Annotated in this window: 50 protein-coding genes and 2 pseudogenes; 37 read left to right on the top strand and 15 right to left on the bottom strand. The window is 71.0% G+C overall.

What is annotated here, in order from left to right; translation table 11 throughout:
* The first annotated feature begins 65 nt into the window (after positions 1-65).
* Complete coding sequence (locus AAW14_RS16020; protein ID WP_265564471.1) at positions 66-1,115, top strand: multicopper oxidase domain-containing protein; 1,050 nt, start codon at positions 66-68, stop codon at positions 1,113-1,115.
* Between the two features lie 28 nt (positions 1,116-1,143).
* The gene (locus AAW14_RS16015) at positions 1,144-2,199 is read left to right on the top strand and encodes a LacI family DNA-binding transcriptional regulator (RefSeq protein ID WP_265564470.1); all 1,056 of its coding nucleotides are present in this window, start codon (positions 1,144-1,146) and stop codon (positions 2,197-2,199) included.
* Between the two features lie 5 nt (positions 2,200-2,204).
* Here the strand turns inward: AAW14_RS16015 and AAW14_RS16010 are convergent, their stop codons facing one another.
* Entirely contained in the window at positions 2,205-3,422 is a 1,218-nt protein-coding gene (locus AAW14_RS16010) for a glycoside hydrolase family 64 protein (protein WP_265564468.1), read from the bottom strand.
* A 512-nt stretch (positions 3,423-3,934) separates the two neighbouring features.
* Positions 3,935-4,777: a TioE family transcriptional regulator gene (locus AAW14_RS16005; RefSeq protein ID WP_265564466.1), complete on the bottom strand. Its 843-nt coding sequence runs from the start codon at positions 4,775-4,777 to the stop codon at positions 3,935-3,937.
* 58 nt (positions 4,778-4,835) lie between these two features.
* Between AAW14_RS16005 and AAW14_RS16000 the strand changes: the two are divergent.
* Positions 4,836-6,039: pseudogene (locus AAW14_RS16000) on the top strand (erythromycin esterase family protein).
* A 119-nt stretch (positions 6,040-6,158) separates the two neighbouring features.
* Here the strand turns inward: AAW14_RS16000 and AAW14_RS15995 are convergent.
* Positions 6,159-6,953, bottom strand: a complete 795-nt coding sequence (locus tag AAW14_RS15995) for a VOC family protein (RefSeq protein WP_265564464.1) — start codon at positions 6,951-6,953, stop codon at positions 6,159-6,161.
* 268 nt (positions 6,954-7,221) lie between these two features.
* On the opposite strand from AAW14_RS15995, the gene AAW14_RS15990 reads away from it, so the two are divergent.
* A complete protein-coding gene (locus AAW14_RS15990; RefSeq protein ID WP_265564587.1) occupies positions 7,222-7,473 on the top strand; it encodes a WhiB family transcriptional regulator in 252 nt (83 codons plus the stop codon).
* A gap of 291 nt (positions 7,474-7,764) precedes the next feature.
* On the top strand, positions 7,765-7,980 hold the full coding sequence (locus AAW14_RS15985; protein ID WP_265564463.1) for a hypothetical protein: 216 nt from the start codon (positions 7,765-7,767) through the stop codon (positions 7,978-7,980).
* A gap of 100 nt (positions 7,981-8,080) precedes the next feature.
* Here the strand turns inward: AAW14_RS15985 and AAW14_RS15980 are convergent, their stop codons facing one another.
* The 3 genes from AAW14_RS15980 to AAW14_RS15970 all read right to left on the bottom strand — a co-directional run bounded on the left by AAW14_RS15980 (position 8,081) and on the right by AAW14_RS15970 (position 12,014).
* Positions 8,081-9,052: an acyl-ACP desaturase gene (locus AAW14_RS15980; protein WP_265564461.1), complete on the bottom strand. Its 972-nt coding sequence runs from the start codon at positions 9,050-9,052 to the stop codon at positions 8,081-8,083.
* Between the two features lie 227 nt (positions 9,053-9,279).
* On the bottom strand, positions 9,280-10,056 hold the full coding sequence (gene ddaH / locus AAW14_RS15975; protein WP_265564459.1) for a dimethylargininase: 777 nt from the start codon (positions 10,054-10,056) through the stop codon (positions 9,280-9,282).
* A gap of 329 nt (positions 10,057-10,385) precedes the next feature.
* Positions 10,386-12,014, bottom strand: coding sequence for an ABC-F family ATP-binding cassette domain-containing protein (locus tag AAW14_RS15970; protein ID WP_265564457.1), 1,629 nt, complete (start codon positions 12,012-12,014; stop codon positions 10,386-10,388).
* 336 nt (positions 12,015-12,350) lie between these two features.
* Between AAW14_RS15970 and AAW14_RS15965 the strand changes: the two genes are divergently transcribed.
* On the top strand, positions 12,351-13,022 hold the full coding sequence (locus tag AAW14_RS15965; protein WP_265564455.1) for a GOLPH3/VPS74 family protein: 672 nt from the start codon (positions 12,351-12,353) through the stop codon (positions 13,020-13,022).
* A gap of 108 nt (positions 13,023-13,130) precedes the next feature.
* On the opposite strand, the gene AAW14_RS15960 is transcribed toward AAW14_RS15965, so the two are convergent.
* The gene (locus tag AAW14_RS15960) at positions 13,131-13,547 is read right to left on the bottom strand and encodes an SsgA family sporulation/cell division regulator (protein ID WP_265564454.1); all 417 of its coding nucleotides are present in this window, start codon (positions 13,545-13,547) and stop codon (positions 13,131-13,133) included.
* Positions 13,548-13,845: 298 nt separating this feature from the next.
* On the opposite strand from AAW14_RS15960, the gene AAW14_RS15955 reads away from it, so the two are divergent.
* The 4 genes from AAW14_RS15955 to mmpA all read left to right on the top strand — a co-directional run bounded on the left by AAW14_RS15955 (position 13,846) and on the right by mmpA (position 16,237).
* A complete protein-coding gene (locus AAW14_RS15955) occupies positions 13,846-14,895 on the top strand; it encodes a WD40/YVTN/BNR-like repeat-containing protein (protein ID WP_265564586.1) in 1,050 nt (349 codons plus the stop codon).
* A 62-nt stretch (positions 14,896-14,957) separates the two neighbouring features.
* Positions 14,958-15,284, top strand: coding sequence for a plasmid stabilization protein (locus tag AAW14_RS15950; protein WP_265564452.1), 327 nt, complete (start codon positions 14,958-14,960; stop codon positions 15,282-15,284).
* Positions 15,285-15,318: 34 nt separating this feature from the next.
* On the top strand, positions 15,319-16,029 hold the full coding sequence (locus AAW14_RS15945; protein WP_265564450.1) for an endonuclease V: 711 nt from the start codon (positions 15,319-15,321) through the stop codon (positions 16,027-16,029).
* A gap of 61 nt (positions 16,030-16,090) precedes the next feature.
* On the top strand, positions 16,091-16,237 hold the full coding sequence (gene mmpA / locus AAW14_RS15940) for a morphogenic membrane protein MmpA (protein ID WP_265564449.1): 147 nt from the start codon (positions 16,091-16,093) through the stop codon (positions 16,235-16,237).
* Between the two features lie 15 nt (positions 16,238-16,252).
* Here the strand turns inward: mmpA and AAW14_RS15935 are convergent, their stop codons facing one another.
* On the bottom strand, positions 16,253-17,428 hold the full coding sequence (locus AAW14_RS15935) for a saccharopine dehydrogenase family protein (protein ID WP_265564447.1): 1,176 nt from the start codon (positions 17,426-17,428) through the stop codon (positions 16,253-16,255).
* Positions 17,429-17,636: 208 nt separating this feature from the next.
* On the opposite strand from AAW14_RS15935, the gene AAW14_RS15930 reads away from it, so the two are divergent.
* Genes AAW14_RS15930 through AAW14_RS15920 form a run of 3 tightly spaced genes read left to right on the top strand, consistent with a single transcriptional unit; the run spans position 17,637 to position 22,274 of the window.
* Positions 17,637-18,776: a CaiB/BaiF CoA transferase family protein gene (locus AAW14_RS15930; protein WP_265564445.1), complete on the top strand. Its 1,140-nt coding sequence runs from the start codon at positions 17,637-17,639 to the stop codon at positions 18,774-18,776.
* Between the two features lie 52 nt (positions 18,777-18,828).
* A complete protein-coding gene (locus AAW14_RS15925; RefSeq protein ID WP_265564443.1) occupies positions 18,829-20,043 on the top strand; it encodes an acetyl-CoA C-acetyltransferase in 1,215 nt (404 codons plus the stop codon).
* A 32-nt stretch (positions 20,044-20,075) separates the two neighbouring features.
* The gene (locus AAW14_RS15920) at positions 20,076-22,274 is read left to right on the top strand and encodes a 3-hydroxyacyl-CoA dehydrogenase NAD-binding domain-containing protein (protein WP_265564441.1); all 2,199 of its coding nucleotides are present in this window, start codon (positions 20,076-20,078) and stop codon (positions 22,272-22,274) included.
* A 34-nt stretch (positions 22,275-22,308) separates the two neighbouring features.
* Here the strand turns inward: AAW14_RS15920 and AAW14_RS15915 are convergent, their stop codons facing one another.
* The gene (locus AAW14_RS15915; RefSeq protein WP_265564439.1) at positions 22,309-23,031 is read right to left on the bottom strand and encodes a MerR family transcriptional regulator; all 723 of its coding nucleotides are present in this window, start codon (positions 23,029-23,031) and stop codon (positions 22,309-22,311) included.
* A 394-nt stretch (positions 23,032-23,425) separates the two neighbouring features.
* On the opposite strand from AAW14_RS15915, the gene AAW14_RS15910 reads away from it, so the two are divergent.
* Genes AAW14_RS15910 through AAW14_RS15900 form a run of 3 tightly spaced genes read left to right on the top strand, consistent with a single transcriptional unit; the run spans position 23,426 to position 25,568 of the window.
* Positions 23,426-24,892 carry an amino acid permease gene (locus AAW14_RS15910; RefSeq protein WP_265564437.1) on the top strand — a complete coding sequence of 489 codons (1,467 nt, stop codon included), beginning with the start codon at positions 23,426-23,428 and terminating at the stop codon, positions 24,890-24,892.
* 44 nt (positions 24,893-24,936) lie between these two features.
* Positions 24,937-25,077 carry a hypothetical protein gene (locus AAW14_RS15905; protein WP_265564435.1) on the top strand — a complete coding sequence of 47 codons (141 nt, stop codon included), beginning with the start codon at positions 24,937-24,939 and terminating at the stop codon, positions 25,075-25,077.
* A gap of 17 nt (positions 25,078-25,094) precedes the next feature.
* Positions 25,095-25,568, top strand: coding sequence for a hypothetical protein (locus AAW14_RS15900; protein WP_265564433.1), 474 nt, complete (start codon positions 25,095-25,097; stop codon positions 25,566-25,568).
* Here AAW14_RS15900 and AAW14_RS15895 read toward each other — a convergent pair whose 3' ends face one another.
* Entirely contained in the window at positions 25,569-27,062 is a 1,494-nt protein-coding gene (locus AAW14_RS15895; protein ID WP_265564431.1) for a M1 family metallopeptidase, read from the bottom strand.
* Between the two features lie 217 nt (positions 27,063-27,279).
* Here AAW14_RS15895 and AAW14_RS15890 point away from each other — a divergent pair, with 217 nt between their 5' ends.
* The 3 genes from AAW14_RS15890 (at position 27,280) to AAW14_RS15875 (ending at position 32,356) form a co-directional block, all read left to right on the top strand.
* Positions 27,280-29,235, top strand: a complete 1,956-nt coding sequence (locus tag AAW14_RS15890) for a Xaa-Pro dipeptidyl-peptidase (protein WP_265564429.1) — start codon at positions 27,280-27,282, stop codon at positions 29,233-29,235.
* Between the two features lie 372 nt (positions 29,236-29,607).
* Positions 29,608-30,627, top strand: a complete 1,020-nt coding sequence (locus tag AAW14_RS15880) for an oxidoreductase (RefSeq protein WP_265564427.1) — start codon at positions 29,608-29,610, stop codon at positions 30,625-30,627.
* An 88-nt stretch (positions 30,628-30,715) separates the two neighbouring features.
* Positions 30,716-32,356, top strand: a complete 1,641-nt coding sequence (locus AAW14_RS15875; RefSeq protein WP_265564425.1) for an ABC-F family ATP-binding cassette domain-containing protein — start codon at positions 30,716-30,718, stop codon at positions 32,354-32,356.
* 252 nt (positions 32,357-32,608) lie between these two features.
* Here AAW14_RS15875 and AAW14_RS15870 read toward each other — a convergent pair whose 3' ends face one another.
* Positions 32,609-34,969 (bottom strand): Tex family protein, encoded by a 2,361-nt coding sequence (locus AAW14_RS15870; protein WP_265564423.1) that lies wholly within the window; start codon positions 34,967-34,969, stop codon positions 32,609-32,611.
* 218 nt (positions 34,970-35,187) lie between these two features.
* Positions 35,188-36,054, bottom strand: coding sequence for an SCO6745 family protein (locus AAW14_RS15865; protein WP_265564421.1), 867 nt, complete (start codon positions 36,052-36,054; stop codon positions 35,188-35,190).
* 113 nt (positions 36,055-36,167) lie between these two features.
* Between AAW14_RS15865 and AAW14_RS15860 the strand changes: the two genes are divergently transcribed.
* Positions 36,168-37,121 (top strand): GlxA family transcriptional regulator, encoded by a 954-nt coding sequence (locus tag AAW14_RS15860; protein WP_265564419.1) that lies wholly within the window; start codon positions 36,168-36,170, stop codon positions 37,119-37,121.
* Between the two features lie 172 nt (positions 37,122-37,293).
* Positions 37,294-37,929 (top strand): DJ-1/PfpI family protein, encoded by a 636-nt coding sequence (locus AAW14_RS15855; RefSeq protein ID WP_265564585.1) that lies wholly within the window; start codon positions 37,294-37,296, stop codon positions 37,927-37,929.
* Here AAW14_RS15855 and AAW14_RS15850 read toward each other — a convergent pair.
* Complete coding sequence (locus tag AAW14_RS15850; protein WP_265564417.1) at positions 37,916-38,665, bottom strand: enoyl-CoA hydratase/isomerase family protein; 750 nt, start codon at positions 38,663-38,665, stop codon at positions 37,916-37,918. The genes AAW14_RS15855 and AAW14_RS15850 overlap by 14 nt on opposite strands.
* 272 nt (positions 38,666-38,937) lie before the next feature.
* Here AAW14_RS15850 and AAW14_RS15845 point away from each other — a divergent pair, with 272 nt between their 5' ends.
* Complete coding sequence (locus AAW14_RS15845; RefSeq protein WP_265564584.1) at positions 38,938-39,447, top strand: ATP-binding protein; 510 nt, start codon at positions 38,938-38,940, stop codon at positions 39,445-39,447.
* Between the two features lie 112 nt (positions 39,448-39,559).
* On the opposite strand, the gene idi is transcribed toward AAW14_RS15845, so the two are convergent.
* Both idi and galE read right to left on the bottom strand, forming a co-directional pair.
* Positions 39,560-40,153 carry an isopentenyl-diphosphate Delta-isomerase gene (gene idi, locus AAW14_RS15840; protein WP_265564415.1) on the bottom strand — a complete coding sequence of 198 codons (594 nt, stop codon included), beginning with the start codon at positions 40,151-40,153 and terminating at the stop codon, positions 39,560-39,562.
* Between the two features lie 340 nt (positions 40,154-40,493).
* Positions 40,494-41,474, bottom strand: coding sequence for a UDP-glucose 4-epimerase GalE (gene galE / locus AAW14_RS15835; RefSeq protein ID WP_265564413.1), 981 nt, complete (start codon positions 41,472-41,474; stop codon positions 40,494-40,496).
* 344 nt (positions 41,475-41,818) lie between these two features.
* On the opposite strand from galE, the gene AAW14_RS15830 reads away from it, so the two are divergent.
* The 15 genes and pseudogenes from AAW14_RS15830 to AAW14_RS15765 all read left to right on the top strand — a co-directional run.
* A complete protein-coding gene (locus AAW14_RS15830; protein ID WP_265564583.1) occupies positions 41,819-43,705 on the top strand; it encodes a DUF5941 domain-containing protein in 1,887 nt (628 codons plus the stop codon).
* Positions 43,702-44,454 (top strand): phosphocholine cytidylyltransferase family protein, encoded by a 753-nt coding sequence (locus AAW14_RS15825; protein ID WP_265564411.1) that lies wholly within the window; start codon positions 43,702-43,704, stop codon positions 44,452-44,454. The genes AAW14_RS15830 and AAW14_RS15825 overlap by 4 nt, the downstream gene beginning before the upstream one ends.
* Positions 44,442-45,503 carry an iron-containing alcohol dehydrogenase family protein gene (locus AAW14_RS15820; protein WP_265564409.1) on the top strand — a complete coding sequence of 354 codons (1,062 nt, stop codon included), beginning with the start codon at positions 44,442-44,444 and terminating at the stop codon, positions 45,501-45,503. The genes AAW14_RS15825 and AAW14_RS15820 overlap by 13 nt, the downstream gene beginning before the upstream one ends.
* Positions 45,481-46,260: a CDP-alcohol phosphatidyltransferase family protein gene (locus tag AAW14_RS15815; protein ID WP_265564407.1), complete on the top strand. Its 780-nt coding sequence runs from the start codon at positions 45,481-45,483 to the stop codon at positions 46,258-46,260. Before AAW14_RS15820 ends, AAW14_RS15815 begins: the two co-directional genes overlap by 23 nt.
* Positions 46,257-47,141 carry a glycosyltransferase family 2 protein gene (locus tag AAW14_RS15810; protein ID WP_265564405.1) on the top strand — a complete coding sequence of 295 codons (885 nt, stop codon included), beginning with the start codon at positions 46,257-46,259 and terminating at the stop codon, positions 47,139-47,141. Before AAW14_RS15815 ends, AAW14_RS15810 begins: the two co-directional genes overlap by 4 nt.
* 102 nt (positions 47,142-47,243) lie before the next feature.
* On the top strand, positions 47,244-48,173 hold the full coding sequence (locus AAW14_RS15805; RefSeq protein ID WP_265564403.1) for an ABC transporter permease: 930 nt from the start codon (positions 47,244-47,246) through the stop codon (positions 48,171-48,173).
* 338 nt (positions 48,174-48,511) lie between these two features.
* Positions 48,512-49,414, top strand: a complete 903-nt coding sequence (gene hpnC, locus AAW14_RS15800) for a squalene synthase HpnC (RefSeq protein ID WP_265564401.1) — start codon at positions 48,512-48,514, stop codon at positions 49,412-49,414.
* Positions 49,411-50,361, top strand: coding sequence for a presqualene diphosphate synthase HpnD (hpnD, locus tag AAW14_RS15795; RefSeq protein WP_265564400.1), 951 nt, complete (start codon positions 49,411-49,413; stop codon positions 50,359-50,361). The genes hpnC and hpnD overlap by 4 nt, the downstream gene beginning before the upstream one ends.
* Entirely contained in the window at positions 50,361-50,501 is a 141-nt protein-coding gene (locus tag AAW14_RS39750; RefSeq protein WP_416223308.1) for a DUF6380 family protein, read from the top strand. The genes hpnD and AAW14_RS39750 overlap by 1 nt, the downstream gene beginning before the upstream one ends.
* Positions 50,498-51,943, top strand: a complete 1,446-nt coding sequence (hpnE, locus tag AAW14_RS15790) for a hydroxysqualene dehydroxylase HpnE (RefSeq protein WP_265564398.1) — start codon at positions 50,498-50,500, stop codon at positions 51,941-51,943. The genes AAW14_RS39750 and hpnE overlap by 4 nt, the downstream gene beginning before the upstream one ends.
* Positions 51,940-53,094, top strand: a complete 1,155-nt coding sequence (locus AAW14_RS15785; protein WP_416223307.1) for a polyprenyl synthetase family protein — start codon at positions 51,940-51,942, stop codon at positions 53,092-53,094. Before hpnE ends, AAW14_RS15785 begins: the two co-directional genes overlap by 4 nt.
* Before the next feature lie 154 nt (positions 53,095-53,248).
* Positions 53,249-55,252, top strand: a complete 2,004-nt coding sequence (gene shc / locus AAW14_RS15780; RefSeq protein ID WP_265564394.1) for a squalene--hopene cyclase — start codon at positions 53,249-53,251, stop codon at positions 55,250-55,252.
* On the top strand, positions 55,249-55,890 hold the full coding sequence (locus tag AAW14_RS15775; RefSeq protein WP_265564392.1) for a 1-hydroxy-2-methyl-2-butenyl 4-diphosphate reductase: 642 nt from the start codon (positions 55,249-55,251) through the stop codon (positions 55,888-55,890). The genes shc and AAW14_RS15775 overlap by 4 nt, the downstream gene beginning before the upstream one ends.
* Before the next feature lie 5 nt (positions 55,891-55,895).
* On the top strand, positions 55,896-56,936 hold the full coding sequence (hpnH, locus tag AAW14_RS15770; RefSeq protein ID WP_265564391.1) for an adenosyl-hopene transferase HpnH: 1,041 nt from the start codon (positions 55,896-55,898) through the stop codon (positions 56,934-56,936).
* 4 nt (positions 56,937-56,940) lie between these two features.
* A pseudogene (locus tag AAW14_RS15765) lies at positions 56,941-57,089 on the top strand (4-hydroxy-3-methylbut-2-en-1-yl diphosphate synthase); the annotation flags it as partial.

Raw genomic sequence — 57,089 nt, 5'->3', positions numbered from 1 at the left:
CCGTCCCCCGCGTTCGTCCCCAGCGGCTCCTCTCCGTGAATTCCGTACAGGATGGGAAGTCCGTCATGGACAGACGCAGCTTCAACCGGCGGATGCTGCTGGGCGGTGCGGCCGTCGCGACATCGATGTCCCTCGCACCGGAGGCCGCCGGCACCGGCCAGGCCGTGGGAGAGCCGGTGCGACCGTCGGTGACAAGGGCGCGCGCGGGCGGCCGGATCAGGCGCCTCAAGCTGTACGCCGAGGAACTCGCCAACGGACAGATGGGCTACGGCCTCGCGAGAGGGAAGGCGACGATCCCGGGCCCGCTGATCGAGCTCATCGAGGGCGACACGGTGCACATCGAGTTCCACAACACCACGGACGTCGCGGCGAGCCTGCATGTGCACGGTCTGGACTACGACATCCCCAACGACGGAACGAGGGCGACCCGAGGCGCCGTGCCGCCCGGCGGCACGCGCACCTACACCTGGCGCACACATGCTCCCGCCCTGCGCCCGGACGGTACTTGGCGGGAAGGCAGCGCAGGCTACTGGCACTACCACGACCACGTCATCGGTACGGAACACGGCACGGGCGGCATCCACAAGGGCCTGTACGGGCCCGTGATCGTACGCCGCGTGGGCGACATCCTGCCCGACCGGACCTTCACGATCGTGTTCAACGACATGATGATCAACAATCGCATGTCCCACACCGGACCCGATTTCGCCGCGAAGCTCGGGGAGCGCGTCGAGTTCGTGATGATCACGCACGGCGATGCGTACCACACGTTCCATCTGCACGGTCACCGTTGGGCGAACACGCGCACGGGCCTCGTCACCGGGCCCCACGACGTCAGCCAGGTGATCGACAACCGGATCGTGGGACCGGGGGACTCCTTCGGCTTCCAGGTGATCGCGGGAGAGCGGGGTGGGGCGGGCGCGTGGATGTACCACTGCCATGTGCAGGCCCATGCGGACCGCGGCATGGCCGGGATGTTCCTCGTGAAGAGGGCTGACGGGACGATTCCAGGGTATGAGCCGCACCGGCACAGCCACCCCGGTCCCGACGCGAACCGCGGGGGCACGCACCCTCGGGAGCGCTCTCAGCGTCATGGGCGGAGCGGGCTATCCTGATCGGCAACCGCCGAGGAGGAGTCCCGAAGTGACCGGAACCGCGCCGCGTCCCACACTGGAGGCCGTGGCTGCCCGGGCCGGGGTCTCACGGGCCACCGTCTCCCGGGTCGTCAACGGGGGCGACGGTGTGCGCGAGCCCCTCGTCGAGCGGGTGCGCAGGGCCGTGGAGGAACTCGGCTATGTGCCGAACAAGGCCGCGCGCAGTCTGGTGACCAACCGGCACGACGCGGTCGCCGTCGTGATCGCCGAACCGGAGACCCGGGTCTTCGCCGACCCCTTCTTCGCCCTCCAGTTGCGCGGCATAAGCAAGGAGTTGACGGCCCATGACTCCCAGCTTGTACTGCTCCTGACGGAGGGCCGCGCCGACCACGCCCGGGTCGGCCGCTATCTCGCCGGAGGCCATGTCGACGGCGCGCTGGTCTTCTCGCTGCACCTCGACGACCCGCTGCCGGAGCTGGTACGGGGAGCCGGGGTGCCGACCGTGTTCGGCGGGCGGCCGGGCTGGGGCGACGGCACGCGCGGTGTCGTGTACGTGGACAGCGACAACCGCGGCGGGGCCCGTGAGGCCGTACGCCATCTCGTCCAACTGGGCCGCCGCCGCATTGCGCACATCACCGGTGCCCTCGACCAGACGTCCGCCGTGGACCGGCTCGACGGGTTCCGGGACGTCATGGTCGATGCCGACCCGGGACTCATCGCCGAAGGGGACTTCACACCGGCCGGTGGCGAACGCGCGATGCGGGAGCTGCTGGAACGCTGTCCCGATCTGGACGCGGTCTTCGCAGCCAACGACCTGACCGCCTCCGGCGCCCTGCGCGTGCTGCGGGCGCACGGGCGGCGAGTGCCCGACGACGTCGCGGTCATAGGCTTCGACGACATGCTGCCGGTCGCCGAGCAGACCGACCCGCCCTTGACGACGGTCCGTCAGGACATAGAGGAAATGGGCCTGTTGATGGCCCGCCTGTTGCTGCGCACCCTCGACCGGCGGGGCGACGGGCCGGGCGAGGGCGATCCGTCCGGGCTGGGTGCCCGGCCGTCCAGCGTGGTGCTGCCGACGAGTCTGGTGCGCCGCGACTCGGCCTGAGCCGTCTAGGAGCCGACCGTCACCGTCAGCCGCCTCGGGTTCGAGTCGTACGCCGCTCCCGACACGTCCGGCTGGCCGTCGGGGTGCACGTCGTCGTACGGGAACGCGTACCCGGTGGGCGAGTTCGCGTGCACGATCCGCGCCCAGTGGTTGGTCACTCCGCCCCGGTAGTAGTCGGCGCTCGTCAGGCCGTTCGGCTGGTCGGGGTGGGTGAGCATGAGCGAGCGGTTGAAACCGGCGGCGAGCCGGGCGAGCAGAGCCTTCTTGACGTCGGGGTCGCCGGGGTTGTTGGCGAACGGGCCGTGATTGCAGGTGAAGATGTCCCTTGACGTGGGCTTGGCGAAAGCGTGCCCGCCGGTGAAGGTGAGCGTGTCACCGCTGACCCTGCCGGTGAAGACGCCCCGGCCGCCCTGGAGGTCGATCCTCAGGTCGGTGCCGCGGTACTTCTGCCAGACATGGTCGGCATAGGCGGTCCACAGGTCACGGAACGGCATTCTGTCGGGCTGGTCGAAGTACGGCGCCATCAGGTTCTGCGGGGAGATGACCCGCAGGACCTTCCCTCCGGAGCGGACCACGAGCTGGTCCCAGGGCTGCCCGTCTCCGGCGGCCTGGGCCGTCAGATCCGAGGCGATCCTGTCCACCGCGCCGTTGGGCAGCGGTGCGACCACGTGCGTGGCGTCGCCCGCCAGGGAGAGCCCGATCGGGAGAGCGGTCACCAGGTCGACATAGCTGATGTTCGCGTACAGCTGGCTGGAGTTGAAGGTGAACTCACAGAACGACCACGTCTTGGCGTAGTTGGGGTCCGCGGGCGTCGCGAACGCGGGCTCCACCAGGGCCGGGCCCGGGTTGAGAAAGAAGGCGAGAGTGTCGTCGCGTACGAAGTAGACCCGCGCCCCGTACATCTGAGGAAGCGTCAGCACCGTGGGCGACGAACCCGCGGGTCCCAGTGGGATGGAGCAGTCGACGGGCAGCGGGGTGTGCGGAGCGGAGGGCGAGGCGGGCCGGTAGACGCCGCCGTCGGCCCGCAGGAGCATCCAGGCGCCCGTGGACTGCTCGTGTCCGGTGACATACGCCCGGACCGTTCCTGGCAACGAGGCGTTGCGCAAGGCCAGTTCGCAGGTTGTGGGGGCCGCCTGGGCGGTGCCGGCGCTCAGGGCGACGGCACAGGCGGGGGAGGCGGCGGCCACGGTGGCCGCGGTCAGAAACGCTCGGCGCGATATCACGAGTGGGCTCCTGGGGTGTGGGGGGAGTGCAGGGAATGGATGTCGGCCGGGGTGCGTCCCTGCGGTGGATCCACTGTTCCCAGGGGAAGTTGAGTCGTCAAGGGTTATGACTGAGAGCGCTCTCGAAAACCTTCTGCCTTCAAGAAGTGATGGACGGGGTGGGCGTCCCCCGCGTGCCGGAAGGCGCGGCGGCGCAGCGCGACGCGCGGCCCACCCCGCTGCGGGACGTGATCGCGCACTACGGGCGGATCTCCAAGACCCTGCACATCATGCGCCTGGCGGACGAGCCCGATGACCGCCGTCAGACCAAGAAGCATCCCTCGCGTCAACTACTCGGCGAGGATGCCGATGCCGTCACCCAGCAGCTTGAGTCCGAGGACGAAGAAGAGGACGGCCATCACGGCGACATTGTGCTGTGCGGCCCAGTCTCGCCAGCTGCCGAGGATTGGGCATCGTCCTCGGGAACAGCGGCGGCCTCGCCCTGCACCGCAGGGCAAGACGCTCTTCAAGGCTCAGCCCAGGACCGGGCCGACACCGGCGGACGGTTCAGCCGAGTCGGAACCGTCGGTGGTCCTTGTTCTCACCGTTGGTGGCCCTTGTTCTCCTCGGCCGGCGACCGAAGTCCGGAGGTACGCCTCCAGCTCTGCGGCCCCGGTGAGCATCGCCCGCCCGCGGGCGGACAGCCGGCCGCGCCAGTCGCACAGTGCGGCCTCCAGCGGCTCCAGCCCACCAGCCGCCCGTACTTGGGCGATCAGCGGGGCGATCTGCTCCAGCAGGTAGCCGCCCCGCCTGAGCTGGTGGGCCAGCCGGGCGTCCCGCACGTCGGCCTCGTCGTAGACGCGGTACCCGGTCAGCGGGTCGCGGCGCGGGCGCACCAGCCCGGCGCGCTCCCATTTGCGCAGCGTCGCGGGCCGGATTCCGAGCTTCCCTGCCAGCGGCCCGATGAATGTGCCGCCGGGCCCCGCGGCCGGCTCGGGCACGGTGTCGGGCTCGGACGCCGTGGTGGGCTCCAGGTCGCGGAGGGCACTCTCCACGGCCTGGAGGGTCCGGCGGTCGTCGAGGAGCTGGGCGTGGCTCTCGTCGATGAGGCGGAATGCCTTCTCGGCCGCACCCTCGTTCACCGCCCGCATGATCGACGTCGCCGTCTGGTGGCCGTGGCCGGGCACCAGAGCGAGGAATGCGCTCAGGGCCCGCGCGTGCAGCGGGGTATAGGCGCGGTAGCCGTGGGGGGAGCGACCAGCGGCCGGAAGGATGCCGGCCTCCTCGTAGTTTCTGATCGCCTGAGTGGACAGACCGTGCCCGCGCGCCAGGTCAACGGGCCTGAGCCGCTCACCGCTTTGAAGGTTTCGTCCCATGGAATCGACGATATCGCGGCAAAGTTTCAATCGAAGGTTCAACGATACCGTTGAAGGCATGGCGACAGACATCAAGGACACCGCCCATGCCGTCGAGGCCCCCGCCGTCATGAGGCTGCTCCCGGCCCGGCCGCGGCTGCTCGCCCTGGGCGAGCCCACCCACGGCGAGGACAATCTGCTCGATCTGCGCAACGAGCTCTTCCGGCAGCTCGTCGAGCAGGAGGGCTACCGGACGATCGCGATCGAGAGCGACTGCATGATGGGCCTGGTCGTGGACGACTACGTCACCTCGGGCACGGGCACCCTCGACGAGGTCATGGAGCACGGATTCAGCCACGGCTGGGGCACCTCCGCGGCCAACCGTGAGCTCGTGCGCTGGATACGGGCCTACAACGACGGCCGGCCCGCGTCCGAGCGGCTCCGTTTCGCCGGTGTCGACGGCCCGCTGGAGATCACCGGCGCCGCTAGTCCCCGGCAGGCCCTCACCGCACTCCACGGCTACCTCTCGCCCCGGGTGGACGCGGACCTGCTCCCCTGCACCGGGGAGACGATCGAACGCCTCCTCGGCGCCGACGACCGGTGGACCAATCCCGCCGCGATGATGGACCCTTCCCAGTCCGTGGGGCAGTCGGCCGAGGCCAAGGAACTGCGGCTGCTCGCCGACGATCTGGTGGTGCTGCTCGACGCGCAGACGCCGCACCTGATCACGGCGACTTCGCGGGACGACTGGGACCCGGGCGTGCCTGTACGGGCGCACCGCCACCGGACTGCTGCGTTACCACTACTGGATGGCCGACACCTCACCGGCCCGCATGACCCGGCTGGTGGGCCTGCGGGACCAGATGATGGCCCACAACCTCCTCGCCCTCGCGGCTCGGGGCCCGGCACTCGTCCACGCCCACAACGCCCATCTCCAACGGGAGAAGAGCACGATGCGGATGGGCGGGATGCCGCTGCAGTGGTGGAGCGCCGGTGCGCTGGTGAGCGCCCAGCTCGGCGACGGGTACGCCTTCGTGGCCACGGCGCTCGGCACGATCCGGCACCAGGGAGTGGACACCCCGCCGCCGGAGACAGTCGAAGGGCTCCTGTACGCGCTCCCGGAGGACCGCTACGTCATCGACGCCTCGCGGCTTGCCACCGCCCTCGGTGACACGCGGCCCGCCCCCCGCGAATCCCCCTGGTTCGGCTACTCCTCGCTCGACCCGGCCCACTTGGCGGACAGCGACGTCATCGTGTTCGTCAAGGACGTCCTGCAGAGCTAGTGCCACCATCAGCAGTTCGGCCTGTCGGGGCGCTTCGGATGCGCGGGAGGCGTCCCGGCGTCAACGGCGAATACGACCGCTCGGCGCCGGGCGCCCCCGGGCGCCGGAAGGTGCTATTGCTACTGCGGCTGCCGCTGTGCGCTCTTGATCACCGCGAACCGCGCCGCGAACGGGTCGGCGAGCCGGGCGATACGGCCCACTCCTTCGACGTCCCTTGCGGGCACCCGGACCGTGCCGCCGAGCTCCTGTGTCCTGCTCACCGTGACGTCCGTGTCCGCCACCTCGAAGTACGGCAGCCAGTGCGCGCCGGACTCCGCCTCCGCGGGATCGTCGGCCGATGGGACGAGTCCGCCGAACATGGAGTCCGCGCCCGCGCCTTCGGGGTTGATACAGGTATACGTGCCGCCGGGAAAGGACACGCCCTCGGTCTCCCACCCGAGTACCTGGTGGTAGAACGCGGCGGCGCGGGCGATGTCCGCGGTGTGCAGCTCGACCCAGCACAGCGAGCCGGGGTCGGTGGCCACCTCGACGCCCTTGGTCCGGCCCGGCTGCCAGATGCCGAAGTGCGCCCCGGCCGGATCGGCGAGGATGGCCATGTGGCCTTCGCCCATGATGTCCATGGGCTGGACGAGCACACTGCCGCCGGCCTGTTCGGCCGCCTTCGCTGTGGCCTGTGCGTCGGGGCTCTGGAAGTAGACGGTCCAGGACGGCGGTCCCTGCTCGGGGCCGGTCTGCATACCGCCGGCCACGGTCTTGCCGGAGAGCTGGAAGAAGCCGTAGCCCCCGGAGTCAGGCCCCGCCGACTGGAATTGCCAGTCGAAGAGGCCGCCGTAGAAGGCGATGGCGCCGTCGATGTCCGGGGTGCCTACATCCAGCCAGTTCGGGGAGCCTTTGACGAAACGGGTGGTGAGCATGAATGCCCTCCTTCGAGGGGTCCCGTTGCCTGCTCTGCCGAGTCTTGCACCGCCCACTGACAATCGCCGCCGGAACCGCGCGATGGGCTCAAGTGACGGCCGTCGGCTTGTCCGTTCTCGCTGTGGGTTCCTGCGCGCGCCGCCGTGCGTCGCCGCGTCGGACGGGGGCATCATCAAGCGTCGTGCGAGGTCGCCGTGCGGGGCCCTCGTGGGGGCCGTTGATCCCGTGTTGATCGAACGTTTTTCGCCGCGCGACACGATCTTGGCCATGCACATCGAAGCGATGACTGCGTCCGAGGTCGCCTGGCATGAGCGGGCGCTGTGTGCGCAGACGGGGGCCGAGTTCTTCTTTCCCGAGCCGGGTAGCTCGGTACGAGAGGCGAAACGTATCTGCGAGCTGTGTGAGAGCCGGTCCGCGTGTCTCGAATACGCGCTTGCCAACGACGAACGGTTCGGCGTCTGGGGCGGGCTGTCCGAGAAGGAGCGCCTGCATCTGCGGCGGACGGAGGGCGACCGATGAGGGCGGCCACCGCCTCGGTACGGGACCGCCGTGGCGCCCGGGCGGGCTCCCGGAGCACGCCCGGGGCGTAGCGGCGCGCGCCGGGCGGCCCGAGGGCGCCACGGCGCGCCAGGTGCCCGGCTTCACTCCGGGTGACCCGGCCGAGGGCCTGGAGGCCCGGCCGGTGAGACGCACTCGCCCCGACGAGGAGTGGTGGACGGGCGGGAGGGCGGCGCCCGGGTACGACCGCGGGTCGTGGAGCCCCCCGCCCGTCCGGATGCGCCACCGGGCGCGCGGGACGATGCTGGAGACATGTCCGGACGGGCTCCTGTCATCGTTCATCCACCGTCGGGCACCGGCGGCCGTCGGGTGACCGCGCGGGGGGAGATCCTGGGGATGGCGTTCTCCGACGAGGACGTGATCGAATTCCTCGGACGGGCCGGACTGCCCGACGCGGAGGACCTGCTCGACGATCCGGCGTGGGTGAAGTGGCGCGGCGCGGACCCGCACCACTACGAGGCAGCCTAGGAGACGGTACCGACGCGTGGCGGGCCGGGCGTGGGGCGTGTCGTCGCGCCCGCATGTCGTCGGGCACCCTCGGCGCACGGCACGCCGCGACCGCCTGCGGTTACGCCCCGCGAGCCGCCATCCGTGCCTTGCGGGCCGCCAGCTTCTCGTCGAACTTCGTGGCCTCCGCGTCCAGCCCGCCCATGAACAGGCCCAGTTCCTCCTGGGCCCGGCGCCCCTCGGGGCCGAGGCCATCGATCTCCATGATCTTCAGGAAGCGAAGCACCGGCTGGATCACGTCGTCGTGGTGGATGCGCACGTTGTAGACCTCGCCGATCGCCATCTGCGCGGCGGCGCGCTCGAAGCCGGGGATGCCGTGGCCGGGCATGCGGAAGTTCACCACGACGTCCCGCACCGCCTCCATGGTCGGATCGGGCGCGATCTCGAACGCGGCCTTGAGCAGGTTCCGGTAGAAGACCATGTGGAGGTTCTCGTCTGTGGCGATGCGGGCCAGCATCCGGTCGCAGACCGGGTCGCCGGACTGGTGCCCGGTGTTGCGGTGCGAGATGCGCGTGGCCAGCTCCTGGAAGGCGACGTACGCGACGGAGTGCAGCATCGAGTGCCGGTTGTCCGACTCGAAGCCCTCGCTCATGTGCGCCATGCGGAACCGTTCCAGCTTGTCGGGGTCGACCGCGCGCGAGGCGAGCAGGTAGTCCCGCATCACGATGCCGTGCCGGCCCTCCTCGGCGGTCCAGCGGTGCACCCAGGTGCCCCACGCGCCGTCGCGGCCGAAGAGCGTGGCGATCTCGTGGTGGTAGCTGGGGAGGTTGTCCTCCGTCAGCAGGTTCACGACCAGCGCGATCCGGCCGATCTCGGTGACCTTGGACTGCTCCTTCTCCCAGGCCGTGCCGTCGTCGAAGAACCCAGGGAAGTTGCGGCCGTCGCTCCAGGGCACGTACTCGTGCGGCATCCAGTCCTTGGCGATCTTCATATGCCGGTTCAGCTCGGTCTCCACCACTTCCTCCAGGGCGTACAGCAGCCGGGCGTCGGTCCAGGCGGAGGGGCTGCCGAGGTGGGGAGAGGTGATCGTCACGAGAACTCCAGGGAGACGGCGAAAACAGCGCAGGGACCGGCGAGCGGTGCCGGAACCTACGGGATCGTAGGCTACGAGGCCGTAGGTTACGAAGCCGTAGGCTAAGTGTGCTGTAAAGAGTGCTGTTCAGCCGGTGTCCCACGGGGCGTCAGAAGCGGGACCGCACCCCCGCCGCGCAGGGTGGGACGTCACAGGTCCACGGGCCGCACGGATGCCGTGTGGGCCCGTCAGCCGTACAGGTCCCGCAGGCGCACCGAGAGACATGTCACACAGCCCTCGAGCTTCTCGAACTCGCTGATGTCCACCTGGACCGGTTCGTGCCCGAGGTCTGCGAGCAGTTCCGCGGTCCTCGGGGCGCTGGCCGCCATGAGCAGCTTGCCGCCGCCGAGCAGTACGACATGTGAGCCGGACTCCTCCGGCACCGGCAGGAAGCGCGGGAACAGGGCCGGCTTGTCCACCAGCGGCACATGCCCGATGACCGTCCCGTCGGGGAGCGCGGTGACCGCGGACTTCAGGTGCAGAACTCGGGTGACCGGTACGGCGACGACCCGGGCGCCCAGCGGTTCGAAGACCGCGCGCAGCTGCTGGACGGCGGCCCTGTTGGTGCGCCCGCTGCGGCCGACGTAGATCGTGTCGTCGACCTTCAGGATGTCGCCGCCGTCGAGGGTGCCCGGCTCCCAGATCCAGTTCACCGAACAGCCGAGCCGGGCCACGGCCTCCTCGACGCCCGCGGTCTCCCCGCGCCGGGACTCCGCGCCGGGCCGGGCGATCAGCGCGACGTTCTTGTACACCACGACGGCGTCCTCGACGAACACCGAGTCCGGACAGTCGTCCGCCGGATCCACCTCGACGGTCTCCCAGCCGTGTGTACGCAGCGCCTTCGCATATGTATCCCACTGCTCGAGCGCGAGATCGACGTCGACCTTCTCCCGCTCCATGTGCGTCACCAGCCCCTCGGCCAGGCGCGGGCTGGGTCGGCGGATGAGGGCCTTCTTGCTGGGCACGTGCGGAACTCCGTCTCGGCTGTGGGTGTCGCCCGCCATCATGCAGGGCCGGACCTCGGGCACAAAGCCCCCGGCTCCGGCCGTGGCCCGCCGATGTACGCGGCGGGCCCACGACGCCCCGGCGGTGCCGGACCCCTACCCGCCGGAGCCAGACCTAGGCGGTGTCTGACATTCCCGCCGGGTGCGCGACGCCTGGCACGGCACCTCGCCGCGTTGCCGGATCACCCGAAGGCGCCCAGTACGCGGGAGTTCCTCCCCCAGCCACCCGCCGGGAGGTGCCCCTTGCACCGGACGCCGCGCGCCGATCCGACGCGAATGGTCACAACCGCCTAGGCGGGATGCCCGAGGGCGTCCGGCGTGGTCTCCCGGAGTTCCCCTTCTAGCAGCAGCCAGCGCGTGATCCCGATCGACTCCAGGAACGGCACGTCGTGTCCGGCCACGATCAGCGCACCCTCGTACGACTCCAGGGCCGTGGTGAGCCGGCGCACGCTCGCCATGTCGAGGTTGTTCGTCGGCTCGTCGAGCATCAGCAGCTGCGGCGCCGGCTCGGCGAGCAGCAAGGCGGCCAGCGTGGCACGGAACCGCTCGCCGCCGGAGAGGGTCCCGGCCGGCTGGTCGGCCCTCGCGCCGCGGAACAGGAATCGCGCCAGCCGGGCCCGAATCCGGTTGTTGGTGGCGTCCGGGGCGAACCGGGCCACGTTCTCCGCGACCGTCAGCTCCTCGTCGAGGACGTCCAGCCGCTGCGGCAGGAAACGCAGCGGCACGTGTGCCGTCGCCTCGCCCGACACCGGGTCCAACTCGCCTGCGATCGTGCGCAGCAGCGTGGTCTTGCCCGCGCCGTTGCGTCCGATCAGCGCGATCCTCTCCGGGCCGTGCAGATCGAGCGCGCCCGCCACGCGAGCGCCATAGACCAGTTCCAGGTCCCGGAGCGTCAGGACGGACCGCCCCGGCGGCACCGCTGTACGGGGCAGGTCGACACGGATCTCGTCGTCGTCCCGTACCGCCTCGACCGCTTCGTCGAGCCGCTCCCTCGCCTCGGCGAGCTTCTCCTCGTGCATGATGCGGTGCTTGCCCGCGGACTCCTGCGCCGCTCGTTTGCGCGCCCCCATGACGATCTTCGGTTCGCGCTTGGTGTCCCACATCTTCTGCCCGTACCGCTTGCGGCGGGCCAGCTTGACCTGGGCGTCGGCCAGTTCGCGCTTCTGCTTGCGGAAGTCGGCCTCGGCGACGCGCACCATGCGTTCCGCCGCCTCCTGCTCGACGGCCAGCGCCTCCTCGTACGCCGTGAAGTTGCCGCCGAACCAGACGACCTCCCCGGAGCGCAGATCCGCGATCTGGTCGACCCGGTCGAGGAGTTCACGGTCGTGGCTGACCACGACCATGACGCCCGACCATGCCTCGACGGCCGCGTACAGGCGCCGGCGTGCGTACAGGTCGAGGTTGTTGGTGGGCTCGTCGAGCAGCAGCACGTCCGGACGGCGCAGCAGCAGCGCGGCCAGCCGCAGCAGGACGGACTCGCCGCCGGAGACCTCGCCGATGCTGCGGTCGAGCCCGATGTGGCCGAGCCCCAGCTCGCCGAGCATTGCCTCGGCGCGCTCCTCCACGTCCCAGTCGTCGCCGACCGTGCTGAAGTGTTCCTCGGCCGCGTCACCCGCCTCGATGGCGTGCACCGCGGCGCGCGTCGCGGCTATGCCCAGCGCCTCGTCGACCCGCAGGGTGGTGTCGAGTGTGACGTTCTGCGGCAGGTGACCGACCTCGCCGGCGACGCGCACGGCGCCTGCGGACGGGGCGAGTTGACCGGCGATCAGTTTCAACAGGGTCGATTTTCCCGACCCGTTGACGCCGACGAGCCCGGTCCTGCCCGGACCGAATGCGACCTGGAGGTCGTCGAAGACGGAGGTGCCGTCGGGCCAGGAGAAGGACAGGGACGTACAGGTGATGGAAAGGGTCTGTGACATGCGGGCCTCGCGGTTGCTCGGGTTTATCGGGGGCAACGCGTGTGAGACACCGCATGGGCGCGACAGCCGGTGAACGGGGAGGGAGCCCCGTACCGGAGGACGGCTCGTACGCCGAGGTCGCACGCGACGCACACAGACGCGAACAGCGCTGTGTGACGCGGTGTCCCAGGACCTCAGACGAGCAACGTCCTTCTCCAATCGACGGCAACAGGACTGCCGTACACCGTAAGAGAGGGGCCGAGGGGTGTCAACGAATTAAGCGAACGGGGTACCCGAACCGGGAACGTCCGCAGGCCGGATCCCGCCGCGTCTGCTCAACCCGTGCAAGGAGGCCCCGTGCCCGACGGCTCCCTCTCGCTGCCCGCCCGGCTCTATCTGCTGGCCTGGGACACCACGAAGCTCAGACTCACCGCTGCGACCCAGCTCGGTCACCTGGTGAGAGCGGGCGCCCTCACCGAACTGGCGCAGCGGGGACTGCTCACCGATGTCGACGGCGTCGCCACCCCGTCCGACCTCGACGCCCACACCGGCGACCTCGTTCTCGACGGTCTCCTGGAACTCGTCGAGGAGTCCCGGCCCCGCTCCTGGAAGACCTGGGTGACCCTGCACACCGGTGTCACCCTGGACGCCGTCCGCGCCCAGCTCGCCGCCGACGGTCTGCTGCGCGTCGGCAGGAAGAGGGTGCTGGGGCTCTTCCCGTCCGTGGAGTACGAGCTGGAGCGGGTCGGGACGGTGGAGGCCCTGCAGGAGGAGGCGCGGCAGGTGATCACCGGTCCGGTGCCCGTCACGGAGGTCTCCGACCGCGACGCGGCCCTCGTCGCCCTGGCCGCCGCGGCCGAACTGCGCACGGTGGTGACCGCCGCGGACCGCAGGCGTCACAAGGAGCGGATCGAGGCGCTGACGGACCGCGGCGGCGCCGCGGCGCCCGCGCTCAAGAAGGTCGTCCACGAGGTGCGCACGGCGATGGTGGCGGCGGTCTCGGCCGCCACCACGGGGGCGGCCAACTGACACCTTCGGGGGCCGGACAGCTCGCTTCGGTCCCCGCGGAATGCGTCGGCCGGCAGGAAAGGCCGTGCCTGCGGGGCGTGTTCAGCAGGCGTCCCGCAGGAGTCGTGTTCAGCAGGCGTCCCGCATGAGTTCCGCGAGGTCGTGGTCCAGGTCCACCTGCAGGTGCTCGAGGCCGACGGGCACCAGCTCCGTGGTCCGCTGCAGGAAGCGCCGGATCTCGCTCGAGTGGACGTGCACCACGGCGGTGCCTTCGGGGGCGTGGAACTCCAGGACGGTGCGGTCGTAGCCGTACGGCCGCGCTCGCACGTCGCCGTGGCCCTCCGGGCCCTCCAGGCCCGCGGTGAGGAGCTCTCGGGCGAAGGTCCAGCAGACCTCCACACCTTCCAGGGTGGCCGGGGCGGGGAAGGTCATCCGAACCGCGAACGGGTCGCGCCGGTCGTAGTGGAGCATGGCCGGAATGCTCGGCATCCGCGGCGCGGCGGCGACGAGGCGGGCCTCCACGGGCTGCTCGATGACGGTGGACAACGCCTGGCTCCCTTGTGACGGCTGAACGGACTTCGGGCGGATGAGGCACGGCACTTGAAGAGACGATGGAATCGGCCAATCCGTGCCCATGAATTACGAGTGACCTCTGTCACCGACTCCATGCCACTGAGGCGATCCACTGACAGATTCATTACTCCGTCCCGCTTCCGGGGACAACGGAGAGGACACCACGTACGGGCGTGCGGTTCCCGGGACGTCATCTGGACGGCACCGGGGGAGTGGGCTAGCTTCGCCCGCCATGACGGGCATGGGGAACACGAGACGTACAGGCCGCACGATGGCCGTGGGACTGTGCGCGGCGGCGCTCGCCGCACTGTCGGTGGCTCCGGCGCAGGCGCACGGGGTGCGGCGGCCGTTACCGCACTGGCAGCTCCAGGACAGCGGCACGGACGTACGCTTCCGTGGCCTCTCGGCGGTCAGCCGGTCAGCCGCGTGGCTCGCCGGATCCAAGGGCACCGTCCTGCGCACCACCGACGGGGGCGTGCACTGGCGGAACGTCTCCCCGCCGGGCGCCTCGGACCTGGAGTTCCGCGACGTCGAGGCGTTCGACGCCCGGCACGCGGTGGTACTGGCCATCGGCGAGGGCGAGGCCTCCCGGGTCCTGCGCACCGACGACGGGGGCACGACCTGGACGGAGACGTTCCGCAACACCGACACCAAGGCCTTCTACGACTGCCTCACCTTCTTCGACCGCCGTCACGGCCTCGCCGTGAGCGACCCGGTGGACGGAAGGTTCCGCATCCTCTCCACCCGCGACGGCGGCCGCTCCTGGACGGTACTGCCGAGCGCCGGAATGCCGGCGGCCCAGGACGGCGAGGCCGCCTTCGCCGCCGGCGGCCAGTGCCTGGTCGCTTCGGGGCCGCGAGACGTGTGGCTCGCCACCGGCGGCGCGGCGCACGCGCGCGTGCTGCACTCCGCCGACCGCGGACTGACCTGGACGGCCGCCGACACGCCGGTTCCCGCGGGTGATCCGGCGCGCGGCGTCTTCGCGCTCGCCTTCCGGGACCGGACGCACGGACTGGCCGTCGGCGGGGACTACCGCGCCGACCAGCCCTCCCCACGCGCGGCGGCGGTGACCCGGGACGGCGGCCGCACCTGGACGCCCGCCGGTGAGCCCCCGCCCGCCTACCGCTCCGGTGCCGCCTGGCTCCCGCACACCCGCGCCGCCGCTCTCGCCGTCGGCCCGACCGGCACCGACCTGACCACGGACGGCGGCCGCACGTGGAAGACCGTCGACCGGGGCTCGTACGACACCGTGGACTGCGCCCCCGACCTGGGCTGCTGGGCCTCCGGCGAGAAGGGGCGGGTGGCACGTCTGGAGCCCTGACGATGATCCCGGGTGAAAACGGGTACTCGTGAGCCCTCACCCACGAAAGGATGTGACCGGTCATGCCGCGCGGCTCCAGCCCCAAGCGGGAACGCCAGTACGAGCACATCAAGGAGAGCGCCCTCGACCGTGGCGAGAGCGCGGAGCGCGCCAAGGAGATCGCGGCGCGGACCGTGAACAAGGAGCGCGCCCGCTCCGGCGAGTCGAGGACAGCGAGCCGCACGTCCACCCAGGACATGTCGTCCGGCAGGCGCGGCGGACAGCGCTCGGGCAAGGGCTCCCAGGGGCCCACGTACGACCAGCTGTACGAAGAGGCCAAGCGCCGCAACATCCGCGGTCGTTCGGACATGAACAAGAGCGAGCTGCGGCGCGCTCTGGGCAACAAGTGACCGCGGCCCGCGGGGTCGTACGCTCGATACCACCATGACGACCGTACGCATGCCCGCGGGCTGGCCCGCGACCGAAGAAGAAGCCCGTGCCGTGCAGGACGAGTTGCGCGGCAGGGTGATCCTGGACGAGCCGGGACCGCCGCCAGGGACAGGTCCCGTCACAGGGGTCGACGTCGCCTACGACGACGAGCGCGGCGTGGTCGCGGCGGCGGCCGTCGTCCTGGACGCCGCCACACTCGCCGTACTCACCGAGGCCACCGCGGTCGGCGAGGTCTCCTTCCCGTATGTGCCCGGGCTGCTGGCCTTCCGCGAGATACCCACGGTTCTCGCCGCTCTGGGCGCACTGGGCCGCGACCCCGGCGTGGTGGTCTGTGACGGCTACGGCCTCGCCCACCCGCGCCGTTTCGGACTGGCGAGCCACCTGGGCGTGCTCACCGGGCTGCCCACGATCGGCGTGGCCAAGAACCCCTTCACCTTCACGTTCGAGGAGCCCGGGGCCGAGCGCGGCAGTACGAGCCCCCTCCTCGCCGGCGCCGACGAGGTCGGCCGGGCACTGCGCACACAGACGGGCATCAAGCCGGTGTTCGTGTCCGTGGGCCACCGGATCGATCTGGCCACGGCCTGCGCCCACACCCTTGCCCTCGCCCCGAGGTACCGCATCCCCGAGACCACCCGGCGCGCCGACGCCCTGTGCCGGCGGGCCCTGAAGGAGGCCGTCGGTACAGCGGCACGCCATCGCGACTGAGTAGGGGAACTGAGTACCCGTACCGATGTGGCCGCGTCGAGGTGATCGGCAGGCTGGGCACATGACGAGACACCGTTCACCCCATGCCACCGGCCACCCCTCCCGGACCGTCGAACGCGGCGTGACCGCCGCCCTGGTGCTCGCCCTCGTGGCCGGGCTCGCGTGGATCGGCGGGATGATCGGCACCGTCCTGGGGTGGCCGCTCTAGAAGCCGCCGGAGTCTCTACCGCAGGGCCGCCACCCGGAATTCGATGCCCACCGCGCGGAGGCGGTCGATGAGGGCGTCGCCCATCGCCTCGGCGGTGGTGACCTGGCCGGACGTACGCGGCAGGTCGTCCAGGGCGAGGGACAGGGCCGCCTCGGCGAACATCTTCGCCGTCTCCTCGTAGCCCGGATCCCCACCCGTGACCTCCGTATAGACGCGCCGGCCGCCGCCCTCGCCCACGAACCGCACCGAGAACCAGCTCTTCGCCCGCGTCTTTGCACTCGGTCCCTCCCCGGGACTGATCCTGCCGGACAGCCAACGGCGTGCGGGCGGCACCTGGGCGGCCGCGAACAGAGCGCCCACCGCCGCGACCCCGCCCAGGGCGTACGGCAGGGTCTCGACCGCCGCGTAGTGCCGGTAGCGGAAGTCGGGTCCGTACCGTTCCAGGGCGCGCGCCGACCGGCGCACCACCTGCCCGTCGATGGTGGGCAGCGGCAGCGCCCACGCCCCGACCTCCTTCGCGAAGCGCGGTGCGCCGAGCGGCGCCCGCGCCCGCCGTCCCAGCAGCCGTGGCTCATGGCGGCCGCGGTCCCGGGCCGCGGCGAGCATCTTCGGCCCGCGTGCCAACTGGCCGAGGGCGGAGGCGAACGTGCCGCCCGAGAACATGCCCTGTGCGCGGACGAATCCGTCGACCGCCAGCGGCACGCCCTCGGGCAACTGCCGCACGGTGAAGTACGCGCCCAGGTCGTGCGGAACCGAGTCGAATCCGCAGGAGTGCACGAGGCGTGCTCCCGTCTCCCGCGCGCGTGCGTCGTGCCGCACGTACACGAGATCGACGAATTCGGCCTCGCCGGTCAGGTCCAGGTAGTCGGTGCCCGCCTCGGCGCAGGCCGCCACGAGTTCCTCGCCGTACTGCAGATAGGGCCCGACCGTGGTGGCGAGCACGCGCGTGTGGCGTGCGAGTTCGCGCAGCGACACGGGGTCCGATACATCCGCCTGGAGTACATCGGGCACGGCAGCGCCGGCGAAGCCCTCCCGCAGCCGCTCCAGCTTCTCCGCGCTGCGGCCCGCGACGGCCCAGCGCAGCCCCTCGGGCGCCTGTGCCGCGAGGTATTCCGCAGTGAGCGTGCCCACGAAGCCCGTGGCTCCGAACAGCACGATGTCGTACGCGCGATCCGTCTTCAGCCTGCTCATGACACCTCTCCGCCCGCGCCGTTGTCGGTGGCTGAGGCTAGCGTGAGGTACGGGCGGTCGTACGAGGAGGTCGGGTGGGTCGGCGTCGGCGCACCACGGCGTGTGTCGAATTTGACTAAGCGCTTGCTCGTGCGAGTATTGCCCGGACTGCAACACGTTCTTAACATCGCTGATGTCACAGTGGTTGTGTCACAGAGCTGGGGGCTTGATGGCAGTGGCAGGGACGCCGGGGCTCGGCCCCCTCGCCGGCGTGCGCGTCGTCGAGCTCGCGGGCATAGGGCCCGGTCCGTTCGCCGGAATGCTCCTTGCCGACCTGGGCGCCGACGTCGTCCGCGTGGACCGGCCGAACGGATCAGGGCTCGCCATCAACCCCGAGTACGACGTCACCAACCGCAACAAGCGCTCGGTGCTGGTCGACCTCAAGGCCGAGGACGGCCCGGCCCGCGTCCTGGACCTGGCCGAACGCGCCGACATCCTCATCGAGGGCTACCGCCCGGGCGTTGCCGAACGCCTCGGCGTCGGCCCCGAGGCCTGTCACGCCCACAACCCCCGGCTGGTCTACGGCCGGATGACCGGCTGGGGGCAGGAGGGTCCGCTCGCCCCGCGGGCCGGACATGACATCGCGTACATCGCGCTCACCGGCGCCCTCGGCATGATCGGCGAGGCGGATGCGCCGCCCGCCGTCCCCGTCAACCTCGTCGGCGACTACGCGGGCGGCTCGCTGTACCTGGTCGTCGGCGTCCTCGCCGCCCTTCACCACGCGCGCGCGACGGGCGCCGGGCAGGTCGTGGACGCGGCGATCGTCGACGGCGCCGCTCATCTGACCTCGATGATCCACGGCATGCTCGCCGCCGGGGGCTGGCAGGACCGCCGCGGCGCCAACCTCCTCGACGGCGGCTGCCCGTTCTACGGCACCTACGAGACGGCCGACGGACAGTACATGGCGGTGGGCGCCCTCGAGCAGCAGTTCTACGAGGAGTTCGTGGACCTGCTGGGCATCGGGGAGCAGGCCCCGGCCCGCAGGGACGTCACCCGCTGGGGCGAGTTGCGCGCCCTTGTCGCGGCCCGCTTCAAGACCCGTACGCGCGACGAGTGGACCACGGTCTTCGAGGGATCCGACGCCTGTGTCGCGCCCGTCCTCTCGCTCCGCGAGGCCCCCGCCCACCCCCATCTCGCCGCCCGTGGCACCTTCACCGACCACGGCGGAATCACCCAGCCCGCGCCGGCACCCCGCTTCTCCGTCACCCGCACGGAGGTCCGCGGGGGACCGGCGCAGCCCGGCGCCGACACCGCGGACGTCGCCCGGGACTGGCAGATACCCCGACTCCTCGAGGACGGCGACCGATGAACTCCTCGACATCCCCCGATCACGCGGCTGACCCTCCCCGAAAGGCTGACCAGTGAGCACCGAAGCGTACGTGTACGACGCGATCCGCACCCCGCGCGGACGCGGCAAGGCGAACGGCGCCCTGCACGGCACCAAGCCCATCGACCTGGTGGTCGGACTCATCCACGAGATCCGCCGGCGGTTCCCGGACCTCGACCCGGCCGCCATCGACGACATCGTGCTCGGTGTCGTGGGCCCGGTCGGCGACCAGGGCTCCGACATCGCCCGTATCGCCGCGATCGCCGCCGGTCTGCCCGACACGGTGGCCGGCGTTCAGGAGAACCGCTTCTGTGCGTCCGGTCTCGAGGCCGTCAACCTGGCCGCCGCGAAGGTCCGTTCGGGCTGGGAGGACCTGGTGCTCGCGGGCGGCGTCGAGTCGATGTCGCGGGTGCCGATGGCCTCCGACGGCGGCGCCTGGTTCGCCGACCCGATGACCAACATGACCACCAACTTCGTACCGCAGGGCATCGGCGCCGACCTCATCGCGACCATCGAGGGCTTCTCGCGGCGGGACGCCGACGAATACGCGGCGCTGTCCCAGGAGCGGGCCGCGGCCGCCTGGAAGGACGGCCGCTTCGAGAAGTCCGTGGTCCCGGTGAAGGACCGCAGCGGCCTCGTCGTCCTCGACCACGACGAGCACATGCGGCCGGGCACGACCGCCGACTCGCTCGCGAAGCTCAAGCCCTCGTTCGCGGACATCGGCGAGCTGGGCGGCTTCGACGCGGTGGCGCTGCAGAAGTACCACTGGGTCGAGCAGATCGACCACGTCCACCACGCGGGCAACTCCTCCGGCATCGTGGACGGCGCGGCACTGGTCGCCATCGGCACCAAGGAGGTCGGGGAGCGGTACGGGCTGCGGCCCCGGGCCCGGATCGTCTCGGCGGCGGTGTCCGGCTCCGAGCCGACGATCATGCTGACCGGCCCCGCGCCCGCCACCCGCAAGGCGCTCGCCAAGGCCGGGCTGACGATCGACGACATCGACCTGGTCGAGATCAACGAGGCGTTCGCCGCGGTCGTGCTGCGCTTCGTCAAGGACATGGGGATCTCGCTGGACAAGGTCAACGTCAACGGCGGCGCCATCGCCCTCGGCCACCCGCTGGGCGCGACCGGCGCGATGATCCTCGGCACGCTGGTGGACGAGCTGGAGCGGCAGGACAAGCGGTACGGGCTGGCCACGCTGTGCGTGGGCGGCGGCATGGGCATCGCGACCGTCGTCGAGCGTGTCTGACCTTCCCCAACGGATCTTACGGAGCACATCTGATGACCACTGAGTCCACCACCATCCGCTGGGAGCAGGACGACACCGGTATCGTCACCCTCGTCCTCGACGACCCCCGCCAGTCCGCGAACACCATGAACCAGGCGTTCAAGGAGTCGATCGCGGCGATCGCCGAGCGAGCAGAGGCCGAGAAGGACTCCATCCGCGGCATCATCTACACCTCCGCCAAGAAGACCTTCTTCGCGGGCGGTGATCTCAAGGACATGATGAAGGCCGGTCCGGAGGACGCCCAGCAGGCCTTCGAGACCGGTACGGCGATCAAGAGCTCCCTGCGCCGCATCGAGACTCTCGGCAAGCCGGTCGTCGCAGCCATCAACGGCGCGGCCCTGGGCGGCGGTTACGAGATCGCGCTCGCCTCCCACCACCGTATCGCCCTCGACGCCCCCGGCTCCAAGATCGGCCTTCCGGAGGTAACGCTCGGTCTGCTCCCGGCGGGCGGCGGTGTCACCCGCACCGTACGCCTGATGGGCATCGCCGACGCCCTGCTGAAGGTGCTGCTGCAGGGCACCCAGTACTCGCCCCGGCGCGCCCTGGAGAACGGCCTGGTCCACGACCTCGCCGCCACCCCCGAGGAGATGCTGGCCAAGGCCCGCGCCTTCATCGACGCCAACCCGGAGTCCCACCAGCCCTGGGACAAGCCGGGCTACAAGATCCCGGGTGGTACGCCGTCCAACCCGAAGTTCGCCGCCAACCTGCCCGCCTTCCCGGCCAACCTGAAGAAGCAGCTGAACGGCGCCCCTTATCCGGCCCCCCGCAACATCCTCGCGGCGGCCGTCGAGGGCTCCCAGGTCGACTTCGAGACCGCTCTGACCATCGAGGCGCGCTACTTCACCGAGCTGGTCACCGGGCAGACGGCGAAGAACATGATCCAGGCGTTCTTCTTCGACCTGCAGGCCGTCAACTCCGGCGCCAACCGCCCCCGGGGCATCGAGCCCCGCCAGGTCCGCAAGGTCGCCGTCCTCGGCGCCGGGATGATGGGCGCCGGCATCGCCTACGCGTGCGCCCGCGCGGGCATCGAGGTCGTCCTCAAGGACGTGTCCCTGGAAGCCGCCGCCAAGGGCAAGGGCTACTCCGAGAAGTTGTGCGGCAAGGCCGTCGCCAAGGGCCGTACCTCCCGGGAGAAGGCGGACGCCCTGCTCGCCCGCATCACCCCGACCGCCGAGGCCGCCGACCTGGCGGGCTGCGACGCCGTCATCGAGGCGGTGTTCGAGGACCCGGCGCTCAAGCACAAGGTGTTCCAGGAGATCGAGCACATCGTCGAACCGGACGCGCTGCTGTGCTCCAACACCTCGACCCTGCCCATCAGCGTGCTCGCCGAGGGCGTGGATCGGCAGGCCGACTTCATCGGGCTGCACTTCTTCTCGCCGGTCGACAGGATGCCGCTCGTCGAGATCATCAAGGGGAAGCGGACCGGCGACGAGGCGCTGGCGCGGGCCTTCGACCTGGTCCGGCAGATCAACAAGACGCCGATCGTGGTCAACGACTCGCGTGGCTTCTTCACCTCCCGTGTCATCGGCCACTTCATCAACGAGGGCGTCGCGATGGTCGGCGAGGGCATCGAGCCCGCCTCCATCGAGCAGGCAGCCGCGCAGGCGGGCTACCCGGCCAAGGTGCTGTCCCTGATGGACGAGCTGACGCTCACCCTGCCGCGCAAGATCCGCAACGAGTCGAAGCGAGCCGTCGAGGACGCGGGCGACACCTGGGCCGCGCACCCCGCCGAGGCCGTCATCGACCGCATGGTCGACGAGTTCGGGCGCCCCGGGCGCAGCGGCGGCGCCGGCTTCTACGAGTACGGCGAGGACGGCAAGCGCGGGCGGCTGTGGCCGGGCCTGCGCGAGCACTTCACCAAGCCGGGCCACTCGATCCCCTTCGAGGACATGCAGGAGCGCATGCTGTTCTCCGAGGCGCTGGACACCGTCCGGCTCCTGGAGGAAGGCGTGCTGACGTCCGTCGCCGACGCCAACATCGGCTCGATCTTCGGGATCGGTTTCCCCGGCTGGACCGGCGGCGTCCTGCAGTACATCAACGGATACGACGGCGGCGCCGGGGCAGGTGTCGGGCCCGCGGGCTTCGTGGCCCGCGCCCGTGAGCTCGCCGAGCGGTACGGCGAGAGGTTCACACCGCCCGCGCTCCTGGTGGAGAAGGCGGAGAAGGGCGAGCGGTTCACCGACGCGCGCTGACACGGGTCGGGTCCTGCACGGACACCCGCACGGGTCAGGAGTCCCGTGCGGGTTCCGCGTCCGGGATCCACTCCCGCAGCTCCTCCCTCAGGGAGCGCTGGAAAGTGGTGAGCAGAGCCTGCACCACGAGCGGGTGCATGTGCGCGGACAGGGACTTCACGGCAGAGGAGTCCCGCTCGGACACGGCATCGCGGAAAAGCTGTGACAGCTCGCGGGCCGCCGCGCGGGAATGCTCGATGAGGGCGCCCCGGGCGGCGAGGATCGTCTCCAGTCCGAGGGGGACGTCGAGGAGCTGCACGCCCAGCCGGAGCAGGCCGGGGTCCACCCGGTAGGCCCCGTCGTGCGGTACGGCCACGTTCATCGCCGCGAGCCGCTCGAAGTCCTCCTCGCCGAGCGGCCGGCCCGCGCGCCGTTCCAGCTCCCCGCGCGTCATCGTCTCCACCGTGTCCGGCGCCCACGAGGCCACGACGGCCCGGTGGATGGCGAGGTCCCGGGCGCTCAGGTCCGCCGGCAGCTGCTGCAGATAACGTTCGATGGCGGCCAGGGTCATGCCCTGGTGCTGCAGCTCCTCGATCAGCGCCAGCCGGGCCAGGTGCTCCGGCCCGTAGCGGCCGACGCGCCGCGGGCCGATCACGGGTGGCGGAAGCAGGCCCTTGGCGCTGTAGAAGCGCACTGTGCGGACCGTGATGCCCGCACACGCGGCCAGCTCGTCGACGGTGAGCATGGGCCCCTCGGTCTCGGTCGTCCCGGTCCTCATGTGCAGCAGTATCGCTGTCTCACCAGTGCTGTGAAACCATTCGCCGATCTTCCGCGCCCCCGTGACGTGCGGCTGTCCGGGCGGAGCCGGCCCGGGCGACGGCGACGGCGAAGCACAGGTCGCGCGCAGTTCCGGCCGGGCCCCGGCGAAGGCGTGACGGTGCGGCCGGCGATCGTGTGACCCTCAGCCGATGATCTTGCGAAGAACTTGTGAGAAGGGCCGCGGTGTGACCTCTGCCATCGCATACCGGACGCTCTCCGGGAGAAGGTGAGCCGTTGGTCTGTGCCGCATCACTGGTGGTCTCTGTGCCGTATCGGCGGCGGCCCGGGCCGAGCCATATCCGGACACCCGCGCACCACCCCCGCGCCGGGCGCACCAGAGAGTAGATCCACTCGTGAGCAAGGACGCCGTGAACACGGCCGCGGTGGCAGCCCACAGCGATGCCACCCGGACGCCCGCGGATGCCGGCGACGCCGGCTACAGCAAGGACCTCAAGGCCCGCCACGTCAACATGATCGCGATCGGCGGAGCGATCGGCACCGGTCTCTTCCTCGGCGCCGGCGGCCGGCTGCACAACGCCGGTCCCGCCCTCGCGCTGGCCTATCTGGTCTGCGGCGTCTTCGCCTTCTTCGTCGTCCGCGCCCTGGGCGAGCTGGTCCTGTACCGGCCGTCGTCCGGGTCCTTCGTGTCGTACGCGCGCGAGTTCCTCGGCGAGAAGGGCGCGTACGTCGCCGGCTGGATGTACTTCCTCAACTGGTCGACGACCGGTATCGCCGACATCACCGCCATCGCGCTCTACACGCACTACTGGAGCCTCTTCACGCCCATCCCGCAGTGGGTGCTGGCCCTGGTCGCCCTCGCGGTCGTCCTGACCGTGAACCTGATCTCGGTGAAGATCTTCGGCGAGATGGAGTTCTGGTTCGCGATCATCAAGGTCGCCACGCTGGTGAGCTTCATGTTCGTCGGCATCTTCCTGCTGGCCACGCAGCACGACGTGGGCGGCCGGAAGCCCGGTCCGAGCGTGATCACGGACCATGGCGGGGTCTTCCCGCACGGGCTCATGCCCGTCGTCCTGGTGATGCAGGGCGTGATCTTCGCGTACGCGGCCCTGGAACTCGTCGGTGTCGCCGCGGGCGAGACGGCGGAGCCCGAGAAGGTCGTCCCGCGCGCGGTGAACTCGATCATGTGGCGCGTCGGCCTCTTCTACGTCGGTTCGGTGGTCCTCCTCGCCCTGCTGCTGCCGGGCTCGGTGTACTCCGCGGACGAGAGCCCCTTCGTCACCGTGCTGTCCAGGATCGGCGTCCCAGCGGCGGGCGACGTGATGAACCTTGTCGTCCTGACCGCCGCGATGTCCTCGCTGAACTCCGGCCTCTACTCCACCGGCCGCATCCTGCGCTCGATGGCCATGGCGGGCTCGGCGCCGAAGTTCACGGCGCGGATGAACCGCAGCCAGGTCCCTTACGGCGGCATCCTGCTCACCTGCGCGGTGTGCGTGCTCGGCGTCGGCCTGAACTATCTGATGCCGAGCCAGGCCTTCGAGATCGTGCTGAACGTGGCCTCCCTCGGCATCGTCAGCACCTGGGTGATCATCATGATCTGCCATCTGGTCTTCGTCCGCCGCGCCAAGGCGGGCCTGGTCACCAGGCCGTCCTTCCGGCTGCCCGGCAGCCCGGTGACGGAGATCGCCACCATCGTCTTCCTGGTGGCCGTTCTCGGCCTCATGTGGAACGACCCCGAGGTCGGCCGCAAGACGCTGCTGCTCATCCCCGTGATCGCCGTCCTGCTCGTCGGCGGCTGGTTCGCACTGCGCCGCCGGATCGCGACGAGCACGGACCAGGAGCTGACCGACCTCACGAAGTAGCAGCCTCACGGCCGCCGTCAGTTGGCAGCGCCTGCGGTGGCGTCATGTCGGAGATCGTGTATGTCCGGGGTGACGCCACCGTCGTGCCGGACGAGGGTCACCGGGAGCAGGGGCGGGACCGGACCGGACCAGGGGTTGGTTTCAGCCAGTTAATGGCGCGTATGTGCGTCGTGCTGCACATGTGAGCGGGTAGGTCCCGGGCATGGATCTCATCCCTTACCCGATAGGCCCCCTCAACCCCCAACTCCAGGACGTCCTCGCCGCACTGCTGCTGTTCGCCGTGGTGTTCCTCATGACCACCAGGCTGCTGCCCCGGATGAACCGGGTCCTCGAGGCCCGCGAGGACGCGATCCAGGGTGCCGCGGCCCGCGCGGAGGAGGTGCGCGCCCTCGCCCAGGACGAACAGGCCAGGGCCGCGGCGCTGCTCGCCGAGGCGCGCCACGATGCCGCCCGGATCCGGCAGCAGGCTGTCGAAGAAGGGTCCGCCCTGATCGCCGACGCTCGTGCCGAGGGGCTGCGGGAGCGGGATGCCCTGCTCGCCGAGGCCGGTTCTCGCATTCGGACCGACCGGACCCTGGCCGAGGCCGAGCTCCGCGTGCATGCCGCGGAGCTGGCCTCGGACCTGGCGGGCCGGATCATGGGCGAGCCGCTCCGGACCCCGGCTGAGCGCGGCTGATCAGCCCGTGTGCACGTCGTTGGCCGCTTCGATCTTCTTCCACGACTTCGGCTGGGCCGTAGCGGCCGAGGTCCTGGCGATGGATGCGGTGCGCGCCGAGGGTGCGGTCGGCTTCGACGGCTGGAAAAGCCAGGTGTCGAACAGGGCGGCCAGCGGCTTCCCGGACACCTTCTCCGCGTAGCTCTGGAAGTCGGCGACCGAGGCGTTGCCGTAGGCGTGGTCCTTCGGCCAGCCCTTCAGGATGGCGAAGAACGCGTCGTCGCCGACTGCGTTGCGCAGGGCCTGGACGGCGAGCGCGCCGCGGTCGTAGATCGCAATGTCGAACTGGTTGTCAGAGCCCGGGTCACCGGGCTTGACCGTCCAGAACGCGTCGTCGGCAGGGTGCGAGGCGTACACGTAGTCCGCCAGTTGCTGCGTCGTGCCCTCGCCCTCGTGCTCGGACCACAGCCACTGGGCGTACCGCGCGAACCCCTCGTTGATCCAGATGTCCTTCCAGCCCTTCAGGGACACGTCGTCGCCGTACCACTGGTGCGCCAGCTCATGCACGACGACGGACGTGTTCGAGCCGCTCGCGAACTGCTTGGGGCTGTAGTACACGCGGGTCTGCGTCTCCAGGGCGTACCCGGTGGTCGTGTTCGGGACGTACCCGCCGACCGAACTGAACGGGTACGGGCCGAAGTAGCCGGTCAGCCAGTCGACGATCTCCCCGGTGCGTTCCACGCTGGCCCGCGCGGCCCCGTCGTTGGCGCCGAGATCCTTGCTGTAGGCGTTGACGACCGGGACCCCGTCCGACGTCTTCCCGGTCGTGATGTCGAACTTCCCGATCGCGAGCGTGGCCAGATAGGTCGCCTGCGGCTTGTCGGACCGCCAGTTGTAGCGGGTCCAGCCGAGCTTCGAACTCGTCGACTGCAGCGTTCCGTTGGAGATCGCCTGGGTGCCGTCCGGCACGGCCACCGACACGTCGTACGTGGCCTTGTCGAGCGGATGGTCGTTGCTCGGGAACCACCACCACGCCGCCTCGGGCTCGTCGGCCGCGACCGCGCCGTCCGGAGTGCGGTGCCAGGTGTTGAAGCCGTATGCGCTCTTTGTCGACGGCACGCCGCTGTAGCGGACCACGACGGTGAGCGGTGTGCCCTTCGGCAGCGGGGTGGCCGGGGTGATCTGCAGTTCGTGCTGGCCGGAGGTGGTGTACGCGGCCTTCGCGCCGTTCACCCGTACCTCGCTCACATCCAGCAGGAAGTCCAGGTCGAAGCGGGACAGATCCTGCGTCGTGGTGGCCAGGACGGTCGCGGTGCCCTCCAGTTCGTCCGTCTTCGGCTGGTATTTCAGGCGAAGGTCGTAGTGGGAGACGTCGTATCCGCCGTTGCCGTAGTACGGGTAGTAGGGGTCGCCGATACCCGGAGCACCGGGCCGGTAGTCGGCGGCCGATGCCGGGATCGCCAGCAACAGGGAAGCCGCCGCGAGCGCGCCCGGGGCGATGAGTCTGCGGTGCACGAGAGCTCCAAGTCGTAGGGGCACGAGATCTGTTCGGAGCCTATTCAGTCCCGGGGGCCCCGGGCATGTCCATGGCACCCGCTGTCACACGATCGCCATCCGGCCGTCATGAGCAATGCGGTCCCACAGTGCTTTCCCGGTCATGTTGCCCCGTTCACCCCGCGTGTCGTCAGCTGCCCTCTTCTGCACGGGAGTTGACCCCTGTACCGTCCCGCGCATGCCACAACGCATGCCCCTCAGGATCTGGAGACCGCTCGCGACGGCGGCCATCGCCGCCCTGCTGGCCGCCTTCCTCACCCCGACGGCAGCCCACGGCGCGCCACGGGAGAGTCGGCCCGTCTACTCGTACGGGAACGCCATCCGCGAGTCCGTCTGGGTGGACACCGGCCTCGACGGCGACGGAGACGGGAAGACCGATCGCGTCGCCGTCGACATCGTCCGGCCGCGCGAACCCGCCGCGCAGGGCCGCAGGATTCCCGTGATCATGGATGCCAGCCCGTACTACTCCTGCTGCGGGCGCGGCAACGAGAGCCAGAAGAAGACGTACGACGCGGCCGGCCATGTCGTCCAGATGCCGCTCTTCTACGACAACTACTTCGTGCCGCGCGGCTACGCCTTCGTTGGCGTCGACCTGGCCGGAACCAATCGCTCCGACGGCTGCGCGGACGTCGGCGGGCGCTCCGACATCCAGTCGGCCAAGGCGGTGATCGACTGGCTCAACGGCCGCGCCAAGGGCTACACCACCCGCACCGGCACGACTGCGGCCAGGGCGACCTGGACCAACGGCAGGACCGGCATGATCGGCAAGAGCTGGGACGGCACCATCGCCAACGGCGTTGCCGCGACCGGAGTCAGGGGACTGAAGACCATCGTGCCGATCAGCGCGATCTCCTCCTGGTACGACTACTTCTTCGCCCAGGGCGCCCCGTTCTACGACTCGGGTCCCGACTCGCTCTCGGACTACGTCGACAGCCCCGACGCCCACGCCAAGTGCGCCGCGGCACAGCGCAAGCTCGTCGACGGAGCGCCGCGCAGCGGCGACTGGACCCCGCTGTGGACGGAGCGCGACTATGCGAAGGACGCGAACAAGGTCCGGGCGAGCGTCTTCCTCGTCCATGGCATGCAGGACCTCAACGTACGCACCAAGCAGTTCGGACAGTGGTGGAACGCACTGGCGAAGAACGGCGTAGAGCGCAAGATCTGGCTCTCCCAGACCGGTCACGTCGACCCCTTCGACTTCCGGCGCGCCCAGTGGGTGGACACCCTGCACCGCTGGTTCGACCATGAACTCCTCGGCTACGACAACGGCATCGACCGGGAGCCGACGGCCGACATCGAGCGCCACCCCGACCAATGGGTCACGTCCACGGCCTGGCCGCCCCGGGGTACCGCCACGACGACACTGCGTCCGGGGCGGGGCTCCCAGGCGGGCGTGGGCACCCTCGGACTGCGCACGGGCACGGGCACCGAGGCCTTCACCGACGACCCCAAGCTCAGCGAGACCGACTGGGCCGCGCACATCGGCGAGTCCACCGCCGGCAAGGCCGGGTTCCTCACCGGGCCCCTGACGAAGGATCTGAGGGTCTCAGGCTCGTCCACGGTGACCGTCACCGTCACGCCGACCACCTCCACGGCCCACCTTTCCGCCGTACTGGCCGACCTCGGCCCCGACACGATCCGCGACTACGCCGACTCCGGCGAGGGCATCACCACGCTCACCGACCGCACCTGCTGGGGTGCGAGCGCCACCGGCGACAGCGCCTGCTACAGGGTCACCCAGGCAAAGAAGACCGCCGTCTCTGTCACGGTCTTCAGCCGTGGCTGGGCCGATCTCGGACACTACGCCTCGATCCGCAAGGGTGTCCCGCTCACTCCGGGCAGGGCATACACGATCACGCTGGATCTGGCCGCCACCGACCATGTCGTCCCGAAGGGCCACCGGCTCGCGCTGATCGTCGCGGGGACCGACAAGGACCTCATCGACCCTCCGTCGAGCACACCGACGCTGACGATGGACCTGTCCCGGACGGCGGCCCGGGTCCCGCTCGTGGGAGGGGAAGCCGCCTTTGCGGACGCCGCCTCCGGCTCCGCGGCGACCGCTCCCGAGGCCACCACACAGGGCGGATTGCGGACCTCCCACGCCGTCCGGCGCATCCCGGGAGAGACCCTGTGAGAGTGCGAGCCGCGCCCAAAGCCGACCACTGACGGTCTCTCAGGCGGCCGGGCGTATCAGCCCGGCCGCCTCTCGCGCGCCCCCACGCCACCGTGACACCACCCGCGCCGCCCTGCCCGTGGTGGTGCATCACTCCTCCACCGCCAGGCAGCGCCCCGCGCTCCAGTCGGACGGTTACCCGGGTCGGCCGCAGCCAGGCAGATGAATCGACATGTCGATCAGGAGACTCCGTGCCCGGGGCCCATCCCCGACTCGGCGTCCGTCGCGGCCCGAGGGCCCCTGACACCGGTCGTGCAGGAGGAGCCGGTGATGCGCCCCAAAGAGCCGGGTGTGCCGTGCTCACATCACTCGGAGTGTGGGGATACTCACAGTATGTCTGCCGAGTACGCGACCTTCGACCTGGCGCCGGCGATGCGTGCCGGCGGCGTTCTCGCCAATGGGGACTACCAGGTGCACCGGGACTTCGTGGACTTCCTCGTCGACGGCCACCCGCTGCTGTTCCGGCTCTCCGACCTGGACGCCGTCTCCCCGCTCGCCTCCGACGTACCCCCCGCGATCTTCACCGCGCAGGTGCGCGGACTGCTGCTGGAGGCCGATGCCCCGCTCGAGGGCGGCCGCCATGTCATCTACGGTTGCCCCGACTGCGAGGACCTCGCCTGCGGAGCCGTCACCGCGGTGATCGAGAGGGACGGCGACGACTTCGTATGGCGTGACTTCGCCTGGCAGACCGAGGAACGGGTGGACCTGGAGCTGAACGGCTACCACGGGATAGGGCCCTTCCGTTTCCACGGCGACGAATACCGCCGTGCCCTGGGAACCCTTCTCGACGGCGGCTCGGCCGAACGCCGCAGAGTCCTGCTGATCGGCCCGCGCGTCGCCGTCCTGGCCCGGCTCGCCGCCGCACTGCGGGGCATCGGCATCGGCGCGGACATCGTCCACGACGCCTCCGACGTGTCCACGGAGGAGCTGCGTGGCTATGGTGCCGTGGTCTTCGGGCAGGCGGTGGGCGAGCGGGAACGTGCCGCCGTACGGCAGTCCTTCGAGCGTGCGGGGGCCGACGCGGCGTACGTCGAGGGCCTCGCGCCGATCGTTCCCCTCCTCGTCGCCCAGGTCGAACACGCCCTGGACCGCGGCCCGGTGGAGTGGCGGCGGCTCACGCATCTGGCCGTCGCCGGCGGCGCCGCGCACCTCGAGGTCACCTCCATGTGCCGGGTCCGCGTCACCACGTACCGCCAGGACCGTCTGCACCGCGTCCATACCCATGAGGCCTTCGACGGCCTCCTGGAACCGGGCCGTCATCGCATTTCGCTCGATCCCAGGGCGGCCAGGGGGGAGTCCTTCGTGGTGGCCAGAACCCCGGGGAGCGTGCTGGTGGCCACGGTGGCGCACTGAGCGTGCGGCTGGGTGAGTCCCCCGCGCGGCCCGCCGGTGCTCAGCTCGTTGGGCCAGGGAGCGTGCGCTGGCTAGGATCGGCGGTCTGATGACTGCCACTCTCGTCGCCAAGAACCTCGCCGCCGGGCACGGCGACCGTCCCCTCTTCTCCGGGCTGGACCTCGTCGTCGCGCCCGGTGACGTGGTCGGGCTCGTCGGTGCCAACGGGGCCGGCAAGTCCACCCTGCTGCGGATGCTCGCCGGACTGATCACTCCGGAGCGGGGCGAGCTGCGCCTGTCCCCGCCGACCGCGACGGTCGGCCATCTGCCGCAGGAGCCGGAGCGGCGGCCGGGCGAGACGGTGCGGGAGTTCCTGGCCCGCCGCACGGGTGTGGCCGAGGCCCAGCGCCGGATGGACGAGGCCACCCAGGGGCTCGTCGACGGCACGCCCGGGGCCGACGATGCGTATGCGGTCGGCCTGGAGCGCTGGCTCGGCCTCGGTGGCGCCGACCTCGACGAGCGCGCCGAGGACGTCGCCGACTCCCTCGGGCTCGGTGTCGGCCTGGACCAGCCGATGACCTCCCTGTCCGGCGGGCAGGCGGCCCGGGCCGGCCTCGCCTCACTGCTGCTGTCCCGCTATGACGTCTTCCTGCTCGACGAGCCGACGAACGACCTGGACCTGGACGGGCTGGAGCGGCTGGAGCGCTTCGTGAGCGGGTTGCGGGCCGGGACGGTGGTTGTCAGCCACGACCGTGAGTTCCTCACCCGCACGGTGACCAAGGTCCTCGAACTCGACCTCGCCCAGCAGCGGATCAACCTCTACGGCGGCGGATACGAGGCCTACCTGGAGGAGCGCGAAACGGCCCGTCGGCATGCCCGCGAGGAGTACGAGGAGTACGCCGACAAGAAGGCCGTCCTCCAGGACCGGGCGCAGATGCAACGCGCCTGGATGGACAAGGGGGTGAAGAACGCGCGGCGCAAGGCGGGCAACGACAACGACAAGATCGGCCGCAAGTTCCGCAGTGAGGCAAGCGAGAAGCAGGCCGCCAAGGCCCGCCAGACCCAGCGCATGATCGAGCGCCTCGACGTCGTCGAGGAGCCCCGCAAGGAGTGGGAGCTGCGCATGGAGATCGCGCCGGGCCCGCGCTCGGGCGCGGTCGTCGCCACGCTCCGGGACGCCGAGGTACGACGCGGCGACTTCACGTTCGGCCCGGTCTCCCTGCAGATCGACTGGGCGGACCGGGTGGCGGTGACAGGCGCGAACGGTGCGGGCAAGTCGACGTTGCTCGGCGCGCTGCTGGGCCGTGTCCCCCTGGACGCGGGCCACGCCGACCTGGGTTCGGGCGTCCTGGTCGGCGAGGTCGACCAGGCCCGGGGCCTCTTCCACGGCTCGCGGTCCCTGCTGGACGCGTTCTGCGTGGCGGTCCCGGACGTGGAACCGGCCGACGTCCGCACACTGCTCGCCAAGTTCGGCCTGAAGGCGGACCACGTGCTGCGCCCGGCGGAGACCCTCTCGCCGGGCGAGCGCACAAGGGCCGCCCTCGCACTGCTCCAGGGCAGGGGCGTGAATCTGCTGGTCCTGGACGAGCCGACCAACCACCTCGACCTGCCGGCCATCGAGCAGTTGGAGTCGGCCCTCGACTCCTACGACGGCACGCTTCTGCTGGTCACCCATGACCGCCGGATGCTGGACGCGGTACGGGTGACCCGTCGGCTGGAGGTCGCGGACGGCAAGGTGACCGAACGCTGAGCGGTGTCTGACCGCTCCCGCCGGGCGCACGGCACCTGGCACGGCCCCTCGTCGCGTTGCCGGACACCCGAGTACGCCCAGTACGCGGGAGATCCTCCGCCCTGCGATGCTCCCCCGGCCACCGCTGGGAGGTGCCCCCTGCACCGGACGCCGCGCGCTGATCCGACGCGCATGGTCGGACACCGCCCAGTCGTCGGCCCCACTCAGGCCCGGACCCTCCGTGTCGTACCGGAGAGTCCGGACCCGGATGTGTCAGCGGCGGCCGCTCTTCGGGTCGAGCAGACCCGCGCGGCGCAACGCGTCGGCCATCGCGCTGTTGGCCGGCGGAGGGGCCTGCCGTGAGTTACGGTCACCGCCGCGGCCCTGGCGCTGCTGCGGCGGACGTCCGCCACGCTGCTGGCGCCCGCCCCCGCCCTGGGGCCCCTGCGCGGCGGCCTCGTCGTCCAGCCGCAGCGTCAGCGAGATGCGCTTGCGCGGAATGTCGACGTCCAGCACCTTCACCTTGACGATGTCGCCCGGCTTCACCACGTCACGCGGGTCCTTGACGAACGTCTTCGACATCGCCGACACATGCACCAGACCGTCCTGGTGGACGCCGACGTCCACGAAGGCACCGAATGCGGCGACATTCGTGACGACACCTTCGAGGATCATCCCGGACGACAGGTCGGAGATCTTCTCGACGCCCTCCTTGAAGGTGGCCGTCTTGAACGCGGGCCGGGGGTCGCGCCCGGGCTTCTCCAGCTCCTTCAGGATGTCGCTCACGGTCGGCAGACCGAACGTCTCGTCCACGAACTCGGCCGGCTTCAGCGACCGCAGCACCGCCGTGTTGCCGATCAGCGAGGCGACCTCCTGGCCCGCCGTCTTCACCATGCGCCGGACCACCGGGTACGCCTCCGGGTGCACGCTGGAGGCGTCCAGCGGGTCGTCGCCGCCCCGGATCCGCAGGAAGCCCGCGCACTGCTCGTACGCCTTCGGGCCGAGTCGCGCCACGTTCTTCAGCTGGGAGCGCGAGGTGAACGGGCCGTTCGCGTCGCGGTGCGCCACGATGTTCTCCGCGAGCCCGGAGGAGATGCCGGAGACCCGGGCGAGCAGCGGAGTCGACGCCGTGTTGACGTCCACCCCCACGCCGTTCACACAGTCCTCGACCACCGCGTCCAGCGAGCGCGAGAGCTTCACCTCGGACAGGTCGTGCTGGTACTGGCCGACGCCGATCGACTTCGGATCGATCTTCACCAGCTCGGCGAGCGGGTCCTGGAGACGGCGCGCGATGGAGACCGCGCCGCGCAGCGAGACGTCCATACCCGGCAGCTCCTGGGAGGCGAACGCCGAGGCCGAGTACACCGACGCGCCCGCCTCGGACACCATCACCTTGGTGAGCTTCAACTCCGGGTGCTTGGCGATGAGTTCACCGGCGAGCTTGTCGGTCTCGCGGGACGCCGTGCCATTGCCGATCGCGATCAGCTCGACCGCGTGCTCCTTCGCGAGCCGGGCGACCTTGGCGATCGCCTCGTCCCACTTGTTCGCCGGGACGTGCGGGTAGATGACGTCCGTGGCGACCACCTTGCCGGTCGCGTCCACCACGGCCACCTTCACGCCCGTACGGAAGCCGGGGTCCAGGCCCAGCGTCGCGCGTGTGCCGGCCGGGGCGGCGAGCAGCAGGTCCCGCAGGTTCGCGGCGAAGACCGCCACCGCCTCGTCCTCGGCGGCCGTACGCAGCCGCAGCCGCAGGTCGATGCCGAGGTGAACGAGGATGCGGGTGCGCCAGGCCCACCGCACCGTGTCCGTCAGCCACTTGTCGGCGGCGCGGCCGCGATCGGCGATCCCGAAGCGGTTCGCCACGATTCCCTCGTACGACGACGGGCCGTCCGTCGGCTCCTCCGGCTCCAGGACGAGGTCGAGGACCTCCTCCTTCTCGCCGCGCAGCATGGCGAGGATGCGGTGCGAGGGCAGCTCGGTGAAGGGCTCGGCGAAGTCGAAGTAGTCGGCGAACTTGGCGCCCGCCTCCTCCTTGCCCTCCCGCACCTTGGCGGCCAGACGCCCGCGCACCCACATGCGCTCACGCAGCTCCCCGATCAGGTCGGCGTCCTCCGAGAACCGCTCGGTCAGGATCGCCCGCGCGCCGTCGAGCGCGGCCTGCGGGTCGGGCACGCCCTTGTCGGCGTCGACGAAGGCCGACGCCGCGGCGAGCGGCTCGACCGTCGGGTCGCCGAGCAGGCCCTCGGCCAGTGGCTCCAGACCGGCCTCGCGCGCGATCTGCGCCTTCGTGCGCCGCTTCGGCTTGAACGGCAGGTAGATGTCCTCCAGGCGCGCCTTGGTCTGCGCGCCCCGGATCTGGGCCTCCAACTCGTCGGTGAGCTTGCCCTGCTCGCGCACCGACTCCAGGATCGCCGTGCGCCGCTCCTCCAGCTCCCGCAGATAGCGCAGCCGCTCCTCGATCGTGCGCAGCTGCGCGTCGTCGAGCATCTCGGTCGCTTCCTTGCGGTAGCGGGCGATGAAGGGCACCGTCGAGCCGCCGTCCAGCAGCTCGACCGCGGCCTTCACCTGCCGCTCCCGTACGCCGAGCTCCTCGGCGATCCTGCCTTCGATGGACCCTACGAGGGGTGTCGTCACGATCCCGTACCGCCTTCTCCACTGAGGTTGCGCGGCAATTGTGGCAGGTCGCACCGACAACGGGGGCTCAGGGCGGACATCCCGGGGGCGCGGGCCCCGGTCCGGACCCCGGCGCCTCGCGGGACGGCCCTCCGACGGGGCGTGTTCGCCCTCGCCCGGAACACGGACTTCCCCTCCCCCTTGGCCGTCCCGGCGTGTCGGCCGGGACGGCCAAGGGTTCAGCCCTTGCCGATCATGCCCTCGGGGAAGGCGCCGGCCTCCAGGGCCTTGGTCAGCAGGACGCTCCCCAGTTCCGTCAGCCGCTCGACGCCGGCGGCGCCCAGGTGTTCGTACGGAGCACGGTCGAGGCGGTCGGTCTCCGCCTCCATCTCGGCGCGAAGCGCGGCGCCCGCCTCGGTCAATGCCCCGTCCGCGTCGAGCAGTCCGCGCTCGCGCAGTCGCACGCACGCCGCGTCCCAGTCCGCCCTGCTCCAGCCGCGGGTGGCCAGGGCCCACTTCGGGGCCATGCCCTTGCCGGTCGCCGTGTGCGTCACCAGCGCCTCCACCGGTCCGAGCTCCGCGCCCACCAGCACCGTGAGATGACCGTCGCCGCGGTGCTCGCGCAGCAGCGTGGCCGCGTGCCAGAACGCCAGGTGCGGCTCGTCGGGCACGGGCAGATCGGCGTGCGCGGAGTAGAGAGGGCGCGCGTGCCGGGTGCATGCCTCCACCGCGCGCAACGCCAGCTCCGCCGCCTCGCTCATCTCCTTGGAGGCGACGACCTCCTCGCCGAGCAGCCGTCGCAGCGTCGCGTCGACGGCACGCGCGCGTGCCGCGAGCACCGCGTCCGGGGAAGCCGTCGCCCATACGGCGGGCACGTGTCGGGCCACCAGTTCGGGCCGGAAGTTGTAGAACGTCGCCGTCACCACGCCCGCGCCCACCGGCCCCATGGCAGCGGCCCGCACCGCGAAGTAGGCGGCCCTCTGGTCGTCGACGCCCAGGGCGGTCAGTTCCCGTTCCAGATCGGGGGAGAAGTAGTGCGTCGAGTGCAGCGGATTGATCACGTTGTGGCAGCGCCGTCCGGCGCGCTCCGGCAGGGTAGTGGTCATGTCCCGAAGGTTACCGACTGGTCGGTACGCCGAGGAACGGCGGCGAGGGGGATGGCAGAAAATGTGGGGTATTCGTCGTTGCGGCCATGGTGTGCTCCGCCAAGAATCGTCGCATGCGCACCCTCCTGGCCGTCCTCCTCGACGGCGTGCAGAGCCTCGACATCACCGGCCCGGTGGAGGTCTTCGCGGGAGCAGAATCCGCCTGCCCCGGGACCTACCGGATCGTCACGGCATCCCTGGACGGTGCTCCCGTACGGACCTCCAGCGGCTTCACACTGGTCCCCGACCGCGCCCTCGCCGACGCACCCGCCGCGCACACCGTGCTGGTCCCCGGTGGCCAGGGCACCAGAAGCCCCGACCCGCGCCTGGTGCAGTGGCTGCGGGAACACGGCCCCCGCGCGGACCGCCTGGTCTCCATCTGCACCGGCGCCTTCCTGCTCGCCCGCGCGGGCCTCCTCGACGGCCGCCGCGCGACCACCCACTGGGCGTACTGCGACAAGCTGGCCCGCGACCACCCGCGGATCGAGGTCGACCCCGACCCCATCTACGTCCGCGACGGCCGCGTCGCCACCTCGGCAGGAGTCACGTCCGGCATCGACCTCGCCCTGGCCCTCGTCGAGGAGGACCTCGGCCGCGAGACCGCCCTGACCATCGCCCGGCACCTGGTGGTGTTCCTGCGCCGCCCGGGCAACCAGGCCCAGTTCAGCGCCCAGCTGTCCGCCCAGACCGCACAACGCGAGCCCCTGCGCGAGGTCCAGCGGTGGATCAGCGAGCACCCGGAGGGCGACCTCGGCGTGGAGTCGCTCGCCGCCCGCGCCAGGCTGTCGCCCCGCCACTTCGCCCGCGCGTTCCGGGCCGAGACCGGGACGACCCCGGGCCGCTATGTGGACCGCATCCGACTCGAGCACGCGCGCCGACTCCTGGAGGACTCCGCCGACGGCGTCGAGGAGATCGCCCGCGCCAGCGGCTACGGCACGCCCGAGGCGATGCGCCGGGCCTTCGTCAAGGCACTCGGCGCACCCCCGGCGGAGTACCGACGCCGCTTCCGGCCGACGACCACCAGCTGATCGACGAAGGGACGACCACCCACTGATCCCGGAAGGGGCGACCACTCACCGATGACCGAGGGGAAGTCCCATGACCATCGAGGAAAGTTCGTGACCACGGAGGTAAGTCCGTGATCGCCGAGGCAAGTCCGTGACCACTGGGGGAAAGCCCGTGACCACCGAAGGAGAGTCCGTGCAGATCGCGATCGTCCTTTTCGACCGGTTCACCGCCCTGGATGCCGTGGGCCCGTACGAGATCCTCAGCCGCCTCCCCGGCTCGGAGACCGTCTTCGTGGCCGAGCGGACGGGGCCGGTGCGCAACGACACCGGAACCCTCGCGCTCACCGCCGACAGGACCCTGGCCGAGGTTCCGTCCCCCGGCATCGTGGTTGTCCCCGGAGGGCCCGGCCAGAGTGCGCAGATGGAGAACGGGGACCTCCTCGACTGGCTGCGCGCGGCGGACGCCACCAGCGCCTGGACGGCGTCCGTTTGTACGGGTTCCCTGCTGCTCGCCGCCGCCGGTCTCCTCCGGGGGCGCCGTGCCACCTCGCACTGGCTGGCTCTGGACGCGCTCGGGCGGCTGGGCGCCGAGCCCACGGGGGAGCGCGTGGTGTTCGACGGCAAGTACGTCACGGCCGCGGGCGTCTCCTCGGGCATCGACATGGGCCTCACCCTGCTCGGCCGTGTCGCGGGCGACGAGCGGGCGCAAGCCGTGCAACTGGCGACCGAGTACGACCCGCAGCCGCCCTACGACGCGGGATCCCCGCACAAGGCGCCCGCGCACCTCGTCGAGAAGCTCCGCGCCAGGAGCCGCTTCATCCTGACGTAGTCCAGGTGAACCGCGGCTGCCTGCGCTCCAGGAACGCGGCGACCCCCTCCGCGGTGTCGCCGCTGCCGCGCGCCTGTTCCGCCCAGTGCGCGTCCCGGTCCGTGCGCCCGTTCGCGAACTCCTTGGCCGCGGCCTGGGTCAGCTGCGAGCGGGAGACCAGTACGCGCGTGAACTCCGCGACCCGCTTGGTGAGTTCGCCCTCCGGCAGCAGCTCGTCCAGCAGCCCGGTCCGCAGCGCGCGCCCCGCGTCGATCAACTCACCGGAGAACAAGAGGTACTTGGCGCTGCCGGGTCCCACCAGCGACACCAGCCGACGGGTGGAGGGCGCCGGGTAGACGATCCCCAGCTTGGCCGGCGTCACCCCGAACAGGGCTCCCTCCTCCGCGAACCGCAGGTCACAGGCCGCGGCGAGCTGTGCCCCGCCGCCCACGCAGTGGCCGCGGATCGCCGCCAGGGTCGGCTTCGGGAACGCGGCCAGCGCCTCCTCGGCCCGTACGGCCAGGGTCTGTGCCCTCTCCGGCGACCCCCGCAGGGTGGAGATGTCGGCGCCCGCACAGAAGGTGGTGCCCTCGCCGGTGAGCACCAGCGCCCGGACGGCCGGGTCGGCTGCCAGCCCGTCGAGCAGCGGCGGAAGCGACTCCCACATGCCGGCGGTCATGGCGTTCCGCTTGGCGGGGTGGTGAATGACGACGGTCGCGACCCCGTCGGTGACGCTCTGCACCAGCTGCGGCTCCATGGCACCGGATGCTATCCGGATCCCTCGAACGCACGATCAGCAGGGAACCCGGCGCGACGGGGCGCAGGCATCGGACGCCGGACCGTACAACCCGAAGAGTTCCCAAGCCGCCGCAATGGGCGCAGGAGCGGTCACACAACTGACCGCGTCACACGCCAACGGTCAGATGTCGTCGATACCAGCTGACTTCTGTTCAGTCATTCGGGACGGACCAGCGCATTCCCAACACTCGACGTGTGGTGACAATCGAGCGCAAGGGTGGCGACCGGACGATGGAGAACCAGGGGCGAGGGTCCGGCCCGCGCCCTGAAGGCGGAGGGAACGTTCCGGAGGGCCTCGGACCGCCGGGACCGCTGCCGTACGAGGGGGTCTGGCGGTTCACCGCGGTTGCAGTGGACGCCTCGGTGCCGCAGGCCCGGCGCGCCGTCCGCGACCTGCTCGCCCGCCAGGGCGTGCCCGTCTCGGACGACACCGTGTACGCGTTGCTGCTGATCGTTTCCGAACTGGTCACCAACGCGGTCCGGCACGCTGCGCTGCTCTCGCCGATGCTCGCCGTGGAGGTCGCCGTAGGGCCCGAGTGGGTGCGGGTGTCGGTGGAGGACGAGCACCCCTACCGCCCGAGCGCCCTGGAGGCCGACCACGGCCGCACCGGCGGCCGGGGACTGCTCCTGGTCCGCGAGATCAGCAGGGAGGCGGGCGGGGTGTGCGACGTGGAGCACACCGCGAGCGGGGGCAAGGTGATCTGGGCCGCCCTGCCGCTCAAGCCGACACGGATCGGATGAGCGCGCCCAGGGGATGTGCGGGTGCGGGGTGACCGCCCGCCTCGTGTGACGAGGGTCGTGTGGCGCGAGTCATGCGGGCCGTCCGGCCGTACGGGCCGGACGGGCCCATGGGTCACCAGCCCGCGAACGTTCCCGTCAGCTCTCTGATCGCCGGCCGTGCCGCGTCGAGGACCGTCATGAACCACGACGAGAACGTGTCCCTCGCGTGCCGCTCCGCCAGCTCCCCGGCGGTCACGAAGGCGGTGGAGCCGACCTCCTCCGGGGCCGGGTGCAGGGGGGACTGCACCAGCCCGACGAAGAGATGGTTGAACTCCTGCTCCACCAGGCCCGAGTCCGGGTCCGGGTGGTTGTAGCGGACCGTCCCGGCCTCGGCGAGCAGCGTCGGGGAGACTCCCAGCTCCTCGTACGTCCGCCGGGCCGCCGCCGCGAAGGGCGCCTCGCCCGGGTAGGGGTGGCCGCAGCAGGAGTTCGACCAGACACCGGGGGAGTGGTACTTGCCCAGCGCCCGCTGCTGGAGCAGCAGCCGGCCCCGCTCGTCGAAGAGGAACACCGAGAACGCCCGGTGCAACTGCCCCGGCGGCTGATGGGCGGCGAGCTTCTCCGCCGTGCCGATCGTGGTGCCGTCCTCGTCGACCAGCTCCAGCAAGATGGCTTCAGCGGTGCCGTTCGACGAATGGTGCGTCGCGGCGGCAGGTGTGATCGGCATACCCATCCTTCGCATCGGTTGTCCAGCCCCAAGTCTGCCGTACGAATCCGGCACTCCCGGCACTTCGTGACTCCCCGCATGTCCCGCCGGGGCGCTCCGGACAGGGCGTACGGCCCCCCACGGAGCAGACGCCGGATGCGGCCGGATACCTGATCGTGCCCACCGCCCCGGAAGGGGAACCGCCTCCCCGGGGGCGCGCTCCGCGGAGCCGGCGCCCGAGACCCGGCCCCACGCCCCCGTGCGCACCCCCGTACATCACACGCACGTGTCATGCCGGGCCCGGGACTGCCGTAGGCGCTCCGGCGCCGCACATGGCGGAGGGGCCGGCGGACCGGCGCGGTCAGCCGTGGTTCGGCTCCGGGTGATGCAGCTGCCAGCCCCGCCACGCCGACTCCACCATCTCGCGCACCCCGCGCCGGGCGCTCCAGCCCAGCTCCCGCTCGGCCAGGGCGGCCGATGCGACCGCACGGGGCGCGTCACCCGGGCGGGGCGGCTCGACGGCCGCGGGCGTGGTGTCGCCGGTCACCTCGCCGATGAGCGTGACGAGCTCACGCACCGAAACGCCTTCGCCACGGCCGATGTTGACCGTGAGGTCACCCGTCGCGCCGTCTGCCAGCCGCCGGGCGGCGGCGAGGTGCGCCTCGGCGAGATCGGCGACGTGGATGTAGTCGCGGACACAGGTGCCGTCCGGTGTCGGATAGTCGTCGCCGAAGATCCGTGGGGCCTCGCCACGGGTCAGCCGGTCGAAGACCATCGGCACGATGTTGAAGATGCCCGTGTCGGCCAGTTCCGGCCCGGCTGCGCCCGCCACGTTGAAGTACCGCAGACACACGGTCCCGATGCCGTGCGCCCTGCCCGCCGCCCGCACCAGCCACTCGCCCGTGAGTTTCGTCTCGCCGTACGGGCTCATCGGGGCACAGGGCGTGTCCTCCGTGATGAGGTCCACATCGGGGTTGCCGTAGACGGCCGCGGACGAGGAGAACAGGAACCGCTTGATCCCCGCCCCCGCCACCGCCTCAAGGAGCGTCGCGAGGCCGCCCACGTTCTCCCGGTAGTAGCGCGTGGGCTGGGACACGGACTCGCCGACCTGCTTGCGCGCGGCGAGGTGCACCACACCGGTCACCGCATGCTCCGCGAAGACCCGCTTCAGCAGGTCCTCGTCCTGCGCGGAACCCTGCACCACCGGAATGCTCCTGGGCAGCCGCCCCGGCACCCCCGCCGAAAGGTCGTCCAGGACGACCACGCTCTCGCCTTCCGCGGCCATCGCCCGCGCCACATGCGCCCCGATGTATCCGGCCCCGCCGGTGATCAGCCAAGTCATGGTCCTCACCCTATGGCCGCCGGGGAACACCGCCGGGCGCGGGCCCGCGCCCGGCCGGCAGGGGCGAGGTGCGCGTCGGCTGCGGAGGGCCTCCGGCAACGGCGCTGATGCCGGAAACGGGCGGTCTCACCGCGCGGGTTTGTCGCGCGCCCCTCCGATCCCCGATGATGATCGCGGCGGCGGCCGCGCAGACGGGGCTGATCAGGCCATGAACGGCCGGTGAACACCGGCTTCCAGGCATCCGATAGCCTCTGCCGACACGCCGCCCGGCCCCCGCCCCGGGTGTCCCACACCACACACATGCCCGATGCCCGTACGCGTCGGGCCCCAGGGAGTGAGTTCGTCTGTCGACCGCCATCCTCACCGGTCAGCCGGTCCCCGGATCGTCGCTCGAGGGCGATCTGCGGTCGCTCGGCTTCGACGTGCGGGTCGCCACCGACGCCGGTGACGCCGAGACACTCCTCGCCGCCGCGCCCGCGAACGAGCGGGTCGCCCTCGTCGATGCCCGCTTCGTGGGCCACCTGCACGCGCTGCGCCTCGGCCTGACCGACCCCCGCTTCCCGGCCGCCGCCGTCCCCGGCGCCGTCACCGTCCAGCCCGCCGCCCGCCAGGCACTGACCCGCGCCGTGGCCCGGGAGAACTCCGCCGCGGCCGGCGGCCCCCCCAAGCTCTCGGCTCCTCCCGCACCCTCGACTTCGCTCGAGCGGAGGGACCCCCGTGAGCAGGGCGGTACCCCCATCGTCGTCACCGACAGTCTCGCCGAGCGCATCACCGCAGCCCTCGACGCAGACGGCGTCCCCGTGCACCGCCCCGAACTGGGCACGCTGATCGCCGCCGTACCCGCCGATCCCCAGGCGCGCAACGAGGCCCGCCAGGCGGTCTCCGCGGTCGACGAGGAAGCCGTGCGCCTGCGCAGCGCCGTCAAGGCCCGCGACGGCTTCTTCACCACGCACTTCATCAGCCCGTACTCGCGCTACATCGCCCGCTGGTGCGCCCACCGGGGCCTCACCCCCAACCAGGTCACCACCGCCTCGCTGCTCACCGCCCTGATCGCGGCGGGCTGCGCGGCCACCGGCACCCGCGGCGGCTTCGTCGCGGCGGGCGTCCTCCTGATCGTCTCCTTCGTCCTCGACTGCACCGACGGCCAGCTCGCCCGCTATTCACTGCAGTACTCCACGCTCGGCGCCTGGCTCGACGCCACCTTCGACCGCGCCAAGGAGTACGCCTACTACGCCGGCCTCGCCCTCGGCGCGGCCCGCGGCGGTGATGACGTCTGGGCCCTGGCGCTCGGCGCGATGATCCTGCAGACATGCCGACACGTCGTGGACTTCTCCTTCAACGAGGCGAATCACGACGCGACCGCCAACACCAGCCCCACCGCGGCCCTCTCCGACCGCCTCGACAGCGTCGGCTGGACGGTGTGGGTACGCAGGATGATCGTTCTGCCGATCGGCGAGCGCTGGGCGATGATCGCTGTCCTGACGGCGGCCACCACCCCCCGTATCACCTTCTACGCGCTGCTCATCGGCTGCGCGTTCGCCGCAACGTACACGACAGCGGGGCGCGTGCTGCGCTCGCTGACGCGCAGGGCCCGGCGCACCGAGCGCGCGGCGAAGGCCCTGGCCGACCTCGCGGACAGCGGCCCGCTGGCCGAGCTCGTGGCCACATGGCGCAGCCGGAACCCGCGGACCTACGCCGGGACCCCCGTGCTGTGGGCGGCGATCGGCGTCGTGGCCCTAGCCGCGGCCCTCTCCTCCGGTATCCCGTGGGCGGCCGCCGGGGGAGCCGTCGTCTACGCCGCCGCCTCCGGCCTGGCCGTGTCCCAGCCGCTCAAGGGCGCCCTGGACTGGCTCGTCCCGCCCTTCTTCCGGGCCGCCGAATACGGCACCGCCCTGGTACTGGCGGCCAAATCCGGGATGAACGGGGTGCTTCCCGCGGCTTTCGGGCTGGTGGCGGCCGTCGCCTACCATCACTACGACACGGTGTACCGCATCCGCGGCGACGCCGGCGCGCCGCCGCACTGGCTGGTGCGCGCTGTCGGGGGGCACGAAGGCCGGACCCTGCTGGTCACGGTCCTGGCCGCGCTGCTCACCGCAGGACAGTTCAAGATCGCGCTCACGGCCCTCGCCGGGTACGTGGCCGTGGTGGTGCTCGTCGAGAGCATCCGCTTCTGGGTGGCCGCCCACAAGGGCGGCGCGCCCGCCGTACACGATGAAGGAGAACCCGCATGATCGGCCTCGTGCTGGCGGCCGGCGCCGGACGGCGTCTGCGCCCCTACACCGACACCCTGCCCAAGGCTTTGGTGCCGGTGGGGCCCGCGGGTATAGAGGACAGCATCACGGTCCTGGACCTGACGCTCGGCAACTTCGCCGAGATCGGCCTGACGGAGGCCGCGATCATCGTCGGGTACCGCAAGGAGGCCGTCTACGAGCGCAAGGCGGCGCTCGAGGAGAAGTACGGACTCAAGCTCACCCTCATCGACAACGACAAGGCCGAGGAGTGGAACAACGCCTACTCCCTGTGGTGCGGCCGTGACGCCCTCAAGGACGGTGTGATCCTCGCCAACGGCGACACCGTCCACCCGGTCTCCGTCGAGAAGACGCTGCTCGCCGCCCGCGGCGACGGCAAGAAGATCATCCTCGCCCTCGACACGGTGAAGAACCTCGCCGACGAGGAGATGAAGGTCGTCGTGGACCCCGAGAAGGGCGTCCAGAAGATCACCAAGCTGATGGAGCCGTCCGAGGCGACCGGCGAGTACATCGGCGTCACCCTCATCGAGGGCGAGGCCGCCGCGGACCTGGCCGACGCCCTGAAGACGGTGTGGGAGACGGACCCGCAGCAGTTCTACGAGCACGGCTACCAGGAGCTGGTCAACCGAGGCTTCAAGATCGACGTGGCGCCGATCGGCGACGTCCAGTGGGTCGAGATCGACAACCACGACGACCTCGCCCGGGGACGGGAGATCGCGTGCCGCTACTGACGAGGCTCATCCCCTCGCCCGTCGTCGTCGACATCCGAGCGGGTGCCCTCGACGACCTGGCGAACGTGCTCGCGGACGAGCGCATCTCGCACTCGGGCAAGCTGGCCGTCGCGTTGAGCGACGGCTCCGGCGCCCGGCTGCGCGAGCGACTCGCCCCCAGCCTGCCCGGCGCCACCTGGTACGAGGTCGGCGGCGGCACCCTGGACGACGCCGTCCGGCTGGCCGGCGACATGAAGGCCGGCCACTACGACGCGCTCGTGGGCCTGGGCGGGGGAAAGATCATCGACTGCGCCAAGTTCGCCGCGGCGCGCGTCGGCCTGCCGCTGGTGGCCGTGCCCACGAACCTCGCGCACGACGGCCTGTGCTCGCCGGTCGCGACCCTCGACAACGACGCCGGCCGCGGCTCGTACGGTGTGCCGAACCCGATCGCGGTCGTCATCGACCTGGACGTCATCCGCGAGGCCCCGGTGCGCTTCGTCCGCGCGGGCATCGGCGACGCCGTATCGAACGTCTCCGCGATCGCGGACTGGGAGCTGGCCAACCGCGTCAACGGTGAGAAGATCGACGGTCTCGCCGCGGCGATGGCCCGGCAGGCCGGTGAGGCGGTGCTGCGCCACCCCGGCGGCATCGGCGACAACGACTTCCTCCAGGTGCTGGCCGAGGCTCTGGTGCTCAGCGGTATCGCCATGTCCGTGTCGGGCGACTCCCGCCCGTCCTCCGGCGCGTGCCACGAGATCAACCACGCCTTCGACCTGCTGTTCCCCAAGCGCGCGGCCGCCCACGGTGAGCAGTGCGGCCTCGGGGCCGCCTTCGCGATGTATCTGCGCGGGGCGCACGAGGAGTCGGCGTACATGGCGCAGGTGCTGCGCCGGCACGGGCTGCCCGTGCTGCCGGAGGAGATCGGCTTCACGGTGGACGAGTTCGTCCGGGTCGTGGAGTTCGCCCCGCAGACCAGGCCCGGCCGCTACACGATCCTCGAACACCTCGACCTGAAGACCCGACAGATCAAGGACACGTACGCCGACTATGTCAAGGCCATCGGTAGCTGAACTCCGCCCGGTCGTGCACCCCGCCGGGGTGAAGGACCGGCGCAGCGGTGAGCACTGGGCGGGACGTCTCTACATGCGGGAGATCTCGCTGCGGATCGACCGCTACCTGGTGAACACCAGGATCACGCCCAACCAGCTGACCTACCTGATGACCGTCTTCGGCGTCCTCGCCGCCCCGGCGCTGCTGGTGCCGGGTGTGGCGGGCGCCGTACTCGGCGTGCTGATGGTCCAGCTCTACCTGCTCCTCGACTGTGTCGACGGCGAGATCGCCCGCTGGAAGAAGCAGTTCTCACTCTCCGGGGTGTACCTCGACCGGGTCGGCGCCTACCTGTGCGACGCCGCGGTCCTGGTCGGCTTCGGTCTGCGCGCCGCCGACCTGTGGGGCCCGGGGCGGATCGACTGGCTGTGGGCCTTCCTCGGCACCCTCGCCGCCCTCGGCGCCGTCCTGATCAAGGCCGAGACCGACCTCGTGGGCGTCGCGCGCCACCAGGGCGGGCTGCCGCCGGTCAAGGAGGCGGCGTCCGAGCCGCGCTCGTCCGGCATGGCGCTGGCCCGCAAGGCCGCCGCGGCTCTGAAGTTCCACCGGCTCGTCCTCGGGATCGAGGCCTCCCTGCTGATCCTGGTCCTGGCGATCCTGGATGCGGTCCGCGGCGACCTGTTCTTCTCCCGCCTCGGCGTCGCGGTGCTGGCGGGCATCGCCCTGCTGCAGACGCTGCTCCATCTCGTGTCCATCCTCGCCTCCAGCAGGCTGAGGTGAGCGGGGCCGCAAGGGTCGGGGCCGTCGTCATCACCATGGGCAACCGCCCCGCCGAGCTCCGCGCCCTCCTCGACTCGGTGGCCAAGCAGGACGGCGGCCGGGTCGAGGTCGTCGTGGTGGGCAACGGCTCGCCCGTCCCCGACGTCCCCGACGGCGTACGCACGGTGGAACTGCCCGAGAACCTCGGCATCCCCGGCGGTCGCAACGTCGGCATCGAGGCCTTCGGCCCCGGCGGCACCGACGTCGACATCCTCCTCTTCCTGGACGACGACGGGCTCCTCGCCCGCTCCGACACCGCCGAGCTGTGCCGCCGGGCCTTCGCCGCCGACCCGGACCTCGGCATCATCAGCTTCCGCATCGCCGACCCGGACACCGGCGAGACCCAGCGCCGTCACGTGCCGCGGCTGCGCGCCTCCGACCCGATGCGCTCCTCCCGGGTCACCACCTTCCTCGGCGGCGCCAACGCGGTCCGGACGAAGGTCTTCGCCGAGGTCGGCGGCCTGCCCGACGAGTTCTTCTACGCCCATGAGGAGACCGACCTGGCCTGGCGGGCCCTGGATGCGGGCTGGATGATCGACTACCGGTCGGACATGGTGCTGTACCACCCCACGACTGCCCCCTCCCGGCACGCGGTCTATCACCGGATGGTCGCCCGCAATCGGGTCTGGCTGGCCCGCCGCAACCTCCCCGCCCCTCTCGTCCCGGTCTACCTGGGCGTCTGGATGCTCCTGACGCTGCTGCGCCGGCCCTCGAGGGCCGCCCTGAAGGCTTGGTTCGGCGGCTTCGGGGAGGGCTGGACGACCTCCTGCGGCCCCCGGCGCCCGATGAAGTGGCGTACCGTGTGGCGGCTTACCCGACTGGGCCGGCCTCCGGTGATCTGACAAGCTCGATGGTCAGGAGCACCACGCGGGCGGGACCGACCCCCGGCTTTCGCCCGTGCCCGAGCAGGCCGCGCATCGCGAGGACGGAGGGTGTGCCGACCGGTGAGTGAGACAACGCGTGACGACCATGTCGCCATGAGCGCCTGCCCGCCGTCCGACGACGGGCCGACCCCGGCCGAGCTGGCCGCCAGATACGGGCTCTCGGTCAGCGGTGCCCGCCCAGGACTCGTCGAATACGTCCGCCAGCTGTGGGGACGTCGACACTTCATCCTCGCCTTCTCGCAGGCGAAGCTCACCGCCCAGTACAGCGAGGCCAAGCTCGGCCAGCTGTGGCAGGTCGCCACCCCGCTGCTGAATGCGCTGGTGTACTACTTCATCTTCGGGGTGATCCTGAAGGCCAGCCGGGGCATGCCGCCCGGCACCTACATCCCGTTCCTGGTGACCGGCGTCTTCGTCTTCACCTTCACCCAGAGCTCGATCATGGCCGGCGTCCGTGCGATCTCCGGGAACCTGGGCCTGGTGCGCGCCCTGCACTTCCCGCGGGCCTCACTGCCCGTCTCGTTCGCGCTGCAGCAGCTCCAGCAGCTGCTCTTCTCGATGATCGTGCTGTTCGCCGTCGCGGTGGGATTCGGCAGCTATCCGAGCCTGGCCTGGCTGCTGATCGTCCCCGTGCTGCTGCTGCAGTTCCTCTTCAACACGGGCCTCGCGCTGATCGTGGCGCGGATGGGTGCGAGGACCCCGGACCTCGCGCAGCTGATGCCATTCATCCTGCGCACCTGGATGTACGTCTCCGGCGTCATGTTCTCCATCCACAACATGCTCGTCGGCCGCCCCGAATGGTTCATCCGCGCCCTGCAGGTGAACCCGGCCGCCGTCTACATGGACCTGATGCGGTACGCCCTCATCGAGCACTACGGCGAGGCGAACCTCCCGCCGCACGTCTGGGCCGTCGCGCTCTTCTGGGCCGTCGTCGTGTTCGCAGGCGGGTTCGTGTACTTCTGGAGGGCGGAGGAGCGGTACGGCCGTGGCTGAGTCCTCGCTCCGGCGGGGCCCCGCGTCTGCAAAGGAAACGCCAACTCTGTTTGTTCTTAGGAATCTTGACGCCAATCGGTGTGTTGTTGTGATGCGCAGGACACCCCGAGGAAGCTCACTGCGCTGTACAACGTAAGCTGTACCGGTGCTGATTCGCGGCAAGTGGGGCGATAATGCCCTACACCCCCACACCTGTCGCGCTGCGCGGGCAGTCGAGCGGCGTGTCCGAAATAGGATGTATTGGGTCGGCGGTGTAGAACGGGAGATGTGACGGCAATGGCTACGGAAGGTCTCCAGCTCCGCGAGGCATGTGCCGTCTCCGCGTCGGGTGGCGAGCGGTGACCCAAGCCGGGACGGCGCGCACCGGCGACCCGGCGCGTGGCACCCTTGAGAAGGCCGCGGACGAGAACTTCCCCGTGGCGCCCTTTTTCCTGCCCAGGGCCTGGCGCGCCGACCTGATGGCCGTCTACGGCTTCGCCCGCCTGGTCGACGACATCGGCGACGGCGACCTCGCCCCCGGTGGCGGCGATGCCCGGCTTCTCGGCGTGTCGCCGGAAGAGGCCGAGGACCGGCTCGTCCTTCTCGACGCCTTCGAGGCCGACCTGCGCAGGGTCTTCGACTCGACGCCCCGTCACCCCCTCCTGCGGCGCCTCCAGCCGACGGTCCGGCGCGCCGGCCTCACCCCCGAGCCGTTCCTCGGCCTGATCGCCGCCAACCGCCAGGACCAGTTCGTCAAGCGGTACGAGACCTATGACGAACTCCTCGCGTACTGCGAACTGTCCGCCAACCCGGTCGGCCGCCTCGTGCTGGCCGTCACCGGCACCTCCACCCCCGAGCGCATCCGCCGCTCCGACGCCGTCTGCACGGCGCTGCAGATCGTCGAACACCTCCAGGACGTCGCCGAGGACCTCGGCCGCGACCGGATCTATCTGCCCGCGGAGGACATGAAGCGCTTTCATGTCCAGGAGGCGGATCTCGCCACGCGCACAGCAGGCGCATCGGTGCGCGCCCTGGTTGCGTACGAAGCGGAACGCGCCCGCCTACTCCTGAATGAAGGCGCCCCTCTCGTGGGTAGCGTCCACGGCAGGCTGAGGCTGCTGCTCGCGGGCTTCGTGGCGGGAGGAAGGGCGGCGATCCACGCGATCGCCGCCGCCGAATACGACGTACTTCCCGGCCCCCCCAAGCACGGCAAGCTCCGGTTGCTGCGCGAGGTGGGCGTGACTCTGCGAGGAGAGGGGTGATCCGGACCGTGGAGTCGGAACAGCGCGTGTCCCCACCGGTACTCGCCGCGTACAGCTACTGCGAGGCCGTGACCGGGCAGCAGGCCCGTAACTTCGCGTACGGCATCAGGCTCCTGTCGACGCCCGAGCGTCGTGCGATGTCGGCGCTCTACGCGTTCTCCCGGCGGGTCGACGACATCGGCGACGGCGTGCTGACGGCCGACGTGAAGACGGCGCGGCTCGAGGAGACCCGGGCGCTGCTGGCCCGGATCCGCAGCGGGGAGGTGGCCGAGGACGACACCGACCCGGTCGCGGTGGCCCTCGCTCACGCCGCCCGGCACTTCCCGATCCCGCTCGGCGGCCTCGACGAGCTCATCGACGGCGTCCTCATGGACGTGCACGGCCGGACCTACGAGACCTGGGACGACCTGAAGATCTACTGTCGCTGTGTGGCGGGGGCCATCGGACGGCTCTCGCTCGGCGTGTTCGGGACGGAACCGGGGGCGCGCGGCGCGGAGCGCGCGCCGGAGTATGCGGACACTCTGGGGCTCGCGCTGCAACTCACGAACATCCTCCGGGACGTCCGCGAGGACGCCGAGGGCGGCCGTGTCTATCTGCCCGCCGACGACCTCGCCAAGTTCGGCTGCTCGGCCGGGTTCCACGGGTCGACCCCACCCGAGGGCTCCGACTTCGCGGGCCTCGTGCACTTCGAAGTGCGTCGGGCCCGCGCCCTTTTCGCCGAGGGTTACCGGCTGCTGCCCATGCTGGACCGGCGCAGCGGAGCCTGTGTCGCCGCCATGGCGGGTATCTACCGCCGGCTCCTGGACCGTATCGAGCGGGAGCCGGGGGCCGTACTGCGCGGCCGGGTCTCGCTGCCGGGCCGGGAGAAGGCGTACGTCGCCGTGCGCGGCCTGTCGGGCCTCGATGCCCGGAACGTGTCCCGCCGCACCGTCAGGAGGCGTGCGTGATGGACAATCCGCTCCAAGGCGACTCCACCGGCGAAAAACGGCAGGCAACCCTCCGCTGCGGCGCGGCGTCCCTGACTGCGACCGTCTGCCGTGCATCGTTCAAGCACGACGGCAGACCGGCAGGGGAGGCAGCGCGATGACCGACGGCACACAGCCCAGGGGGCCGGCCGCGCACACCCCGGACCGGCCCGGGGCGCCCTCCGCCCCCGGGACATCCGCCGTGGTGGTCGGGGCGGGGCTCGCCGGGATCACGGCCGCGCTCGCGCTCGCCGACACCGGGGTGCGGGTCACCCTGCTGGAGGGGCGCCCACGCCTGGGCGGTCTCGCCTTCTCCTTCCACCGGGGCGATCTGACCGTCGACAACGGCCAGCATGTCTATCTGCGCTGCTGCACCGCGTACCGTTGGTTCCTCGACCGCATCGACGGAGCTTCGCTCGCGCCCCTGCAGGATCGTCTCGACGTGCCCGTTCTCGACGCGGACGGCACCCCCGGACGACGGCTCGGCAGGCTGCGGCGCGACGCCCTGCCCGTGCCACTGCATCTCGGGCGCAGCCTGGCCACCTACCCGCATCTCTCGCTCGCCGAACGTGCCAGAGTCGGGCGTGCCGCACTGGCGCTCCGAGCACTGGACCTCGCGGATCCCGCGCTCGACGCGCAGGACTTCGGCAGCTGGCTGGCCGCGCACGGTCAGTCGGCGCGCGCCGTCGAGGCCCTGTGGGACCTGGTCGGGGTCGCCACCCTCAACGCGGTGGCCGGCGATGCTTCGCTGGGGCTCGCCGCGATGGTGTTCAAGACGGGTCTGCTGTCCGCCCCGGGTGCAGCCGACATCGGCTGGGCCCGCGTACCTCTGGGCGAACTGCACGACCGACTGGCCCGCAAGGCGCTCGACTCCGCGGGTGTCCGTACCGAGGTCCGTACACGCGTCACCTCCATCTCCCTCAACGGAAACGGGAGCTGGAGCGTTCAGGTTCCCGGCGAGCACATCGAAGCCGACGCGGTCGTCCTCGCCGTACCCCAGCGCGAGGCCCATGAGCTGCTGCCCGCCGGCGCCCTGGACATGCCCCAACGGCTGCTCGAGATCGGCACCGCGCCGATCCTCAACGTCCATGTCGTCTACGACCGCGCGGTGCTCAAGCGCCCGTTCTTCGCGGCGCTCGGCTCCCCGGTGCAATGGGTCTTCGACCGCACCGAGGCCTCCGGACTGCGTGAGGGCCAGTACCTCGCGCTGTCGCAGTCGGCCGCACAGGACGAGATCGACGAGCCCGTCGCCGTACTGCGCGAGCGCTATCTGCCGGAACTGCGCAGGCTGTTGCCCGCCGCACGCGGCGCCGAGGTGAAGGACTTCTTCGTGACCCGGGAGCGGACCGCGACGTTCGCCCCCACCCCCGGCGTCGGGCGGCTGCGGCCCGGCGCCCGCACCAATGCCCCCGGCCTCTACCTGGCCGGAGCGTGGACCGCCACCGGGTGGCCCGCGACCATGGAGAGTGCGGTCCGCAGCGGTGTGAGTGCGGCGGGCGCCGCGCTGAGCGCCCTGGGCCGGTCCGGCGCCCACCTCCCCGACCTCTTCGAGGAGGCGGCATGAGCGTCGATCCGCACGGGAGGGACCCCCGCACCCCCGGTATCGCAACAAGACCCGGTATCGCAACAAGAGGAGAGACTGTGCCCACTGTGCCCCCGGCCGAGACGGCCGCTCGAGAGACCGCGGTGGACGTGTCCGCGCTCCTGGAGCGCGGCCGGACCCTGGCCACCCCGGTGCTGCGGGCGGCCGTCGACCGCCTGGCGCCGCCCATGGACACCGTCGCCGCCTACCACTTCGGCTGGATCGACGCCCAGGGCAACCCCGCTGACGGAGACGGCGGCAAGGCCGTGCGCCCTGCGCTGGCCCTGCTCTCCGCGCAGGCCGCGGGCCAGGCCCCCGAGGTGGGCGTGCCCGGCGCGGTCGCGGTCGAACTGGTGCACAACTTCTCGCTGCTGCACGACGACCTGATGGACGGCGACGAACAGCGCCGTCACCGCGACACCGTCTGGAAGGTGCACGGACCCGCGCAGGCCATCCTCGTCGGCGACGCCCTGTTCGCCCTCGCGGGCGAGATCCTTCTGGAGCTCGGCACCGTCGAGGCCGGACGTGCCGCCCGGCGTCTGACCACCGCCACACGCGCCCTGATCGACGGTCAGGCGCAGGACATCTCCTACGAGCACCGCGACCGCGTCAGCGTCGCCGAGTGCCTGGAGATGGAGGGCAACAAGACCGGCGCCCTGCTCGCCTGCGCCTCCTCCATCGGCGCGGTCCTGGGCGGCGCCGACGACCGCACCGCAGACACCCTGGAGAAGTACGGCTACCACCTCGGCCTGGCCTTCCAGGCCGTCGACGACCTCCTCGGCATCTGGGGCGACCCGGAGGCCACCGGAAAGCGGACCTGGAGCGATCTGCGCCAGCGCAAGAAGTCCCTGCCGGTCGTGGCCGCTCTGGCGGCGGGCGGACCCGCCTCCGAGCGGCTCGGCGAGATTCTCTCCGAGGACGCCAAGAGCAGCGACTTCGAGAACTTCTCCGAGGAGGAGTTCGCCGCGCGCGCCGCGCTCATCGAGGAGGCGGGCGGCCGCGAGTGGACCGCCCAGGAGGCGCGTCGCCAGCATGCGATCGCCGTCGAGGCCCTGGACTCGGTACCGATGCCCGCGCAGGTGCGCGCGCAGTTCACGGCGCTCGCGGACTTCGTCGTCGTACGAAAGAGATGATCACTATCGCTCGAATACACCTCGCGTAGTCGCCGACCGGTGCGCGCCCAGGTGCTCGGCTCGGCCGGGCCCCGGGAGCCCACCCTGCGGACGCGCACCGGCCGACGGCGGACCCACAGCAGCACGACTCGCACGACTGCACGAAGGGGAAGCCATGACAGCGACGACCGACGGAAGCACCGGGGCCCTGCCGCCTCGCGCTGCCTCGGCCAGCGAAACCAGTGCACCGCACCCGGAGGCGGCCGGGACGGTCGGCATTCGAGAGGGCGCCGAGCGCGCCATGCGGCGCGCGACGGATTTCCTGCTGGCGCGGCAGGACGCCCAGGGCTGGTGGAAGGGCGACCTCGAGACCAACGTCACGATGGACGCCGAAGACCTGCTGCTCCGCCAGTTCCTGGGCATCCGCGACGAGCGGACCACCCACGCCGCCGCCCTGTTCATCCGCGGCGAGCAGCGCGACGACGGCACCTGGGCCACCTTCTACGGCGGACCCGGCGAACTGTCCGCCACCATCGAGGCGTACGTCGCCCTGCGCCTGGCCGGAGACGCGCCGGACGAACCCCACATGGCGAAGGCCTCCGCGTGGATCCGCGAGCAGGGCGGCATCGCCGCCGCCCGCGTCTTCACCCGGATCTGGCTCGCGCTGTTCGGCTGGTGGAAGTGGGAGGACCTGCCGGAACTGCCGCCGGAGCTCATCTACTTCCCGACGTGGGTGCCGCTGAACATCTACGACTTCGGGTGCTGGGCGCGGCAGACGATCGTGCCGCTGACGATCGTGTCGGCCAAGCGCCCGGTGCGGCCCGCGCCGTTCCCGCTCGATGAGCTGCACACCGATGCGAGCAACCCCAGCCCGAGCAAACCCCTCGGCCCGGTGGCGAGTTGGGACGGCGTCTTCCAGCGGCTCGACAAGGCGCTGCACCAGTTCCGCAAGGTCGCCCCGCGTCGGCTGCGCAGGGCCGCGATGAACACCGCCGCCCGCTGGATCATCGAGCGGCAGGAGAACGACGGCTGCTGGGGCGGAATCCAGCCGCCCGCGGTGTACTCGATCATCGCCCTGCACCTGCTCGGCTACGACCTCGAGCACCCCGTGATGCGCGAGGGACTCGCGTCGCTGGACCGTTTCGCGGTGTGGCGCGAGGACGGGGCCCGCATGATCGAGGCGTGTCAGTCGCCGGTGTGGGACACCTGCCTCGCGACGATCGCGCTCGCCGACGCGGGCGTCCCCGCCGACCACCCGCAGCTGGTGAAGGCCGCCGACTGGATGCTCGGCGAGCAGATCGTCCGTCCCGGCGACTGGTCGGTGAGACGACCCGGGCTGCCCCCCGGCGGCTGGGCGTTCGAGTTCCACAACGACAACTACCCCGACATCGACGACACCGCCGAGGTCGCCCTCGCCCTGCGGCGCGTCCGGCACCACGACCCGGAGCGGATCGAGAAAGCCATCGGGCGCGCGGTGCGCTGGAACCTCGGCATGCAGTCGAGGAACGGCGCGTGGGGCGCGTTCGACGTCGACAACACGAGCCCGTTCCCCAACCGGCTGCCGTTCTGCGACTTCGGCGAGGTCATCGACCCGCCGTCCGCCGATGTCACCGCGCACGTCGTGGAGATGCTGGCGGTCGAGGGCCTCTCCCACGACCCGCGTACCCGCCGGGGCATCGAATGGCTGCTGGCCGAACAGGAGCCCGACGGCTCCTGGTTCGGGCGCTGGGGCGTCAACTACGTCTACGGAACCGGCTCCGTGGTGCCCGCGCTGGTCGCGGCCGGGATCCCGGCCGCGCACCCGGCGATCCGCCGGGCCGTCGCGTGGCTGGAGCGCGTCCAGAACGACGACGGCGGCTGGGGCGAGGACCTGCGCTCCTACAAGTACGTCAAGGAGTGGAGCGGCCGGGGCGCCTCCACCGCCTCCCAGACGGCCTGGGCGCTGCTCGCGCTGCTGGCCGGAGGGGAGAGCGAGTCCAAGGCCGTGGAGCGCGGCGTCGGGTTCCTCGCCCAGACCCAGAACGAGGACGGCTCCTGGGACGAGCCGTACTTCACGGGGACGGGCTTCCCCTGGGACTTCTCCATCAACTACCACCTCTACCGGCAGGTCTTCCCGCTCACCGCGCTCGGCCGCTTCGTGCACGGCGAGCCGTTCGCCGAGGCCAAGGGGAGCCGATGAGCCAGAAGCCCGGTCCGGCGCCGCTGCTGATCGCCTGCGCGCTCGGCATCGAGCATCTCGCCCTGCGCAGCGGCGACCGCGGCGGCGCCGACGGGCCTCTCACCGTACTCCGTACGGGTATGGGGCCCCGGGCCGCCGAACGCTCGGTCACCCGGGTGCTCGCCGACCCGGCCCTCGCCGGGGCGGCCGTCCTCGCCACGGGCTTCTGCGCGGGTCTCGCCCCCGGGATGCACCCCGGCGACCTGGTGGTCGCCGAGGAGACCCGGGACCCGCGCGGCACCACCCCGTGCACGGGCACCGACCTGCTGGTCAAGGCACTCATGCGCGCCGTCCCGGCGCGCACGGTCCACACCGGACCGCTCACCGGCTCGGAGCACGTCGTCCGTGGCCAGGAACGCTCGGAACTGCTCGCGACCGGTGCGATCGCGGTCGACATGGAGTCCGCGGCCACCCTCCACAGCGCCGTGCGCACCGGCGCACGCCCGGTTGCGGCCGTCCGGGTGGTCGTGGACGCTCCAGAACATGAACTGGTCCGAATCGGCACGTTGCGCGGTGGAATATCAGCTTTCCGTGTTCTTCGTGCCGTCCTTCCCGCTTTCTTCGAATGGCACCGTTCCTTGCTGCTCCCCAGGAGGTGAGCCAGATGGCCATGCCGCTGCGCCAGACCATCAAGGTGGCGACGTATCTCTTCGAACAGAAGCTGCGCAGGCGGGACAAGTTTCCGCTCATCGTCGAGCTGGAACCCCTCTTCGCCTGCAACCTGAAGTGCGAGGGCTGCGGCAAGATCCAGCACCCGGCGGGAGTGCTCAAGCAGCGCATGCCGGTGGCCCAGGCCGTCGGAGCGGTGCTCGAGTCAGGTGCGCCGATGGTGTCGATCGCCGGCGGCGAGCCGCTGATGCACCCGCAGATCGACGAGATCGTAAGGCAGTTGGTGGCGCGAAGGAAATACGTCTTCCTGTGCACCAACGCCATGCTGTTGCGCAAGAAGATGGACGATTTCACGCCGTCGCCGTACTTCGCGTTCGCCGTGCACATCGACGGCCTGCGGGAGCGGCACGACGAGTCCGTGGCGAAGGAGGGCGTGTTCGACGAGGCCGTGGAGGCCATCAAGGAGGCCAAGCAGCGCGGCTTCCGGGTCACCACCAACTCGACCTTCTTCAACACGGACACCCCGCAGACGGTCATCGAGGTGCTCAACTTCCTCAATGACGACCTGAAGGTGGACGAGATGATGATCTCGCCCGCGTATGCCTACGAGAAGGCGCCCGACCAGGAACACTTCCTGGGCGTGGAGCAGACCCGCGAACTGTTCAGGAAGGCCTTCGCGGGCGGCAATCGCCGCCGCTGGCGGCTCAACCACTCGCCGCTGTTCCTCGACTTCCTCGAGGGCAAGGTCGACTTCCCGTGCACGGCCTGGGCGATCCCGAACTACTCGCTCTTCGGCTGGCAGCGGCCCTGCTATCTGATGAGCGACGGATACGTGCCGACGTACCGGGAGCTGATCGAGAAGACCGACTGGGACACGTACGGCCGCGGCAAGGACCCGCGCTGCGCCAACTGCATGGCGCACTGCGGCTATGAGCCCACCGCCGTGCTGGCCACCATGGGCTCCCTCAAGGAGTCGCTGAGGGCCATGCGCGAGACCGTCTCGGGGAACTCGGCGGACTCCGGAAATCACGGGTGACGCCATGACCGCCGTTCCCTTGGGCGTCCCCGAGGTACCGGCCCGGCCGATCGCCGCGCGGCGCAAGGCGCGGCAGATCCATGTCGGGCCGGTGGCGGTCGGGGGCGGGGCCCCGGTGTCGGTGCAGTCGATGACGACGACGCGTACGTCGGA

Origin of the sequence: Streptomyces hygroscopicus (genome assembly GCF_026168105.1) — a bacterium.
Taxonomy (GTDB): domain Bacteria; phylum Actinomycetota; class Actinomycetes; order Streptomycetales; family Streptomycetaceae; genus Streptomyces; species Streptomyces hygroscopicus_D.
This window is presented reverse-complemented; position numbering and strand designations above follow the sequence as displayed.

What these genes read in the sequence shown, in the direction of transcription:
- AAW14_RS15860 (WP_265564419.1), top strand. Translation starts at nt 36,168, where the DNA reads ATGCGCACCCTCCTGGCCGTCCTCCTCGACGGCGTGCAGAGCCTCGAC.
- AAW14_RS16005 (WP_265564466.1), bottom strand. Translation starts at nt 4,777, where the DNA reads ATGGGACGAAACCTTCAAAGCGGTGAGCGGCTCAGGCCCGTTGACCTG.
- AAW14_RS15850 (WP_265564417.1), bottom strand. Translation starts at nt 38,665, where the DNA reads ATGGAGCCGCAGCTGGTGCAGAGCGTCACCGACGGGGTCGCGACCGTC.
- AAW14_RS15815 (WP_265564407.1), top strand. Translation starts at nt 45,481, where the DNA reads ATGTCAAGGCCATCGGTAGCTGAACTCCGCCCGGTCGTGCACCCCGCC.
- AAW14_RS15950 (WP_265564452.1), top strand. Translation starts at nt 14,958, where the DNA reads ATGCCGCGCGGCTCCAGCCCCAAGCGGGAACGCCAGTACGAGCACATC.
- AAW14_RS15930 (WP_265564445.1), top strand. Translation starts at nt 17,637, where the DNA reads ATGGCAGTGGCAGGGACGCCGGGGCTCGGCCCCCTCGCCGGCGTGCGC.
- AAW14_RS15785 (WP_416223307.1), top strand. Translation starts at nt 51,940, where the DNA reads ATGAGCGTCGATCCGCACGGGAGGGACCCCCGCACCCCCGGTATCGCA.
- idi (WP_265564415.1), bottom strand. Translation starts at nt 40,153, where the DNA reads ATGCCGATCACACCTGCCGCCGCGACGCACCATTCGTCGAACGGCACC.
- AAW14_RS15990 (WP_265564587.1), top strand. Translation starts at nt 7,222, where the DNA reads ATGCACATCGAAGCGATGACTGCGTCCGAGGTCGCCTGGCATGAGCGG.
- AAW14_RS15825 (WP_265564411.1), top strand. Translation starts at nt 43,702, where the DNA reads ATGATCGGCCTCGTGCTGGCGGCCGGCGCCGGACGGCGTCTGCGCCCC.
- AAW14_RS15845 (WP_265564584.1), top strand. Translation starts at nt 38,938, where the DNA reads ATGGAGAACCAGGGGCGAGGGTCCGGCCCGCGCCCTGAAGGCGGAGGG.
- AAW14_RS16020 (WP_265564471.1), top strand. Translation starts at nt 66, where the DNA reads ATGGACAGACGCAGCTTCAACCGGCGGATGCTGCTGGGCGGTGCGGCC.
- AAW14_RS15915 (WP_265564439.1), bottom strand. Translation starts at nt 23,031, where the DNA reads ATGAGGACCGGGACGACCGAGACCGAGGGGCCCATGCTCACCGTCGAC.
- AAW14_RS15970 (WP_265564457.1), bottom strand. Translation starts at nt 12,014, where the DNA reads ATGTCACAGACCCTTTCCATCACCTGTACGTCCCTGTCCTTCTCCTGG.
- AAW14_RS15995 (WP_265564464.1), bottom strand. Translation starts at nt 6,953, where the DNA reads ATGCTCACCACCCGTTTCGTCAAAGGCTCCCCGAACTGGCTGGATGTA.
- AAW14_RS15875 (WP_265564425.1), top strand. Translation starts at nt 30,716, where the DNA reads ATGACTGCCACTCTCGTCGCCAAGAACCTCGCCGCCGGGCACGGCGAC.
- galE (WP_265564413.1), bottom strand. Translation starts at nt 41,474, where the DNA reads ATGACTTGGCTGATCACCGGCGGGGCCGGATACATCGGGGCGCATGTG.
- shc (WP_265564394.1), top strand. Translation starts at nt 53,249, where the DNA reads ATGACAGCGACGACCGACGGAAGCACCGGGGCCCTGCCGCCTCGCGCT.
- AAW14_RS15890 (WP_265564429.1), top strand. Translation starts at nt 27,280, where the DNA reads ATGCCACAACGCATGCCCCTCAGGATCTGGAGACCGCTCGCGACGGCG.
- AAW14_RS15775 (WP_265564392.1), top strand. Translation starts at nt 55,249, where the DNA reads ATGAGCCAGAAGCCCGGTCCGGCGCCGCTGCTGATCGCCTGCGCGCTC.
- AAW14_RS15945 (WP_265564450.1), top strand. Translation starts at nt 15,319, where the DNA reads ATGACGACCGTACGCATGCCCGCGGGCTGGCCCGCGACCGAAGAAGAA.
- AAW14_RS15905 (WP_265564435.1), top strand. Translation starts at nt 24,937, where the DNA reads ATGTCGGAGATCGTGTATGTCCGGGGTGACGCCACCGTCGTGCCGGAC.
- AAW14_RS39750 (WP_416223308.1), top strand. Translation starts at nt 50,361, where the DNA reads ATGGACAATCCGCTCCAAGGCGACTCCACCGGCGAAAAACGGCAGGCA.
- hpnH (WP_265564391.1), top strand. Translation starts at nt 55,896, where the DNA reads ATGGCCATGCCGCTGCGCCAGACCATCAAGGTGGCGACGTATCTCTTC.
- AAW14_RS15880 (WP_265564427.1), top strand. Translation starts at nt 29,608, where the DNA reads ATGTCTGCCGAGTACGCGACCTTCGACCTGGCGCCGGCGATGCGTGCC.
- AAW14_RS15865 (WP_265564421.1), bottom strand. Translation starts at nt 36,054, where the DNA reads ATGACCACTACCCTGCCGGAGCGCGCCGGACGGCGCTGCCACAACGTG.
- AAW14_RS15900 (WP_265564433.1), top strand. Translation starts at nt 25,095, where the DNA reads ATGGATCTCATCCCTTACCCGATAGGCCCCCTCAACCCCCAACTCCAG.
- AAW14_RS15920 (WP_265564441.1), top strand. Translation starts at nt 20,076, where the DNA reads ATGACCACTGAGTCCACCACCATCCGCTGGGAGCAGGACGACACCGGT.
- AAW14_RS15985 (WP_265564463.1), top strand. Translation starts at nt 7,765, where the DNA reads ATGTCCGGACGGGCTCCTGTCATCGTTCATCCACCGTCGGGCACCGGC.
- AAW14_RS15935 (WP_265564447.1), bottom strand. Translation starts at nt 17,428, where the DNA reads ATGAGCAGGCTGAAGACGGATCGCGCGTACGACATCGTGCTGTTCGGA.
- AAW14_RS15955 (WP_265564586.1), top strand. Translation starts at nt 13,846, where the DNA reads ATGGCCGTGGGACTGTGCGCGGCGGCGCTCGCCGCACTGTCGGTGGCT.
- mmpA (WP_265564449.1), top strand. Translation starts at nt 16,091, where the DNA reads ATGACGAGACACCGTTCACCCCATGCCACCGGCCACCCCTCCCGGACC.
- hpnE (WP_265564398.1), top strand. Translation starts at nt 50,498, where the DNA reads ATGACCGACGGCACACAGCCCAGGGGGCCGGCCGCGCACACCCCGGAC.